Origin of the sequence: uncultured Marinobacter sp., from assembly GCF_913055835.1 — a bacterium.
Classification (GTDB): domain Bacteria; phylum Pseudomonadota; class Gammaproteobacteria; order Pseudomonadales; family Oleiphilaceae; genus Marinobacter.
In genome coordinates, this window is record NZ_CAJXKQ010000024.1 from 1 (window position 1) to 57495 (window position 57495).

The following is a 57495-nucleotide window of genomic DNA, read 5'->3' on the forward strand; positions in this document are numbered from 1 at the left end:
GATGGCAGCAACCTGTTCGAGACCCTGGAAGCGATGGTTCGGCTGCTGGAAAGCCACGATGATCACAGCCTGGCAGACCAGTTGTTCCGTTCCTCCATCAGCCTGAACGCCCTGTACAAACCCATCCAGGCGGTGGCCCAGGAGGTGGAGCACTTTCTGCGCAAGACCCGCCAGGGCATGGTCCAGTACAACGCCATGGAGCATTTCTACGGCAAGCTGCAGGAGCTCAAGGGCGAAACCGAGACCCTGAGCCTGAAGCGAAAATGGCTGGAGGGCGGGGAGTTTGCCCGTAGCACCGGCTTCCTGGTGGGCTTGCGGGCCCAGCAGCGCCCCAAACACTACGCCTTCGGTGAATCGTCCAGCTACTACCAGCTGTTGTTCAGCGAACTGGAGTTGCGCCTGAACGACCTTCGCCGCAAGGCCGAGGTGCCGGTTCTGCAGGAAGTGGACGGCAGCGGCCGGCACACCCGTATCGACGTCCAGCGTATCAACCAGCTCTATCAATGGCTGGAAACCCTGGAGCTGCGGCCAACAACTGATCTGGTACGTGAACTTCACGGGCGCCTGGACGGATTTATACCTGGCTATCGCTTTCCGGATCTTCTGGCGGCGTTGAACCGGTTGGTCAACTCACCGCCGGAGGGTTTGCAGGTGGTTACCACCAACCGGTTCCGAATCCTCGATCAGTCATCAGACAACGAGCAGTTTGTCTACCGCAAGCGCCGTCTGGAAACGACTGAAAGCAACGCCGCGGTCAACCAAGAAGAGCAACAGCATGCCTGACTTATCAGACGCGATGGATACCAACGACTCTGCCGATCAATCTCAAACGTCGAGCAGCTTCGAGCAGATTCTGCCGGCCCACAGTGCCGCGATTTACCGGGAATTCCAGGCCGGCCGTGTGATTGTGCGTGATGTCTGGGACAGCAACCGGTCCGAGCTGCGTGCCAATCCGCTCTACAACCTGTTGTACAACCACCTGTCCCACTTCCGGACGTTCTACGAGCACCTGGGCAGCGAGCTGGTGTTCAACGAAACCGGCGCGTTTTTCTTTCTCAAGGAAAGCAGTGACGACGAGAACGAGGAACACGACGAGAACGCCTTCCGGGTGCAGGTGATCCTGCTGCTGATCGGTCGCTATTTCGCACGCAGCGGGCGAGACCTGGAATATCTCGGCCGGCCCGATGCCGGACTTAATGAACAGGACCTTTCGGCGTTGGCGAGCGATGAGGAGTATCAGGAGATCCTGAGAGCAGCGCGTTTTGAGAAAGGCGTACCGGAAGCCCTGGACTACCTCGATAAACGCCACCTGCTGTTTCGCGCCGGTGTAGGGCGCTGCTTCCTGAGCTCCGCCGGGCTGTATTTCCTGCAGGAGCTGGTTCGGGAATACGAGCAGGGCTAAGAGTCTCTGCTCAGAAGCTTGCCAGGAATTCTTCCATCTTTTGGGCCGGCATCGGCTTGGCATACAGAAAACCCTGGGCGAGGTCACAGCCCAGGTCTGTCACCAGCTGGGCCTGTTCATCCGTTTCAACGCCCTCCACAAGCACGCTCAACCCTAGACTGTGGCCGACCGTGATCATGGCCTCCATGATGGCCATATCGGCGTTATTCTGCATCGCATGTTGGAGAAAGCTTCGATCGATTTTTATGCCACAGACCGGGAGTTTTCTGAGGTAGACAAGCGATGAGTATCCGGTGCCGAAGTCATCGATTGAGATATGTATGCCAGCCTCTTTCAGTTTTTCCAGCTGTCTGGTCTGGTTCTCATCCGTGCCAAATACCTCATTCTCGGTTAGCTCAACCCCTAACTGGTGCGGTTCAAGTTCGTAGCGTTTCAGGGTCTCGAGAATGTGGTTGGCAAGATGCGGGTTCGTGAGCTGACGTCCCGACAGGTTGATATCAACCCGCAGATTGTTCAGAGGCGTTTTTTTCCAGGCGTCGAGTTGTTTGCAGGCCGCTTCGATCACCCAGTCGCCAATCCGGTTAATTAGGCCAGACTTCTCTGCCACCGGAATGAAAATGGCAGGCGAAACGGCTCGTGATTGGCCGTTGAAACAGCGAAGAAGCGCCTCGCAGGAGCTGCTTTTTCGTTCGTTCAGGCTGATCTGGGGCTGAAACACCAATTCCAGCCCATCGTTATTCAGGGCGTGCCTCAGCAGGTTGGTGATTTCCTGATAATGCACCAGTCGATCATTGATATCAGGGGTATAGAAACAGACACCGTTCTTGCCGGTTTCCTTGGCCTGGTACATGGCCGCGTCGGCATTGCCCATGAGCTCAGCCACGGTGGTGCCATTGTGCGGAAACAGACTGACACCGAAACTGGCGGTAACCTGGTAGCAGTCTCCTTCCAGCTGGACTCTGTGTTCCAGGGCATTGATTAATCGACAGATAAGTTCGTGTATGCCTTCAGGGCCATCATAGTCAAAGATCAGCAGGACAAATTCGTCCCCACCGAAACGACTCAGCAAGTCTCCGCCCCGAAGTTCCGCTCTCAAGGTTTCGGCCACCGCTTTCAGGAGGCTGTCCCCGTGATGATGGCCCAGCGTATCGTTGATGATCTTGAAATTGTCCAGATCGATGAAAACGACGGCGACTTCCTGCTGCAGGCGATCGGCTTCATCCAGTCGGTTCGACAATTCCGCTTCCATGAAATGCCGGTTGGGTAGCCCTGTCAGGTCGTCGAAACTTGCCCGTCGATAGAGTTCATCTCGGGCACGTTTCTGCTCTTCGAGACTGATGTCGATACAGAACATCTCACAGTCGCCGCTTTCCTGCTTGATCATTACGTGGCTTGAGTAAACCGGAACCAGATGGCCCTCTTTATGCTCAAGTTCGAGTTCGTCGGAGGGGATGCTGATGTTGTTCTCAAGCCAATCACGGTGGGCTTTAACCACACCGTCACGCATGTGATCAGGAATGATCAGGTCTTCCAGTAATTGTCCGAGTGCTTCCTCGCGGGAGTAGCCGTAAAGGCGGGCGCTGGCATCATTCCAGTAAATGACCCGGCGGTGTCTGTCGTAACCCTGGACAGCCACCATTGGCAGACTCTCAATCAGCTCGTAGAACCTGTTCTCACCGTCTTCTGTCGCTGATCGGAATCCTTTTCCTTGCTCCATTGCGAGTCTGCATCCTTTTGGTTGGCGATTAGCGCACCGCAAAGCGATGAGGCGATAGCTCTGAGCATAGTTCGGGTGGCCTGCGTTATCTAGTTGATCTGCTGACTGGGCAGGGCAATGCTTTTGAAGGGTCGTCAGGAATTTTGTTGTGCAGTTTCTGCGTCCAGCTCTTTTTCAAGGGCGGTAATACAGCGATCAAACGCCCGGCTGATCCGGGTCTGATCCTTGATCATCGCCAGCCGTGGCCAGGTGGCCTGTTCCCCGAGATTGATAAACATCTCCAGGTCTTCCGGGCTGGGGTTAGCCAGCACCTTCCGGTAAAGGGAGACTCTGGGCGGGAAGTGGATGTTGATGTCCCCAAGGTACTGCTGGCTGGTCATGGCGTGGGCCTGCTCGATCAGCGGCCGGATAAGGCCGGGATGAGGGCTCTGTTTGGTCAGTTTCAGTGCGGTGGCGATCTGGCCGTGGGCCAGGGAAACCGCCGCCCGCTTGGCCCAGGCGGTGACGCCGTTCTGGTCGTGATGGCTGATAAACGGCACCACATGGGGGTTGGCCTGGCTCACGATGGTTTTGTTTACGTTGTGCAGGCGGGCCATTCGCATCAAAGGCAGGTCGCCGTGTACGCTGCCATCAATCCAGCTTTCGGTTGGCATGTAGGGCACGCTGCGGTCGGCACTGCCGTTTGATTCCCGCGCCTGAAGGGTCACGGGCGGGAATATACCCGGCACGGCACAGGAGGCCATCACCGCCGAATCCACCAACACAGCCGGTGAGGACAACCAGTTCAGCAGCCTGGGTTTTTGTTGGGTGCGGGTAGGGGAAACGGAGATGTTCAGGGTCCGGCCGCTGTGTTCGTAGGCCTCCTTGAAGCTGACGCTGCCGAGGTTATAACGTAGATGTTCCTGCAGTTGGCGCGGATCCATCGCATGGCCGGCCTTCAGGCCCTCCCGGACGCCCAGCCAGCGGAAAGCATTGAGGTGGATGCGCTCGGGGTGGTTGAAGAAGTCTGCCAGTTCTTTCTCGTCCCGGGTACAAATGGCGCCCGCCACGATGGCACCCATGCTGGAGCCGGCCATGACATCCGGCAGCAGGTCCTGGCGCCAGAGTGCCCGGGTAACACCGATGTGGTAAATGCCGAAGGCCGCGCCGCCGCTGAGCATCAGCGCCGGCCGGCCATAGACCCGCTCGGCGTCCCGGAACATTTTCAGTTTCCGGGCGGTTGTCACTTCCGGAATCGGATGCTCGCAAATGAATTCCATGGACGTCTCGACGGCGTCCAGGAATTCACCCACTAACCGGTTGGTACCGCTGCGGGCCACGGTGTACAGATCCGGGTTGGAGAGTTCGCCCAGGTGTCGGTACAGGCTTTCCTGAAGAATGCGGATCAATCGCCTTGTGTCGCCATTCTGCCGGCAATGGTCCATAAGGCCCATGTGCTTGCGCATCAGGCTTTCATGCAGCATCCCGGTTTCTTCCTGCTCGCGCCAGGCCAGCAGGCCGTCCATGTCGTCTAGCGCGGTGGCGGCCTCGCACCATTGCTCGTAGTCGCGGGCCTGTTCCAGTTGCTGCTGAAGTTGTCTGCGGGTCTTCGAGGCGTGTTTCATGCTCTCTAGCTTAACTGATTCTGGCGGGCCAAAAGAAACCCCCGCCGAAGCGGGGGTGGGTTTATGAACCAGTTAAACGCCCGATGGGTTCTCAGGTCGCCACAGGGTCCTGAATAACCGTATGGATAAACTGGATCACGTTACGAGTATCTTCCGCCTGTTTGACGAAGGCCTCGATATTGTTGCCGGTGTAGCCATCGCTGCCAAGCACACGAACCCAGAGGTCGTCTGTTTTGTCAGTGTAGGCGCAGCTCAGGTTGTCTGGTTGGCGCTCCACGTAGCTTACATTGACTCCGGAGTAGATTGACTCGGTTGAGTGGGTGAAGCTGCTGTAATCAACGTAGCCATTGCCAAGACGCTTGGCACCGCAGTCTGCAGCATTGCCCTGGCAGGCTGCGGTGCCATGCTTGAGAAACAGCAGGCCTTCGTCAGCCAGTACCTGATCCGGCAGCTCAATGGCGATGTGTTTTTCGACCCAGGCACCCTCGTCCATTACTTCGATGGTACCCTCCAGCTTGCCCCAGCGCATCAGCGCCCAGTACATAGCCAGGCCGGCCAGGGGGGAGTCGACGGTCTGATAGTGGCTGAGATTACCCGTACCATCGTCGACGCCGTAGGCTAGCCGACCAGACAGGTCCAGCTTGAGACCCACGGAGGCGTTGATGGAGTTCATAACGTCGTTCAGGGTCCGATCCAGTACGCGGGGATTGCTGAGGGCAACCCGCGCCACGTTAAGACGACCCAGTTCGAGTTCAATCACATCATCTTCGAAGCCGGCCACGATGATGCATTCACCGGTTTCGTCCCGTTCCATGGGAACGAATCCGCCGTTCTCCGAGATCGGCTGAGGACAGCCAGTTTCTTCATCGAGGACGGGTACGCCATTTTCATCCCGCTCCAGCTGCCACAGATCGCCGAACACTTCGCCTTTGTAGGTGAACTCAACGCCTTCGTTCAGCCCAAGTACCGTGTTCAGGAAGACCAGTCCATCGATGGTCAGTGGCACGCTCTTGTTGGAAGCGCCACCGATGAATGCTGCGGCAGCATGCATCAGGTCAAAGCTGTTGGGTGGGAGGGTTTCCAGCGGGGTTTCCGGCATGTCCTGGATGACGTCATGGGTAAACACGATGGTCCGTCTGGCATCATCGGCATGCGTTGTGAAGCCGGCAATGTTCTCGCCGTAATAGTCTTCCATGTTGAAGATGCGGCTCCAGGCATTGGCAACCTGATCTTGGTAATGGCAGGTTGAACCTGAGTCGACGTACTGAACATAGGAAACAAACTGGGTGACGTAATCGGTCATCCGGTTGTGGGTCATGTTCGAAACATCGACATACCCTTCGTGCAGGCTCACACCGCCAGTACGCCCGGGGGTTCCGTCGCGCAGATAGGAAAGGTCACCGAGCTCCAGGTCATCCCGGATTTCCTTCCATTCAGCTGGAACCACCTGCCCACCCTCGTGGCTCTCCGGACCATAGCCTGCGATGCGTCCCTCTTTGAGCAGGGCAGCGTACAGCGCAAGATTTTCCCGCGGGGCGTCGATGGTTTTCTCGACCAGCTCACCATCAACTTCCGTAATCAGTACCAGTCTGCCCGCGGGGTCGGTTTTGATTGCCGTTGATGCGTTGATGTTGTCGATTGCTTCGCCCAGTGCCCGGGCAAAGACGGCTGGGTTCTGGGTGACGGTCCTGACCATGTTCATGCGCCCGATTTCCAGCTCGACGGTGTAGGTCTCGTAGCCCTCCACCACGGTACAGGCGAAGTCCAGCTCGGAATCGTCGAATTCTTCAAGAACCATGGGCACAGTGTCGTGTTCAGTGCCATCCGGCCAGGTTATGGTTTCCGAGGCAATCGGCTGGATGCAGCCATTTCCGTCCAGTACCGGAACCCCGTACTCATCACGCACCAGCATCCAGAGGTCGCCGTACAGGTTTTTCGGATCGGTAGGAACGTCGTTGAGCCCCAGCGCGGAGTTCACAAAGACGACGGAATCAATCGTTAAAGGTACTTCTTTACCAGTCGCCGCTCCCAGGAAGGAGGCGGCACTGTCGAGGACCTTTTCTGATATTTCAGGTTGCTCCGTTGAAGGGGTTGTACCTGGGTTAGTGCTTGAGCTAGAGCTGGATCCATCCAGATCGCACCCGCCAATGACGGCCAATGAGGCCATTAATGCGGGTGTAACCAGACACTTAAGTTGTTTTGAGCGAAACATAAACAGCCTCCTGAGAGAATGCGCCGGGACCGCAATAGGAAAATCCGGACAGAATGTCATCGTCGGATAACAACCTGGTGGAGCGTCCATGTCGCTTCGCCTACCTCAGACGATCTGGTTCTGTACTTATAAGCGTAGTATATGTTCGATGATGGATTGTCTGACATCGATCAAATTTTCGGCGCATTTTCATTACAGACGCACCAGTTTCATACCCTCTGGTTATTTGCTATGTTTGCTTATGTTGATTGGCTTTTATTACCGATCAGACATGTCTGCGGGAGAGACTGAATCCCTTGCGATCAGCGCCGAAGGAGCAACTGCCCCGGAAACTCTCAGGCAAAAGGACCGCTGACATGAATACTTTCCGAAGAGCTGTCGACAATCGCGTCAGTCGACACACCGAAGGAGCAAGCGGCTGGTTTTGTTGAACAGCCCGTGAATCTCTCAGGTCCCGTGACGGAAGGGGTGCTTTCTGCCATTTCGAGCAGAGAGGAAACCCTGGGCGCTCACGGAGATTGGAATGAAGCGAATCGCAGTCATTGGCGGTGGTATTACCGGTATTACCACGGCCTACACCCTTGCCAAGCGCGGGCTTGACGTTACGGTTTACGAGAAACACCGCTATGCGGCGATGGAAACCTCCTTCGCTAACGGTGGGCAGCTCTCGGCCTCTAACGCCGAGGTCTGGAACAACTGGCAAACGGTGATGAAGGGCATCAAGTGGATGTCTCGCCGGGACGCCCCTTTGCTGGTCAATCCCAAGCCTTCCTGGCACAAGCTGAGCTGGTTCGCCGAGTTCATCGCTGCTATTCCCCAGTACGAGAAAAACACCACGGAAACCGCCCGTCTGGCCATCGCTGCCCGTGATCACCTGTTTGCCTGGGCCCAGGAAGAGGGCATTGATTTCGATCTCAAGAAACAGGGCATTCTGCACATTTATCGCGACAAGGCCGGGTTTGATCACGCGGCCAAAGTGTCACGGCTCCTCTCCGCGGGCGGCCTGGAGCGCCGTTCGGTTACCCCGGAGGAGATGAAGTCTATCGAGCCGACTCTGGCCGGCACTTATTACGGTGGCTTTTTCACCGAGAGTGACTCCACCGGTGATATCCACAAGTTCACAAATGGGCTGGCGGATGCCACCCAACGGCTCGGGGTGAAAACCTGCTATGGCCACACGGTGACCGAGCTGAGCGCCGACGACCGTAATGCCTGGGTAACCGCCCATGATGGTACCGAGCAAACCCGGGATACCTTCGACGGCGTGGTGATCTGTGCCGGTGTCGGAAGTCGCGGGCTCGCTAAAAAGCTGGGCGACCGGGTGAATATATACCCGGTGAAGGGCTACTCCATTACCGTAGAACTGGAAGACGAAGCCTCGCAGAAGGCGGCACCCACAGTCAGCCTGCTGGACGATGCCACCAAGATCGTCACCAGCCGCCTGGGCGATGGCCGTTTCCGGGTTGCCGGTACCGCCGAGTTCAGCGGCTACAACCGCGACATCAAGGACGACCGCATCCGCCCGCTTACTCGCTGGGTAGAGCAGTGCTTCCCGGGTGTCTGCACCCGCAAAGTCGTTCCCTGGGCCGGGCTGCGACCCATGCTGCCGAACATGATGCCAAGGGTTGGTCCGGGGCGCCTGCCGACAGTGTTCTACAACACCGGTCATGGGCACCTTGGCTGGACGCTGTCGGCGATTACTGCCGAAATGGTTGCGGAGAGCGTTACCGGGGATAGCCGGTAATCTCACGTATTTTCCGGTAGAGGGGCTGGAGCTGGGGGTACATCTTCAGGTAAACCTCGGCGTAAAGCCGTTGGTAAAGGGCCCGGGTTTCTTCGTTGGGGTGGAATACATCGCCAACCCGGGTCATGTTTGCCACGGCCGTGTCGAAATCCGGATGAAGGCCCAGGCCCACCGCCGCATCGATGGCGGCGCCGAGCCCGGAGGTCTCATAGGTATGAGGCCTCTCTGCTGGCAACCCGAACACATCGGCAGTGAGCTGCATGGCTGCATCGCTCTGGGAACCACCGCCGGCCACTCGCAGCTTCCGGATCTTCACGCCACTCCGCTTTTCGATTTTTTCTTTTCCCTCCCGCAGGGCGTAGGCAAGGCCTTCCAGAATCGCCCGGTAAATGTGGGAACGGGTATGAACATCGCCAAAACCGATGATCGAGCCTTTCGCTTCTGGCCCCGGCTGGCGCACGCCAGGTGACCAGTAGGGCTGTAGCATCAGGCCCATGGACCCTGGTGGCACCGCCCGAACCAGTTCATCGAACAGCGCTTCCGGCTCGATACCCCGTTCCTCGGCCAGTTTCTGTTCCCGCAGGCCGAATTCGCGCTTGAACCAGCTCACCATCCAGAAGCCCCGATAGATCATAACTTCCGTGGAATAATGACCGGGCAGGGCGGAGGGATAGGGCGGCATTAGCCGGATCGGCTCCACATACCGCTGGCTGGTGGTGTTGATGGTGGCGGTGGTGCCGTAGCTCATGCAGCCGATGTCGGGCGTCAGCCCGCCGGAGCCAAGAATCTCGCAGGCCTTGTCGGAGGCAGCGGCGATTACGGGCAGGCTTTTCGACAGGCCCAGGTGCACGCGTGCTTCGTCAGTCAGATGGCCCAGAGTTTCGCCGGGTGCCACGAGCTCAGGCAGCATGGATGGCTCAATCGGCATGGTCTGCCATTTAAAATCCCGCTGGCCGGCCCAGCGGTGCTTTTTGTAGTCAAAGGGCAGGTAACCAACCTGGCTTCCGGTTGAGTCCCTGAACTCCCCAGTCAGTCGGTAGTTAAGATAGCCGGAAAGCAAGAGAAAGTGCCGGGTTTGGGCCCAGATCTCGGGTTCGTTCTGGGCAATCCAGTTAGCCTGGGTCTTTTCCCGAAACCGGTTGATGGTGTCTTCCAGCCGTGCCAGTTTGAACAGCCATCCCCAGAGCCCTTTGACCGGGCCTTCCACATTTGCGTGGCGCTGGTCTAGCCAGATGATCGCGGGGCGCAGCGGCTGGCCGTTTTCATCAAGATTGATAACGGTGCCCCGTTGGGTCGTTACCGTGACGCCGGCAACCTGATCTGGTGTTGCCTCTGTGTTGTTCCAGAGCAACTTACAGGCTTCCCCGAGCTGTTCCCAGAAATACTCGGGGTGCTGCTCGGCCCAGCCGGGTTCTCTCGAGAAATAGGGCTCGATTTCCTGCTTGCCTTTGCCCACCAGGTTGCCCCGGGTATCAAACAGCAGTGCGCGAACGCTCTGGGTGCCATTGTCGATGGCCAGAATCAGCGGCTCAGCCGGCATCGGAGGCCTCCCGGGGTGGCAGCGAATAGGCATTGTGATAGATCGCCAGGTACCGGGCCTGTTCGTCTTCCCAGCGCTTGTCGTCCCAGCCAAGCAGAGGCTGGCAGTGGCTGCGGATATCCGGCAGAAGCTGCTGGCCAGCATTCGGTAGCACCAGTCCCAATCGGGTTCGGCGCAAAAGCAGATCGTCCAGATGCTGAACGTCTTCTTTCTGGCAGGCCCAGCAGAGCTCTGCCCAGAGCAGATCGGAGGCCTGGTTCGGCGTGACAGGCTCCAGTGGGCCCGAAGCAAGAAGCTCCTCAAGCTCGGGGCCATAGAAGCCCTGCAGTCGCTGCCAGCACTGGTGGCCAATGGCCGCTGGCCTTGCTGAATCTTTTGTTGGCTGGAATACCGGTTCGGAGGCCGGCCGCAGAGCCTGCCCGACGTTACCGCCAAGTCCCCGGCTGAGCGCTTCCCGGGCGATAACCCGGAAGGTCGTGAGCTTGCCACCGGCGATGCTGACCAGCCCGCGGTCGCGCCGGAGTTCGTGTTCCCGGTTTTCCTTGGAAGGCGCCTTGCCCTTGCCATCAGTGACCACCGGCCGCACGCCGGCCCAGGTGGAGAGTATGTCGTCCCGGGTAATGGGGCTGCCCGGAAACAATCGTGAGGCGATTTTCAGCAGATAGGCGGTTTCCGCCTCGGAAATCACCGGCTCCTGATCCAGATTGCCGTCATGGTCCAGATCGGTGGTGCCGAGTACGGTCGTGCCCAGCCATGGGAAGGCAAACACCGGGCGGCCATCTTCCGGATGAAACAGGGAAACGGAGCAGGACACCGGCAGGCAGGACCAGGGGAGAACCAGATGGCTGCCGCGCAGGGGACGGATATGCATGGTGTTATCGGGAGTGTCGCCCGATTGCAGTCGATCGGCCCAGGCGCCGGTGGCGTTGATCACCAGGGGCGTGGAAATCTCGATGGGGGTACCGTTTTCCTCCGGCTGAATCAGCAAGCCCGATACTTGCCCATCATCACTGCGCCTCACTTTGAGCGCGCGGGTGTAATTCAGGCAGATTGCTCCATCCCGGCGCGCCTCAGCTATCAACCGCAGCACCAGTCTGGAGTCATCGGTAACCGCATCGGTAAAGCCGCTTGCGCCGGCCAGGTTTTCCCCGGTCAGGCCCGGCACCCAGAGCATGGATTCGGCCGGGGTCAGAAAGTGCCGGCTGCGGTTGCGGGCAATGAAATCGTAAACCCGCAGCAGGGTCTGGAAGAGTCTGGGCCCGGGGAACTGGCCTTTGAAATGGGGCATGATAAACCGCAGGGGATCGATTAGCCCCGGTGCCTCCCCCATCAAACGTTCCCGCTCGCGTACCGCGTCCCGGGTAAGACCGTAATGCCCGCTGCCCAGGTACCGGAGGCCGCCGTGCACCATCTTCGAGGACCGGCTGGAGGTGCCCCAGGAAAAATCCTTCTGTTCCACCAGCAGGGTGCGCAGGCCGCTGCCTGCCGCTTCCCGGGCAACGCCGGCACCGGTGATGCCGCCGCCGACCACCACCACATCAAAGTCGTTGGTCCCTGAACGCAGCGCATCGAGGGTTTCGGTCCGGGTCATCGCGGGTCTCCCATTTGGCGGTACGCTCATTTGAGCAGGGTTTCCGGGTTCAGGATGGCGTTCGGGTCGAAGGTGTTGCACAGGGAGCGGATGGCGTGCATTCCCAGTTCACCTTTCTCTACCGGCAGGTAAGGGGCGTGATCTTTGCCAACACCATGCTGATGGCTGATGGTGCCGCGATTGTTCACGATCAGTTCGGATGTGCTGGTCTTGAGCTTTTGCCAGCGCGCGAGGGTTTCTTCGTAGCTGTCGCCCACCCGGAACACATAGGTGGTGTAGATGCTGCAGCCCTGGCTGTAGAAGTGGGACAGGTGGGTGAACACGTGGGTGTTCTCCTGCTGATCCGTCAGGCCCTCCCGAAGATTGGTCTCGATCAGCGCCAGCAGATTGTCGACGTTGTCCCAGTCTGTGGCGGTCTCCAGGGTGTCCACCGCGTAGCCCATCTGCCAGAGAGCCTCCCGCAGGTAGGGCATGGTGAAGCGCTTGGCCGCCCACTTGTCGCCAAGCCGGGTGCCGGTGTAGACACCGTTCCGGGCCTTGCAGATACGGCGGGCCTCTTTCAGCGCATTGCGGGTCTGGTGCCGGCTGCCGGTGACGCCGAAGGTCATCATGCACTTACCGGTACCGGCACCCCGCAGCGAAAGGAAGCGCTCTAGCATGCCGATCAGTCTGGGGTGGCCGGCCAAGGCAAGCTGGGTTTCGGTCTCTACCGAGTTGCTGAGCCGGAGCATGGACAGCTGTGTGCGGTTCTGGACCAACTGGCGGCTGGCAGTGCGCGCGCTTTCCCAATCCGGGAAGAAAACCACATGGAAACTCTCGTGTTCTGGCAGGGGGGTTACCCGAACTTTCACCTCCGTGATCAGCCCCATACGGCCCTCCGAGCCAAGGATCATTTCCCGGATATCGGGGCCGGCACTGGAAGCAGGAATGGTGGGCAGGTTAAGGGTGCCTTGCAGGGTTTCGACGCGGCCACCGGCGAACAGTTGTTCAATGCGGCCATAGCGCAGGGACTGCTGGCCACTGGAGCGGGAGGCCACCCAGCCGCCCACGGTGGACAGCTCGAAAGACTGCGGAAAATGCCCCAGCGTATAGCCGTGAGCCCGGAGCTGGGACTCCACCAGAGGACCGGGCGTACCTGCGCCGAACGTTGCGATCTGGCTTTCCGGGTCCAGATCCAGCAGCCGGTTCATCTTGCCCATATCCACGGTCAGCACCGGCTTGCCCTTGTCCATGGGGTTTATATGCCCGGCTACGCTGGTGCCACCGCCGTAGGGGATCAGGTGAATACTCTGCTCGGCGGCCCAGGCAAGCAGGGCTTGAACGTCGTCGCTGGTGGTAGGGAAGGCAACGCCATCGGGAAAAGCACCAAACTCGCCGCTGCGCATGGCCAGCCAGTCAGCAAGGCTCTGGCCGCGGGCATGCCGTACCCGGGCTTCCGGGGTGGTGTCGATCAGTGCTTTCAGTGCCGCCGGCGGGTTCAGGCGGGTGGCCGGCACTTTGGCGCAGACTGATTCCAGGGTGGCGTCCCTAAGCGGGCGGCCGTTACCGATACGGGCGGCCAGAAAGTCCTGGCCCTGTTCCGGCATCGCCAGATTGAATCCTTCATCACCCCAGCCGTTCCAGCGTCGCATGTGTTTCAGTCTCCAGATTAAAAACGAGTGTGGCGAATTCTAGCGGGTCTGTGCCGTGTGCTGATGTCGCTTGGCGTCAGTCGCGTTGTCATTTGCCGCCAGGCAGTACTGGATATCAAGCTCAGGGACGGAGTGACTCCGTCAGACGGCTGTTCAGGTCCTGCCACCGGGAAAGTCGCCCCGCGTCGCCGATTCGGGTACGCGCTCCGCTGGACTGATTGAGCCAGAGGCCCTCGCCGTTGAAGCTGTAAACCGGTTCAAGATCAGTGCGTTGGGATGCAGGCTTGATGTCGTTTATAAGGTTGTCCAGGATAAGGGGATCGGCGTCCGGCTCCGGGTACCATGCCAGAACCATGTGAGCCTGGTTCAGCTCAAGCGCTTTGACATACACAATACGCAATTGGTCATCGGGCACGCCCATGGACTTGAGGGTCAGGTATTTGGCGATGGAAAAATCCTCGCAATCGCCGCCGTTGGTGGTGAGCAATTCCACCGGGGTTGCCCAGTAGTCCTCCTCGCCCCAGTGGCGGATATCGCTGACAAACGTCACCCGGTTGAAGAAGGAGTTGACCAAGCGGAGCTGCCGGTCGATGGGGGCGTTGGCAGCCAGCGCGTGGAGGCGTTGCCAGTTTTCCAGCCGTTGGTGGGCTTCGGTGCCGAATTCTTCCTGGACATAGTTCATCAGGCGAGAGCCAAGTTCAAAGGCTCCCACTACGGAGACCACAAGCAATAACGCAGGCAGCAGACTGGAACGGCGGCGAATCTGGATAGCGGCCGTTTCCATGGGGCGCCTCAGTTATTGTTCCGTAGACGTTCCCTGAGCTGCTCAAGGCGCCGGCGGATTTCCTCCCGGCGCTGCTCACCGCTGGTCGCGGAGGTGGGCGCTCTCGAGGGCGAGGGAGATGCAGCCTGCCGGGCCTCAGCGGCGGGCTCGTCCTGCTGGTCGGCAGTGAAGGACATGCCGCTGCGGTCTTCGGATTCCGGGAAATACAGGTTTTCGAGTTTGCCGGAGCGTTCGATGATTACCCGATTCGGGTGTACCGAGCGCAGCTTGGCGTTGCCGGGCAATTCATCACCCACCAGGTAGGCTTCGGTTTTGCTCTTGTCATCTTCGATCAGCGCGCTGCCAGGGAACTCGCCATCGGCCGCCAAAACGCCGCGAAGGAACAATCGAAGGTTGGTTTCGGGCAGGTTTTCGGTATCGATTTCCGCGGGCGCGCTGGTGCCCGAAGCGGCCCCGAACAGGTCCAGGGACGACAGGTTTACACTGGGTGGCTCGCGCCCGGCAGCCGGATCGGAGACCAATGGCTGCACAGAGTCGAAAGTTCCTTGTTGGCTTTCCATTTGCCAGAAACGGTAACCCTGCCAGGCTGTCAGGGCGACCATGGCAGCCCCTGCCACAAGCGCAAGAATCAGGGGAAGCCGTTCATTGTTTAGGAGCATTGATCATCCTGAATGCAAGTTTGTGGGCCGGGAAAAAGCTCACAGGTTATCAGACTGCAACGTTTTATTGGCAGTATAGTGTATAGAGTTATTCAGCGGGTCCATATCCTGTGGTAGCCTTTCTGAATTAGTTGAATCGAAAAGGGTTTCACGAACGAGGACGACCTTGAACACAGACACTGAACTTCAGCCGCAGGATGCTCCGCTGGGCCGTCTTCCGTTTACTTTTGCCAAGCGCAACGGAGTGATCCTGACCCGTTCGGATGCCGGCGAGCCGGTTATTCTGGTTCGCCCTGGCGCATCCCATTCGGCGCTGGCGGAGGCGAACCGTATCAGTGGCGGTCGGGCCCGTTTTGCCACCATTGATCCCGATCGGTTCGATCAGGCCCTGAATTCCGCCTACCAGAATGATTCCGCCGAAGCCATGCAGATGGTGGAAGGCATCGGCGACGATATGGATCTTGCCTCACTGGCGGATTCGGTGCCGGAAACCGAGGATTTGCTGGAGCAGGAAGACGATGCGCCGATTATCCGACTCATAAACGCCATCCTGACCGAGGCAGTGAAAACCAGCGCCTCGGACGTTCACATCGAAACCTATGAAAAGCGGCTGGTGGTTCGTTTCAGGGTGGATGGCGTGTTGCGGGAAGTGGTGGAGCCCAAGCGGGCCCTGGCGCCGTTGCTGGTGTCCCGGATCAAGGTTATGGCGAAGCTGGATATTGCCGAGAAGCGCGTGCCCCAGGACGGCCGTATCGCGCTCCGGGTGGCCGGGCGTGAAGTGGATATCCGGGTGTCTACCATGCCGTCTTCCAGTGGTGAGCGGGTGGTTCTGCGTTTGCTGGACAAGCAGGCCGGAGCCATACGGCTGGAGTCTCTCGGCATGGCAGGGCCGGACCTGAAGGTTCTGCGCAAACTGATCTACCGCCCTTATGGAATCCTGCTGGTGACCGGCCCGACCGGTTCCGGTAAATCCACCACACTTTATGCCTCGCTGCAGGAAATCAACGATCGCAGCCGCAACATCCTGACCGTTGAAGACCCCATCGAGTACAACCTGCCGGGGATTGGCCAGACCCAGGTCAACACCAAAGTGGACATGACCTTTGCCCGGGGCCTTCGTGCCATTCTGCGCCAGGACCCCGATGTGGTGATGATCGGTGAGATCCGGGATCTGGAGACAGCAGAAATTGCCGTACAGGCGAGTCTGACGGGCCACCTGGTTCTCTCCACACTGCACACCAACACCGCCGTTGGCGCCATTACCCGGCTTATGGACATGGGCATCGAGCCCTTCCTGATTTCATCAAGCCTGGTGGGCATTGTTGCCCAGCGGCTGGTGCGGGTCCTGTGCAAGGAATGCCGGGAACCCTACACACCAACCGAAGAGCACTGCGAGTTCCTGCAGCAGGATCCCGCCTATCCGCCCACGATTTACCGGGCAACCGGTTGCAGCCATTGCAACCAGCTGGGTTACCGCGGCCGTATTGGTATCTACGAAGTGGTGGAGATATCCGAGGAAATCAGCTCGCTCATCCACAAACGTGCCGGCGAGCTGGATCTGGAAAAGGTTGCCCGCCAGCATGGCCCGAGCATTCACGCAGACGGTGTGCAAAAAATCCTCGATGGTGTGACCACGGTGGAAGAAGTGCTCCGCGTTACGCACCGGGGTCAGTAAATCATGCCGGCTTATGAATACAAGGCGCTCGATTCCCGGGGCAAGCAGAAACATGGCGTGGTTGAGGCGGATGCTCCGAGAGCGGTCCGCCAGCAACTCCGGGAGCGTGGCCTGACGCCACTGGCCGTTGAGCCGGCAGCGGAAAAGCAGGCACGAAGCAACCCGTTGAGCAGCCGGGGTTCTCTGGCCGCTGCCGATCTGGCTCTGGTTACCCGCCAGCTGGCAACGCTGATTCAATCAGGTATTCCCATTGAGCAGGCGCTCTCGGCGGCGGCCCAGCAGTCTCCGAAACCCAGGATACGCAGCATGCTGATCGCTATCCGGGCCAAGGTCATGGAAGGCTACACTCTGGCAGACAGCCTGGGTGAGTTTCCGAGAGCGTTCCCGAGACTGTATCGCTCTACCATTGCCGCAGGGGAGCACGCCGGCCATCTGGACCTGGTACTCAACCGGCTGGCGGATTACACCGAAAGCCGTCAGGAGGCGCGCCAGAAGATTCAGCTGGCGGCGATTTATCCCATCATTCTGAGTATTGTTGCCATTGCCATCGTGGTGTTCCTGCTGACCTATGTGGTTCCGGACATCATTGATGTGTTTTTGAAGCAGGGGCAAGAGTTGCCAACGCTGACCATGGCGATGCTTGCCGTGTCGGAATTTCTGGCCGATTACGGTGTCTACCTGTTTATATTGCTGGTCGGTGCACTGATGGTGTTCCGGTTCTTCCTGACCAAGCCTGGTTTCCGGCTCCGGTTTCACAAGCGTTTGCTACATTTGCCACTGTTCGCCGGGATGGTTCGCGGGGTGAATACCGCCCGGTATGCCAGTACCCTGAGTATTCTGACCACCAGTGGTGTACCGCTGGTAGAGGCGATGCGCATTGCCGGTGAGGTGCTTTCCAACGACTTTCTGAGACAGGAATTGAGAGATGCGGCCAGAAAGGTAAGCGAAGGCGGCTCGCTTCACCGTTCCCTCGACCAGACCGGTTATTTCCCGCCGATGATGCTACACATGATCGCCAGCGGGGAGGCCAGCGGTGAACTGGACAGCATGCTGGAGCGGACCGCCCGCATGCAGGAAAACACCCTGCAGTCGAAAATCGCCGCGATTGTGGGGCTGTTTGAGCCCATGATGCTGCTGGTGATGGGCGTGGTGGTGCTGATCATTGTGTTGGCGATCATGCTACCGATATTGAATATGAGTAATCTCGTGGGATAGAAACCCGCGCCGGATTGTCAGGAGACACATCCGAACCGAAAGCAATCCTTGCCAATGACGAGTGAGACAATGACGATCAAGAACCTGAATATGCACAACCGCAGCCGTGGCTTCACACTGATTGAAATCATGGTGGTTATGGTGATCCTTGGCCTGCTGGTGGCCATCGTGGCACCGAACATCATGGGCCGGAGTGATCAGGCAAAGGTCACCGTGGCGGAAACCCAGTTGAGCAACATTGCCAATGCGCTGGACCTCTATCGCCTGGATAACAGCCATTACCCGTCTACCCAGCAGGGCCTTGAAGCACTGGTCTCGAAGCCCAGTGGCAGCCCCGAACCCAAGAACTGGAACCCGGACGGTTACCTGAAGAGTGTTCCGGAGGATCCCTGGGGCTCTGAATACCAGTACGTGAGTCCGGGCACCGAGGGCCCTTATGATCTGTATTCCTACGGCTCGGATGGCCAGGAAGGCGGCGACGGCGACGCGGCTGATATCAGCGTCTGGAATACCGAGGGCTAAAGTACTGTGCAGGTCAGCTCGCGACAGGCCGGTTTCACCCTGATTGAGATACTGGTGGTCCTGGTGGTTGTGGGTCTGCTGGCATCCCTTGCGGTGTTCACCATGGGGGGAAGCTCCCAGCAGCGGGCGCTGGAGAGCGAAGTCCGGGAGCTGTATCTGCTCATGCAAACCGCGTCCGAACAGGCGGTGCTTAATAACCTGGAGCTGGGCTTGCGGCTGGAGGAAGACGGCTATCAGTTCGTGGCCTTTCAGGATCAGACCGGGGACTGGAAAGCCTCTGGCGAGCGCATGTTCCGGGCCCGGAGTCTTCCCGAATGGCTGACCGTTACCGAGTTTATCGAGAGTGACGCACCGAGGTTGGCAACATCCGAGGACACCTTGCTGCCGGACGTGGTGTTCTTCTCCAGTGGCGAGACCACACCGTTCGAGCTTGAATTCACCATCGGCAACGGCTCAGACACCATGCATGTGCTGGCCTCGGATGGTGTATCGCCCATGGAGTGGCGCAAGCCGGGCGATGAAGGGAGCAGCGGGTGAGAACGCAGCGAGGGTTTACCCTGATCGAAGTGCTCATTGCCCTGCTGGTGTTCGGCCTGATTGCGACCGCCGCAGCGGAAGTCGGCAGCCAGTACATTTCCAGTTATGAACGGGTGCGTGACAAAACCCTGGCAAGCTGGCTGGCAGATAACCGGATCAACGAAATCCGCCTCCAGGAAAACATTCCGGGTATTTCCGAGAACTCCAAAGACACTGATTTCGGGCCTTATCGCTGGCGGGTGACGACAGCAATACTGGCCACCGCCGAAGCGAAGATGCGCCGGGTAGAGGTCACGGTTGCCCGTTACCGGGAGGAAGGCGCGGCGCCGGTGCCCATTCATACCCTGTCTGCTTTCGTGGGGGCACAATGATGTCCGTGCCGCGCCAGCGCTCCCATCCTCAGCAAAATGGGTTCACCCTGCTGGAGGTGTTGATCGCGGTTACCATAACCGCGGTTATCGGGCTTGGTGTGTGGCAGGTGATCAATGGGGTAGTGAATTCCCGCGATCGGGTGAATGAGCTGGCTGAACAGTTTGACGGGCTGCAGCGGGCCATGCTCCTGCTGGAGCGGGATATCATGCAGGTGGTCAACCGGCCGGCCAGGGATATTTACGGCGATTTCCAGCCGGCACTGTCCAGTCGGGAGGATGATTTTTCGCTGTTGCTCACTCGGCAGGGCTGGCGCAACCCCCTGGGCATCCGTCGTAGTGGCCTGCAGCGCGTTGGCTGGGAATACACCGGCAGCGAATTGCGGCGCCGGTACTGGCCCATGGTGGACCAGGGTCAGGAAGATGACAGCCGCGACGTGTTGCTTCTGGAAGGTGTAAAACGCCTGGAAGTGCGATTTCTGGATGGCAACCGGAGCTGGCAGCCCCAATGGCCAACCGATGAGGTAATGGCCGGACTGACTCCGGGCAATCGCCCGGATGTTCCATTACCGCTGGGACTGGAAGTGACCCTGGAGCACGAGCGTTTCGGAACGCTGGTCCGGACCTTTGCCCTGCCGGACTTTGATCCGGCGGTTGCCCAGGGGGCCCTGAATCAGGCCAACCAGGCTGCCAGTGAAGCGGAAGAGGAAAATACCGAAGAAGAGGCTGCCGGAGAACAGCCCGGTGAAGCGACCGGCGCAACCGGGCAGGGAGGTTAGGCGGTGATGGCCCAGATCCCCGGGTTACCGAACCGACAGCGCGGCGTCGCTTTGATCATGGTGCTGCTGGCCATGGCCCTGGTCGTCATGCTTGCTTCAGGGATGACCCAGCAGCAGAGCTTGCGGGTGTTCAAGGCAGGGCACTACCTGGCCCAGCAACAGGGCCAGAGCATTGCGATTGGCGCGGAAGCCTTTGCCCGCCTGATCCTGCGCAGGGATTACGACGAGGACAAGGAAGAAAACCTGATGGTCGATAGCCTTGACGAGTTCTGGGCCGCCAATGCCGCCGTGCTGCCGCTGGATGACAATGGCGTGGCTGAGGTGCAGATCGACGATCTGGGTGGACGGCTGAATCTTAATGACCTTGTTGGCGCCAATGGCCAGGTGGATCCGATAGTCCGGAATCGTTTCGTTCAGCTATTTGCTGCTCTGGGGATTACCGCCGTTTCCGTGGATTCACTGGTGGACTGGATTGACCCCAATGACCAGACGGTGACCGCTTATGGCGCAGAGGATGGCCAGTACCTGATGGCAGACCAGCCATACCGGGCCGCCAACCAGCCATTTACAACGGTGACCGAGTTGCGCCTGATCGAGGGCATGACCGAAGAAATTTATCGGGCCCTTCGGCCCCACGTGGCGGCGCTGCCGGTTAATGGCGCCGGAATCAATGTGAACACCGCTACGGCGATGGTGATTCGCTCGCTGCATGAAGAGCTGACGGACGCCCAGGCTGCGTCTATTCTTGAGAAGCGGGAAGAGGAACGATTCGAGAACCTTCAGGACTTTCTGGCATTGCCGGAGTTCGCCGGTCTCGGGCTCAAATCGGTTGGCCTGGGGTTGCAGACACGGTTTTTTGAAGTTGCCTCGCGGATTACCTACGATAACCGTGTCGTGAATATGGTCAGTACCGTGTTCCGGACTCCGGAAGGCGAAGTCCAGACGGTTAGCAGGGATACCGGGCAGAAAAACCGAATTACCAAAGAGCCTTTTACCATTTCAGAAGGATAATCATGTCTTATCGCCTTTACGTCCGCCCGATACCGCCGTTCGCGGACGCTGACCAGGATCCCGATGCCCAGATGTTCAACTGGGTCCTGCACGACGCCAGTGGCGATGCCCAGGCCCGGGGTACCGGCGACAGTCGCGATACCATCGAACAGACTCTGGGGCAGAATGCCCTGGATAATGTCCTGCTGATTGGTCTTATCCCCGGTGAGGAAGCAATCTACTGTCTGGCCGACATTCCGGCAAAGCAGAGTCGGTTTATCAATCAGGCCTTGCCTTATGCGGTTGAGGAGCAGATCGCCCAGGATATCGATTCTGTGCATCTGGCCCTGGGGGCGCACACCGACCATGGTTACCGGGTGGCCGCCATAGACCGTGAGCGCATGGCGCAATGGGTACAGTTGTTCAGCGGTTGGGAGCGTGTTCGCCTCGACGCCATCTTTCCGGATGCCTCGTTGTTGCCACGCACGGAGGGTGGCTGGTCCGTCTGCCTGGATGGTGAAACGGCCATGATGGTGAGCGAAAGAGGTGAGTGGTTGAGCATGCAGTCTGCAAACCTTGGCATGTTCGCCCACACCCTGGCGGCACCCTCCGCCGAAGAAGTTGTGGCGGAGATCCCGGTAACCGTTTACGGCACCGCCGATGAGTTTGAAGTTCAGCAAACTGCCCTCACCGAATTGAGCGGCTCGGGCCGACTCTCCGTGCGCCGGGAAACCCTGGAGCTCATGCCGCTGGAACTGCTCGCCTACGCCCATCACCACCATCTTTGTGAGCCGGTTAACCTTTGCCAGGGCATGTTCTCCTCGAAATCCGGCAAGGCCAGTCCATTGAAACCCTGGAAGCCGTTGATTGCGGTGGCGGCAGTCTGGTTCGGTGTTCAGGTGGCGTTATATGCCGGGATGGGGTTTTATTACCAGGATCAGGCGGAGGAATTACAAAGCGAGGCCATGGCAATTTATCGAGACGCTTTCCCGGATGACCGGCGCACCCACGCAGGCAATGTCCGGCGTGTTATCGAAGGGCAGTTGCGGGTTGCCGGTTCCAGCGGGCCGGAAGTGGACTTCATCACCCTGATGAAATACACCGGCCAGCAATATGCCCGTCTGCCGGGTAGCCAGGGCGTTAACTTCAACTCGGTGAACTACAGCCGCTCCCGAGGTGAACTGATCGTGGATGTGAGGGCGGACAGTTACGATCGCCTCAGCGCCTTGCGAAACGGCCTTGCGAACCAGGGGCTGGAAGCGCAGATTGGTTCGGTTGTTAACGAAGCCAGCGGTGCACGTGGCCGCCTGACGGTTTCCGGAGGTTAAGGGTATGCTTTCCCAAATCAAGGATCAGCCGGCTGTCGGCAAAGTGATCGCCCAATACGACCAGTTGCCGCGGCGCGACCAGCAGGCGCTGGTGGTATTGGCCATCGCAGTGTTTCTGGGTATTTTGTATTTTGCCGTATGGCGTCCGGCGGCGGGCTTTTATGAGCAATCTGTTGCTGCGCGAGACAACGCCGGTGAATTGCTGGCCTGGATGCAGGCCAACGAACAGACAATTCAACGCCTGGGGAACGTCGGCGGCGACAGTGCCACGGCTACGGCAGATAAGCCTGCGGATGGCCGTGCCCTGATGGCCCTGGTGACCCGTTCTGCCGGTGAGGCGGGGTTGTCGCTGCAGCGGTTTGAACCCAGCGGAGAGGATGCCATCCGCGTCTGGCTTGAGAACGCGCCCTTTGCAGAGGTGGCTGGGTGGCTGGAACGATTGAACAGTAGCCATGGTGTCGTCATTGACCAGGCCGCCATGGACAGGGCAAGTGAACCGGGGCGGGTATCCGTTCGTTTAACACTGGCCATCTGATTGTGAAAACCAGATTCCGGGCCTTTTGTCCGGAACTGACGCAGGAGAGGGAAGCGATGAGTAGCGGCACCGACAACAAGAACAAATCCGAGCCAGCCATTGTTCGTCTCGACGAAACGGCGCGCAATGAAGCCAGATCCATTCTGTTTCACGCCTACCGGAACGAACCAACGTTCCAGTATCTGTTCGATCACCGACGCCCCGGCTATGATCAGCGTGTGAGAGCCACCATCAGGGAGCTGATAGACCTGTATTTTGAGCTTGATCAGGAAGCGATCGGTGTGATGGTTGACGATACGCTGGTAGCGGTGGCGTTCATCGGGGACCCGGAACTACGGATGAACCTGGCTGACCAGATAAGCTGGCGGATTCGTATGGTGTTGACCACCGGCTTTGCCTCCACACGCCGGTATCTGGACTACCACGAGAAAATTCGTGACATGCTGCCGCAACCGCTGGCGCACCAGTTGCCAATGATGGGGGTTAACCCCAAGTACCAGAATCGCGGCTATGGCCGGTTGTTGCTGAAAACCGTTGAAAAGCTCTGTGCCGAGAATCCCCGTGGCAGTGGCCTGGTGCTCGATACCGGCAACAATCGCTATCTGCCTTTTTACGAGTCCGAGGGTTTCCGGAGTCTTGGCAAGATAAAGCTCGGTGATTTCGAGGATCATGTGCTGTTCCGGGAAGTGCACCCGGAAAGCAAAACGGCCGCGCCTGGCCAAACCTGATCTAATTAACGTCTAACGGGAGAAGCTGTGTCTGACCAGCAGGATTTTGATCTGATTGTTATCGGGGCCGGCTCCGGCGGTGTTCGTCTCGCCCGTATGTCCGCCCAGAGGGGCGCAAGGGTCGCCGTGGTTGAATCCCGGTACCTTGGCGGAACCTGCGTGAACGTGGGCTGTGTGCCAAAGAAGCTGTTTGTGTACGGGGCCCATGTTCACGATGAGCTGGAAGACGCCGCCGGTTATGGCTGGCAGGTGCCTCTCGATGATGTCAGTTTCGACTGGCCGAAACTGGTGGCCAACAAGAATGCCGAGATTGAACGCCTGAACGGTATCTATGGCCGGTTGCTGGAAAACGCCGGTGTGACCATCATCGAAGGGACGGCCTCACTGTCAGACGCCAACACGGTGGTAGTTGGCGACACCTCCTACCGCGCCAGGCACATTACCATTGCCACCGGTAGCTGGCCGGTTATTCCAGACGTACCTGGCAAGGAATGCATTCTCACATCCAATGAGATGTTCTACCTGCCGCAACTGCCCAAGCAGGCTGTGGTGTGGGGCGGTGGCTACATCGCTGTGGAGTTTGCCGGCATCCTGGCCGGACTGGGCGTTGATACCACGTTGCTCTATCGTGGAGATCTGTTCCTGCGTGGGTTTGATGGTGACATCCGCCGGTTCACTGAACAGGAAATGCGCAAGAAGGGCGTGAACCTGCGGTTTGGTGTAACCATCGAATCCGTTGAGGCCGACAATGCCCATTACCGGGTGCAACTGAACAATGGTGAAACCCTGGAGACCGGGCTGGTGATGGCGGCGACCGGGCGCCGGGCGCTTGTGGACGGGCTGGGCCTGACGGATCTTGGCGTTCAGCTCAGCGCTTCAGGCCATGTTGTGGTGGATGACCACTTCCAGACCGCTGTTCCTTCAATTACCGCGTTGGGTGATGTGATCGGGACGCCGCAGCTTACGCCAGTCGCCCTGGCACAGGGCATGGTGCTCTCCAGGCGGCTGTTTGGCGACGGCAAAGGCGAGATGGACTATTCCGCGATTCCCACCGCCGTGTTCTGCCAGCCCAACATCGGTACGGTTGGGCTGACCGAGGAAGAGGCCCGTGACGCGGGGCATCGGCTGCGGATTTACCGTTCCGAGTTCCGCCCGATGAAATATACCCTCAGTGGTCGCGATGAGCGTAGCCTGATGAAGCTGGTCGTAGACGACGAGACTGACAAAGTGTTGGGTGCCCATATGGTGGGCCCGGATGCGGGTGAGATCACCCAGGGACTGGCCGTTGCGATCAAGGCTGGTGCCACCAAGGCCCAGTTTGATTCCACCCTGGGCATTCATCCGACGTCTGCGGAAGAGTTTGTCACCATGAGGGAACCAGTAGCCTGAACCAGGGGCTGGCGCCCGGGTGAGGGCGCTGGCGCTTTCCTATAGCTGAATCCAGCGGCTGAGCACCTCGCGCAGCATTTCCTTCCGAACAGGCTTGGCAAGATAATCGTTCATGCCGCAGTCCAGGCAGCTCTTCTCGGTTCCGGGCAGTACATCGGCTGTTAATGCAATAATCGGGGTGCCGCTCTGCCCGTTGCTTTGTTCCCATTCCCGGATATAACGGGTGGCTTCGTATCCATCCATCACCGGCATCTGGCAATCCATCAGAATAATGTCGTAGCCGGTGTGATTGGTCGTCACCTTCTCAAGTGCTTCCTTGCCGTTGTTGGCAGAATCCGTCTGAAATCCCAGTCGTTTGAGCATAGCGGTGGCTACACGCTGGTTCACAGGGTTGTCTTCCACCACCAGGGCATGACTAGTGCCACTGATGGTTTCCCTGGGAGGCGGTCCGGCAGGCTCTGGCTGACTGGTCGGGCTGGCCAGCTCAAAGGGGAGCTCAAAGCGGAACGAGGAGCCTTTCCCCAGATCGGTTTCCACCTGGATATGGCCGCCCATGAGTTCCACCAGGCGTTGTACCAGGGACAGTCCCAGGCCCGTGCCGCCGTAGCGTCTGCTATTACTGCCATCCAACTGCTCAAAGGAATTAAAAATATCCCGCAGGCGATCAACCGGGATCCCGGAACCGGAATCACTTACCGAGCAATTCAGAATAATGCAGTTGTCTTCCAGGGCGAAACATCCGGCCTGGATGTTGATGAAACCATCACCGGTAAACTTGATGGCGTTATCGGCAAGCCCCGCAAGGATTTGACGAAGACGTGCCGGGTCGCCTATGACCACCGGGTTCTCAGGCCAATCGCCAAAGAATTTGAGGTTGAGAGCGAGGCCTTGCTGTTCAGCCAGGTGCCGGTAGGTGGCGGTACAGTTGGAAATCAGCTCGCGAAGGTCAAACTCCTGGTTTTCAAGCTTCAGGGTGCCACTGTCTATTTTTGAGTAATCCAGGATGTCCCCGATGACGGTGAGCAGATCCTCGGTGGATTGGCGTGCGGTAGTGAGGTATTCCCGTTGGCGATGGGTTAACGGCTCTTCCTGAATCAGATCCACCATCCCGAGAACCCCGTTCAAGGGTGTACGCAGCTCGTGGCTCATGGTGGCCAGGAACTCGGATTTGGCCTGGTTCGCCATTTCAGCCTTTTCCCGTGCCCCTTCCGAAGCGGCCAGTGTCTGGTCCCGCGCTGTCTTCAGGCTCGCCAGATGGCGGGCAAGTTCGTTCAGCTGATCTTCAATGGCGACAATCTCCCGGGAACTCTGGTGGGTATTCAGAGGGCGTTCCTGATAGTCACCGGCCGTCAGTTTTCCGATTCGTCCGGCAAGATCCCGGATGGGTGCAAGAATAGTTCCGAGGAAATGGTTGATGATCAGTATGGTAAAGAGCAGCAGTGCCACGCCGACGGCAATGGACGTCCAGAGGATATCCTGTCGTCTGTTGGCAAGAACATCGTGACCCACGCCGACCTGAACAGTACCAACGCGAAGAGAGCCCGAGCCAAAGCCATAGTCCGGTTCAAACCATTCCGCAGTACGCTCAGAGCCAAACTCCAGGGGTTGCTGGAGAATGTCGGCCTCGAAAATCTGGTAGCGCTGGGGCATATCAGCAGGATCGACCGATTGGTGGGAAACAAAGCCGATCTGGTCTCCCATAACATCCGAAACCCGGATCCAGTCTGCTTTGCTGCGGCGCAGTGACTGGGAGAGTATCTGATCCAGAGCCTGGGTGTTCCCGGAAACCACCGCGTACTCCAGCGCGGGTGCCAGGCTGTCGGCAAGCATCTGGCTGCTGTCTGATACATCCCGACGGGCATCTTCCAGCCGCACGGACGTGAAGAACACCATGAGCACGATGAACATGACAACGGCCGGTAACGCGCCCAGGAGCAGGAGTTTGCGGGACAGGGGGCGTTGTTGCCGGTGGCTGTTACTCATCAGACGCCTCCCCATTGACGGTCAGTTGTCGATCCACCCGTGTGGCAATATCCTCACGGCTGGGTAAGGGGATGTTCAGGGAGCGTGCGACCTGAGTGTTCACCTCGACCCGGAACTCTTCCGGATAGGCGGGAGCCGGAAATTTTCCGGATTCGTAAAACGTTTCCAGAAACTCATTGGCCAGCTCGACCATTTCAGGGAACGGCGCGTAACTGGATGCCAGGGATCCCGCTTTCACATAAGCCTGAGTCGGTCCGATGACAATCTGATTACGGCGATAGGCGGTTAACAGAATATGTTTGATGGTTCTGGGGTTGTAGATGGCACTGTCCGGGGCGGCTAGCAGAAAATCACCGTAACCCAGCGCCCGGACGAGGGTGGGAATCAGCTTGTCGTTACTGTCGACAAGAAATATCCGTGCCGACATGCCATAGCTTGGCAGCTCATCAATCAGAGGTTCGTAAAGTTCAACCGAGTCTGCGGTCGCCAGCAGGGCTACCTTGGTGGCCTGTGGCAGGATCGCCTTTCCCGTAAGCGCCTGGCGAATGAGGGGGACGTCGTACAGAACGCCCGTAATCTGGCCGGGGTTGCGTTCCGCGAACCCTGAAATAAAGGATTTCTCGACCAGCATTGCCAGAATGTGGGCGGAACGGTTTGCCTGGCGGGCGCGGGAAAAAGCAGCGGGCCCGACGGTGATTATCGGGCCGTCGCCAAGCGTGGCAAGTTGGTCCTCGGCAACCTCGGTCAGGGAGAGTGCCGGCTCCAGCTTGTCCCTCAGGAGTTGCACCAGGTGTTGATCAAGCGGGGCGTTTCCGGAGCCGGCAAAGTAGACCGTGCGGGCCGGTGATTCCTGGGCGTGGGTGAACATCGAAAATACGGCCAGAAGCAGAGCAGCAAGGGCCCTGGGAAAAAGACCCGTCGTTCTGCATCCCGACTGCTCTCGATGTATCGTGTCTGTACTCCGCTCCATACCGTCCAGGGCTCGCGCTGTCCTTGTTAGCTTCAGAAACGAATACCAGCCTCAACAAAAAACTGGTTGTGATCCTCAATCCGGTTGTCCGGGCTGATCCATGGCTTGGGGTTCAGGTAATGCTGGATCGTCAGTGCCAGCATATAACTGTAATCGGTTTTGTCTACCCGGCGGGCCAAACGAAAATCCGCCCGCTCAAATCGAGTATCCCGTACTTCATTGGTCCAGTACATCGCCGCCGAAGTCATGAAGCCCATCGGCAGATCCTGTATCCACGCGAAGCTGCCCGAATCCCGGGCCGAGAGACGGGCCAGTAGATCGACAGCGCGTTCCTGCTTGTCCACCGGCAGCGCAGCCGGGTCGCCGGTGTACTGGCCTTCCTGTTCAAGATAGGCGTAGGTGGCACGAAGCTTGGTACCGGAGAATTCCAGTGACGTTTCCAGCTCAACGCCTTCCTGCTCCAGATCGACGTTGTTGGCGATATACCACTCTTCTTCGTTAATGACACCGCTGATCATGTCCCGGAAATCGTCATTGAAGTAGCGCACCTCCACTGAGAAAAGGGCCTTCTCGAGATGGAACTGGCCAAAGTAGCTGATCTCCCGGGAGGTGATCCACTCCTCTTCCAGTTCCTGGCCGTACGTCGATGTGCTCGGGTCCAGGAGGCTTTCGACTTCGATTCTCTGGCCGTCCAATGCTTCAAACGGGGGCTGCACGTTGGTCGGTGTATAGCCCCAGTCCGGGTTCTGCTCGAAGGCGTCCGGTGTGCGGACCGCCTTGGAAAACACGAACCGAAGGGCGTGGTTGTTGTTCAGAATGAAGTTCGCTGCGGCTCGGGGCGAGAAATAGTCTTCATCGGTGGTCGTGGTCTGTTCCCAGTTGCCGCCTGCGTTGAAGGTCAGCCACCGGAAGGGTGAGTACTCGGCGTTGGCGAATACGCGTGATTGGTAGTTGTTCCCTTTGCCGTTGAAGTAGGTTTCAGAATTGAACGAGTCCTTGCGGTAGCCCAACCCGGAGACCAGCTTGAACTGGTTGCTGAAAATGAGTGTGTCCTGGAATTCGATTTCCTGCCGGGTTTCTTCGAGGTCTTCGTTCAGGTCAGCGATAAAGGGGCCCTGGTCTTCGGGAAATGGCGGAAACCCGGTTGGCAGAAGGGCGTTGATGTCTGCCGCAGGCGCTGACACCGACCACCGCTGCCGTTGCCTCTGGTTCTGGTAGCTTGCCTGAATATGGTAAAAATGGTCGGGCGAAGTCGCTCCGTCGAACCGGACATGCAGGTAGTAGTCGTCCATGATGATGTCCGGATTGGTGGTGGCTCCCAGTTTGCCGGACTTCTCGAGATCCTCTTCATTCACGCCGTCGAGAACGCCTGCCCGGACATCAATCGAGTGTTGCCGGTCAATCCGGAACACGCTGTCGAAATTGAAGTTGTTGATGTCATGGCCGTCGTGGAAAGGGATTTCCTGGCCGCCATCAATCTGATTGTCAAAGCCGTTGGATTTGCGCTTTTCGTACGACAGCCGCCAACTTTTGTCGGCATCGGTATCGCCCACGGAGGTAAACGTACGAAGGTGCCCGCGAGACCCAACCGAGGTGTAGGCTTCCACGCCGGCCGTATCCTGAGGTGAACGGGTAATGATATTGATGCTGCCAAGAAACGCATTGATGCCATAGGCGGCAGAATTCGGCCCCCGGCTTACTTCAATGCGCTCGATATTTTCCAGTGCCACCGGCATTCCGAGCCAGTCTACGTCGGCCAGGCTGATCCGGTAAGCGGTTCGCCCGTCAATCTGAACCTGCAGTCGGCGCTGCTCGTATTGGGAGGTGCCGTGGTAGGTTGCCACCGGATTCGTGCTGCCCCAGTGACCCACCACCATACCCGGAACGAGCCGGAATGCCTCTACCAGGTTCATGATGCCGAGATCACGAATCATATCGCCTGTGATGATTGTGGTGGTCCCTGGTACCCGGAGTTTAGACTGGCGCAGTCGTGTCGTGGTCAGCACTTCAGGGATGTCGCTTTGCTCGCCTTCCAGGGCAAGTAATCCGGGTATGAACTCGGGGGTTTCAGTCTGAGCGAGGGCTGTGGCTGGTAGCAGGGCGGAAAGGGCGAGACTGATGCCGACGCAGGTTGAAAAAGCGCGGCGGTTCACCATCTCTGCCATTTTGGTCGATTGATGCATGGTTGACGTTCTATAATCTGCCGAGAAAAAAGAGAAAGCGGTTTTTGTTGTTGGGTCCTATCGTAAGGGACTACAGGCGTTTTGTCTCTCTGAAATGTAATGAATCTCGGCCCGGGAGTTGCAGCTGTATGAATTGTTGGGAGATCCTTGGAATTGAGCCAACCGGCGACCGCCGGAAAATCCAGGATGCGTATGAGCAACAGCTCAAATTTGCCTCTGAAGACGAGGCGAAAAGCTTGGAACAGGCCTTCCGGGAAGCGGTGGGTGATGCTCCGGCGCCGGTGACGCGGGCCGCCGACCCGGTTCCGCCCGCGCAGTCCACCGAGGTGCCGGACGAGGCGACCGAACGCCCCCTGGATGCCAACGACGGGCAGGTGGTTCGTGAGGTGGTTATACAGATCAAGGCGCTGCTCAATGACTCTTCCAGAAGCAGAGATGCGGGCATCTGGAAAGCCATTCTCTGTGAGCCGCCTGCCGATCAGCCGCCATTGCGACGTGAAATTGGCCGGCAGCTGGAACCCCAGGTGCGGCCGATGGCTGAAAACGGGTCTTTCCCGGCACCGGTTGCCCAGTTCCTTGGAGAGTGGTTTGGCTGGTTCAGCGTTGAAGAGGCACCGGAGTTAGCGGACGAGCGCAACTACCCGGAACCGGGGATGGCGGAAGATCAGGGTGAGCAGCCGCCCCAGATGGTGAATTTCTGGCCGGCAGTGATTGGCTGGATTGTCGGCCTGGTGATTCTCGCTACTCTGTTTGGCGGCATGGGAGGGGGCGGTTAACTCCGCCGCCCCGATCAGCCAGCCGTATCTGCGTTCGCCCTCTCGATCTTCTCACGGTACTTCTGGGCCAGGATGGCGCCGACAATCACCTGTATCTGGTTGTAGCACATGATCGGTAACACGATCATGCCGAAGCCAGGGTGGCCGGAGAACAGAACCTTGGCCATGGGCAGGCCGGACGCCAGGCTCTTTTTCGAGCCGCAGAACACCACTGCCGCCTCATCTTCCAGGCTAAAACCGAATCGCCGCACCAGAAACTTCGCAAACACCATAAACAGAAGCAGTAATCCCAGGCACAGCCCTATAGCGAACAGAATGGCCTGCAGCGGCAGGTTCTCCCACAACCCGCTTTCTACCGAGTGTGAGAAGGCGGAGTAAACGATCAGCCAGATCACGCACTGGTCGTAACGGGACATGAGGGTTTCATTTCTGCCAAGGAATCCGCCGAGCCACGGCCTGAGTGCGTGACCAACTGCAAAGGGCAGCAGCAGTTGCAGGATAATGTCTTTCAGGGCCTCCGCTATGGAGAAGTCCCCACCGCCGGATGTGCTCACCAGCAGCAACAGCAGGAACGGTGTCAGCATCATGCCAAAGACATTGGAAGCGGCTGCGCTGCAGATGGCCGCTGGAACGTTGCCTCGAGCCATTGCGGTATAGGCGATGGATGATGAAACGGCAGAAGGCAGAACCCCCAGGTAGAGGAAGCCGAGGCCAAGATCTTTCGGCATCCAGGAGGGCACTATGTTGCTGAGCCCGTTGATCGGCAGCACCGCCAGCGGAAAGAAGATGAAAGTAAGGGACGTGATCAGTATGTGCAGTCGCCAGTGGGTGGCACCGGCGATGATCTGCTCCCGGGACAGTGCCGCACCATGAAAGAAGAAGAGCAGGGCAACAGCGACCGTTCCGGCAGTTGCCAATGCATCCCCGGCCTGGCCGGTAGCGGGCAGGAACGTGGCCAGTACGATGGCGCCGAGCAGTAAAAGGGTAAAAGTGTCGATCCGGAACTTCATGAATCAGGACTCCTGACGTTTGAGTGCCTGAAGGCTGGGTTTTAAGAGCTCCCTGGCCAGGGCCTCGGCTTGGCTCTCATCCTGTCGTCTGACGGCGGCGAGCAGCAGTTCGTGGTCTTCTTGCGAGGGCTCCGGTAAGTTGGTGTCGGTTTCGGTTTGCTCGATGGTCTGGCTGACGGCGTGGGAGAAATAATCATACAGCTCCACCAGGGCCGAGTTGTGGGACGCGGCTACCAGGGCATGGTGGAAGGCTTCATCGTGCCGGATACGGGCCTGCAGGTTTTGCCCGGCTTTCGCACGTGCATCCAGCGCGGAGGTCATCTGGCGCAGATCCTGGTCTGTTCGCCGGGTTGCGGCCAGTTTGGCGGCCTCTGTTTCCAGCATGATCCTTACTTCCAGCTGATCCGCCAGCTGGGTGCGGGCAATCCTCCGTAGAGTTTCCCCGGCATCACGGGTGGCGCGCACGTAGGTGCCATCGCCCTGGCGGGTTTCCAGCATCCCCACGTGAACCAGAACCCGAACCGCTTCGCGAACGGTATTGCGGCTGACTCCAAGGGAGTCGGACAGCTCCGATTCCACGGGCAGGCGATCTCCCACGGCCCAGTCGCCCTTCTCAATAGCGTTTCTGAGGCTCTCGATGGCGGTTTCTACCAGAGAGCCTTTGCGGATACGTTCCAACATGGTGTCTATCATCCTTCAAACCGATAACCCAATCATCCTATGAATTAGGTAAAGCTTCAAGCGCAAGTTCAAACCGGGAATTTAATCCGTGGTTTGCGCGGGGTACAGAAACTGGTAATCGGCGGTGTCCACGTGGCGGGTAGCAAACCGGTAGGTGAAGGTGAACCCTGGCCAGTTGACGGTGTTACGGCCATTGGCATCCAGGTACCACGATGTACAGCCAGAACTCCAGACCGTATCTTCCAGGCCCTGTTGCACCACATGGGTGAAGCGGTCCTGGCGATCCTGGCGTACGTCCATGGCGGAATGCGGGTATTTTTCCAGCGCTTCGAGGCAGTCCAGAACGTATCGAAACTGGGATTCCAGCATGTACAGGATCGAGTTGTGGGCCAGGTTGGTGTTCGGCCCATACAGCATGAACATGTTCGGGAAGCCGCTGACGGTGATGCCTTTGAAGGCGGCGGCGCCGTTCTGCCAAGCCGCGTTCAGGGTCTTGCCGCCCCGGCCGCTTATCCGGATAGGCGAGAGAAACTCTGAGGCCCGAAACCCGGTGCCGCAGATAATGGCATCGGCAGGGTGGTGGTGGCCGTCCGCGGTGAGTACGCCAGTCTCGTCAATGCGCTCGATCGGGTCGGTAATCAGGTGCACGTTGGGCCGGTTGCTGGCCGGGTACCAGTCATTGGAAATGAGAATTCGTTTACATCCGATCTTGTAGTCCGGAATGATTTTTTTCAGTTTGGCGGGATCTGTCACCCGCTTTCTGGCCTCTCGTTTTGCCTGATTTGCGTAATACTCCAGCAGGCCACTGAATCTGGTGAATGCCAGAGCGCGGCTCTCGTTTTTCCAGTAGATCAGGTAACGATAGAAACGATCCCACAGCGGCAGCTTCTGGAACAGAGTCTGCTCCCAGCGCCTGAAGGGGCGATCCGGCTTTGGGAGTACCCAGGCTGCGGAGCGCTGGAACAGGTCCAGCTGTTTGACCTTCGGCGCAATCTCCGGAACAAACTGGATAGCGCTGGCACCGGTGCCAATCACGGCCACCCGTTTACCGGTCAGGTCATAGTCGTGATCCCAGCGGGCCGAGTGGAACATCTTGCCCTGGAATCGATCCAGGCCGGCGAGCTTTGGCCAGGCAGGCTGATTCAGTTGCCCGGTAGCGGTGATCAGCACATCGGCAGTAAGCTGCTCGCCGTTTGCCAGGGTGGCAGTCCACTGGTTCGAGTGTTCGTCAAAGCTGGCCTCTTGCACTTCCGCCTGGAACCGGATGTGATCGCCGAGCCGGTATTTCTCGACGCAGTGCTCCATGTAGCCGAGTATTTCCCGCTGCAACCCGAACTTTCTGGACCAGTCGTGCTTGGGTTCAAACGAATAGGAATAAAAGTGTGACTGCACATCGCAGGCGGCACCGGGGTAAGTGTTGTCGCGCCAGGTGCCACCAACCCGGTCGGCCTTCTCAAGCAGGGTGAGGTTCCGGAAGCCTGCCAGCTTCAGTTTTATGGCCATGCCCAGGCCACCGAACCCGGTACCTATGATCAGAATGGACGGGCGCTTCTGGCGGCTGGATTGGGTCATGGTCTGGTGTCCGGCGTTATTATTGTGGTGTTTCGGCTTCAGTATACGGATGTAAGCAGCCCGGATGGATGACATTTTTCGCCACACGGACTAGTCAGAAAAACCAATCGGCGTCCGGGTCAGGAAATTGTCCCTGGTTTGGGTCAGCAACTCCCGAAGCGCCGGCGTCTCGAACTGGCGTCGGATGCTGATGGCATAGAATTCCTCGAAAACGCCGGGGAGGGCGCCATAGTCCGCCAAGGCTCCGCTTTTCATTTCATCCCGTACTACGACCGGTGGCATGATCGCAAAGTGGCCGGTATCTCGGGTCAGGAGTCGCATCATGGCCATGTCGTCTACTTCGGCGGCGATGTTCGGGCGCAGCCTGTGGTACTCGCACAACTGGTCGAAGGCATGGCGTATGTTGTTGTCCGGCCCCGGAACGATCAGGGTTCGTCCGCGCAGTACGTCCGTGAAATCGCCCTGAACCTCCGCTCCCCGGGGCCCGATAATGCTCACGGGTTGTTTGGCAATCAGCCGGCAGCGCCAGGGATTCTGTTCGTCGCCCTGTACCGCCTGGTTGGCAAGGATCAGGTCCAGCCTGTGCGCCGAGAGCCTTCTCAGTAACTCATCCATGTGACTGCTTTGCAGACTCAGTTCCAGATCTTCCCGATTCAAAAGCGGCTGCAGGAATCCCTCCTGGAAGTTTCGGGAGAGGGTAGCAACGGCTCCGATGCGGAGTATCTCGCGGTTCGGCTGAGCGCCGGAGGCAAACAATGCCGTTAGCTCCTCTCCCTGGCGGAAGATCTCCTCGGCATAGGAAAACGCCATTCGCCCGGCTTCAGACAGCTTCAGACGTCGTCCTTCCCGGATGAAAAGGTCGTGCCCCAGGCTTTCTTCCAGTTTACGGATCTGACCAGACAGCGCGGATTGGGAAATATGCAGCGACTCGGCGGCGCGGGTCAGGTGGCCGGTGCGGGCAACCTTCCAGAAATAGTAGAGATGATGGTAATTCAGTTTCATGGATGTTCGTTCTCTAAAAACGAATGATCTGATAAGTATAAACCATTTTTTATATGTGACGAATGGCGGCAAAGTACAGGCAATCAGGAGGTTTGCAAGTATGAATCCAGTTGCCGAATTTTCATTGCTATCGATCCTCGCGATATGGCTGCTCCTGCCAGTGGGCCTTTTCCTGTTGGCCGGGTTGAGTGGTTGGCTGAAAAATCCACTGAAGGTTAACCACTGTTGGCGGATGGCCAGATGGTTGCTGCTAGCCTCCATGGCTTCGTCAATTCTGGTGGGGATGCTACTCCTGATTCAGTCGCGCATTGGCGGTGACAGCAACACCCTGGTGACCCTCGGCGGGCAATTCGGTCTGTATCCGGACGGAATAGCTGTCTGGATGTCTACCATGGTGGCCTTTATCGGGTGGGTTATCCTGCGATTTGCGGACAATTACCTCAGCCAGGATCCGGGGCGGGACCGGTTTCTGCCCTGGTTTCTGGTGACCGTCGCCTCTGTTCTGGTGCTGGTGTTTACCAACCACCTTCTGATCCTTGCGGGCGCCTGGATTGGCGTGAGTCTGGCCCTGCATCATTTGCTGACTCTCTATCCGGACCGTCCCCAGGCCCGCATGGCGGCCGTTCAGAAGTTCATTGTCAGCCGGGTGGCGGATGCGCTGGTGGTCTCCGGCGTGGTGGCTCTCTATTTTCAGTACGGCACCTTCTATCTCCCGGAAATGGTACAGAGCGAAGCCGCCCGAAGTGGCGGATCAACCGCGCTAACGGTTGCTTCGGTGGCTCTGGCTTTGGCGGCCGTTCTCAAGTGCGCCCAGATTCCCTTCCATGGCTGGCTTATCCGCGTGATGGAAGCTCCGACACCCGTCTCAGCACTTCTCCACGCCGGCGTGATCAATCTGGGCGGTTTCCTCTGGCTGCGGCTGTTCCCGGTATTCGACGGCTTTACGGCCGGGCACATGATCCTGCTCGTGATCGGCGGGCTGACTGCCGTTGTCGCGGTACTGACCATGATGACCCAGTACTCGGTGAAGCATTCCCTGGCGTGGTCTACCTGCGCGCAGATGGGCTTCATGCTGTTTGAAATTGGCATGGGGGCCTATACCCTGGCGCTGCTGCATCTGCTCGCCCATTCGCTGTACAAGGCGCATTCTTTCCTGGCTTCCGGTCGCACCGTGGCCGTATCGGCGGCAACGCGGTTTCCGGAATCGCCGTCGGCCAGCCGGCTCCTCTGGGCCGGGTCTACTGGCTTGCTGGCAGCGGCCATCCTTGTTCAGTTTCCCGGGATTGTGGAAAACAATGCGGTCTTTGGTGCCTTGTTGGTGCTGGCGGTGGCTGCGGCGGCCATGGGCATTCCAGCGGGTGCGACAGCCAGGGTGAAGCTCAGACTTGCAGCCCTGGCAGTACTTCTGGTTCCGTTGTACGCGCTGTTGCATCTTCTCATTGGCCCGGCCGTTCCGGTGCAGGAAGGATTTGCCGCCCCCGGGGTTGCAGTGTTTACCGGGGCCGTACTGGTTTCTCTGCTGGCTGTATGCTCCTTCCTGATCGTTTTCGGCGCCCATTTTCGGGCGACAAGGGCCCTCAGTGCGCATTTCCGGCAAGGCCTCTATCTGGAGCTGCCTTTCGATCGCCTGACACGCTCCCTCGCGGCGGAAGCGTTGAAGGTGCCTGCCATGTTCCGCCGGGTTCCCCACCATCCGTTCAGACTTGAGGAGAGATCATGAGCGACATGAACCTGCCTGAAGCCGAACTGCAGGCGTTGAGCGGCGACTGGCGTAAACCGTTCCGGCAGGCCTGCGAGATGGTCGCTCCGGTCTGGCCGCTGGACCAGTGGATTGCGGTCAATCCGTTTTGGGGACTGCGGCACCTTCCCACTCCGCGAGTGGATCAGATACTCAGCGAGCGTGGAGGCTTCAGTATTCTGATGCCGAAAGACTACTACCGGGAAGCCTGGCAGGGTGGTCGAATCCATGAGGAAGACCTGCGGGCGAGCATTGCGGAACGTGGCGACCACCGAGGCGCCGACTGGTACCTGGATTGGCTGGGACGTCAAGGTTCGAGGTCGGCACCCCTGAGCAGTTCCATTCTCGATATCCACAAGAGGACAAACGGCGACGACGAAAGTGGTTTGGTTGAAGCAGCGTGTGATCAGGTGTCTCGGGTTTGTGGCGCCTTCTTCGATCACCGACAGGGCCGCTGGTCAGCCATGGCCGATTACGAGGAAGCGGGCCTGTTTCGGTTCTGGCTGGAGTCGGTCCGAATGGATCTTTCCCTGGATTTCACTACTGGTCTGAAAGGCGCCAGGGCCTTCTTCAAAGCTGTGCCTGACAACATGGACGAGGCCATTCTGGACGCCGTGACGCGGATTCGCGTTTTCGGGGAAGAGCTGGAGGCGCTGTGCCACAGCCTGTTGCTGAAAGTGAACGGCTGGGCGTCCTGGTGCCGGGGTGAGGACTGGCGTGCCGACCTGGAGGGGCGCTCATCGGATCGTTGCGCAGAAATTCTGGCTATTATGCTGGTTTGGGAATCCGCCGGGGTTGCCTTTGCAACGACCGGCCAAAAAGCCGAGTGGCAGAGGCAGCGGGCGCGGGCGCGTCGCAACGGTGATCACGATAATCGCACCAGGCTCTGGGTCTGGCAGCGTGCCTTGGAAATTGGCTATCAGCGCTCTCTGTGGAGCACGCTCGCCGCCGCTGCTGAACGGCAGCCAGTGTCCGGTGAGGAACGGGAAATTCCGGATGCCCAGGCCGTGTTCTGTATTGATGTCCGGTCTGAAGTGATGCGCCGTCACCTTGAGGACGTCTATCCAGCGGTTCAGACGCTCGGCTTTGCCGGGTTCTTCGGGATGCCAATAGACCACCAGCCGCACGGACCATTCGCTCCGGCCCGGCGTTTGCCGGGGCTTTTGACCGCTTCCTACCGGTTGATCGATACTAGGGGCAGCCTGCGCGAGGACCTTGCAGAGAATCGATCCCTGGATCAGAGAGAGATCGCCCGGGAATCGGTAAGGAAAGCAAAATACACCAGCCTCTCGACCTTCACGCTGGTTGAAACGACCGGCCTGGCGTGGGCCTGGAAGCTGGTTAAAGATTCGTTGAAAAAAGGCCACAAAGCGAAAGCAGAAAAGGCCGTTGACGGCCGGTTGGTGCACAACCTTGGCGGGGATCCTCTGTCGGATGTGCAGAAGGTCGCGCTGGTGGCCAACATGCTCCGTGGCATGTCTCTGACCAAGGGCTTTGCGCCCTTGCTGGTGCTGGTTGGCCACGGAAGCCATACCGACAACAACCCGAATCAGGCCGGTCTCGACTGTGGCGCCTGCGGTGGTCAGAGCGGTGGCGTGAATGCGCGGCTTGCGGCGCGCCTGGTGAACGACCCCCAGATTCGGGCAGGGCTGGCAGGCGAGGGTATCAGGATCCCCGACTTCACCTGGGCGGTGGCTGCCGAACATTGCACAACAACGGATAAGGTGACGATCGCCGATCGTCATCTGGTGCCGGAGTCCCATCTGCAGAGGCTGGCGGAGCTTGAGGCCCGGTTTGAAGAAGCCGGCGTTCGCGTGCGCAAGGAGCGGGCTACACCGTTGAAACTGAACGGACTGGACGATGGTAACCTTGAGCAGGCCATGGAAACCCGCACCCGGGACTGGTCTGAGGTGCGCCCGGAATGGGGGTTGGCCAACAACGCGGCAATCATTTTTGCCAAACGGAGCAAGACCCGGGGATGCGATCTGTCAGGCCGGGTTTTCCTGCATGACTACGACCCGGCCCTGGACGCCGATGGCGGTCTTCTCGAGTCTCTTCTGGCGGCACCCATGGTGGTCGCTAACTGGATCAACCTCCAGTACTTCGCGTCGGTCACCGTTCCGGACGTGTACGGTTCCGGCAACAAACTGCTGCATTCAGTGGTCGGGGGCAATGTTGGTGTGGTTGAAGGCAATGGAACGCATTTGAGAATCGGGTTGCCGTTGCAGTCCGTGCACGACGGCACCCATTGGCGTCATGAACCGGTTCGTCTTACGGTCCTGATTGATGCACCGGCAGATCGAATCGAATCGGTTTTGCATCGCCAGCGGGATGTGGCGGCTCTGGTGGATAACCAGTGGGTCAGTCTGCACCGAATGACTGATCAGGGTATCGAGCGCTACGATAATGGCAGCTGGATAACCGTTCGCTGAGAGCAGGGCGGCCGTCATTGGCCGCCTTTGCATTGCTTGGCCTGGTTACTGACTCTATTCCTGTTCTTCGTTCAGCAGTTCAGGTTTCTTGAGGGCTTTCTGGAACAGGTCCTTCTCTTCTGCGATGGCCATGGCGCAGCGCTCCGCCAGATCGTCACCCAGACCTTCAACTTTGCGGACGAGGAATACCTGGATTTCCTCGGCCAGCTCGAGCACCTTGTCCCGGGCGTCGGCTTCGGCTTTTGAAGTGAACAGCATCGTCTCAGGATTTTTCAGTGCCATATCCAGGCCGTCCCTATCAGAAAAGTAGACTGCTTGTACTGCCATGGTTATTCCTCGCAGTGAGCGTTGGTTGTACTGTATAAAAATACAGTTTATCTGACAGGGTACGGCAAACACAACGAAAAACGGGCTTCAACCTGTGTTGAAGCCCGTCTCTGAGCTGAGCCTTCTGGAAGCTGAAATGTTAGCGATCAGTACCTAAGCAACGCCGATCCCCAGGTGAAGCCACCGCCAAAGGCCTCAAGAAGAAGCACTTCATTGCGCTTGATTCGGCCGTCTCTCACCGCGACATCAAGGGCCAGGGGAATGGATGCGGCGGAAGTGTTGCCGTGTTCATTCACCGTAACGACCACCTGGTCCATGGACATGTTCAGTTTCCTGGCCGTAGCCGAGATGATGCGCAGATTGGCCTGGTGCGGGACCAGCCAGTCGATTTCCGATTTCTGCATCTGATTGGCAGCCAGGGTCTCGTCCACGATCTTGCCGAGGGTGTTAACTGCCACTTTGAACACTTCGTTGCCTTTCATCTCAACGAACGCGCGTCCGGCTTTTACCTGATCGTAGTTGTCCGAGATACCACAGGGTACGTGCAGCAGATCTTCATACTGACCATCGGCATGGATGTGGGTAGAGAGAATGCCGGTCTCCTCATCGGCCTCCAATATGACTGCACCGGCGCCATCGCCAAACAAGACGCAGGTGCCGCGGTCGTCCCAGTCAATGATTCGGGAAAACACCTCAGCACCGATAACCAGGGCTTTCTTGCTGCTTCCGGTCTTGATGAACTTGTCGGCAGTTGCCAGGGCATACACAAACCCGCTACATACGGCCTGTATATCGAAGGCCGGGCAACCATGGATGCCGAGGCGCGCTTGCAGGATGCATGCGGAGCTCGGGAAAATCTTGTCTGGGGTGGATGTGGCAAACACGATCAGATCGATGTCCTCGGCCTTGATCCCGGCCGCATCGATGGCGTTTTTCGCGGCCTGCTCGGCAAGATCCACCGTCGTCTGGCCTTCAATGGCTATGTGGCGTCTTTCGATTCCCGTCCGCTCGCGAATCCACTGGTCGGTGGTGTCGACCATTTTCTCAAGGTCTTTATTGGTAACAATATTGTCCGGCAGGTAAGAACCGGTGCCGGTAATTCGTGCAAAGGTCATTCGCAAGTGTCCCGAGGCGTAACTGGATAACGTATTACCATGCTATACCCATGCAACGTCGTGCGTAATTAGCGATTTGTCAAAGACGCCCAGAAACTGGCACGCTCGTCTATGCTGAAGGTGATCAGCCTTGATCAACACTCTGCAAAGAAAAGGAGAGTAGAACGATGGGCATTTCCAGCCACGAGCTTCACCTAGAATTCCCCCAGTACAAAGACCTTATTCAGGAACTCAAGAGCAATGATTTGAAGTTCAATGAAAAGCTACAGGAGTACACGGAGCTTGATCACGAAATTGAAGGGCTGGAAAAGAGGGACTCTCCCATAGGTGACGACAAATTGCACCGCATGAAGCAGAAGCGGGCACAGCTCAAGGACGATCTTTACCAGGTACTGATTTCAAACGGCAAAGCGTCATGAAGTCGCAATGAAAGCGAAACGATAATGCAGCCTGAATGCGCTCGGAGCCCCTGTTTATAGGGGTTTCCAAGTATTCAGATTACTCCTTGGCAAGCCTAGAATAGGATCCTAATTAAACAAGATCCCGGTTTTGAACAGGCCGATATTCTGGGTTGACCAAGGAGTAATGAAATGAAAAGAGCTGCTTCTCTTTACAAAGGCTGGCGGATGAAGCGCAACTTCATCCACCTGGTAATGACAATGGATCGCCGGTTGTTGAACGACGTCGGGTTTTCCCCGGAGCTGGTTGAACAGAAACTGAGCACTCCGTTCTGGAAATTCTGATCAATACAAGCGATTGGCAGTGGCTACGGTAACCTTCTGAACTGGTTGAAAAATAATCAGTTCGGGAGGTTACGCATTGTCACAATAATGAAATATGCCATTGTTCCCAAAGCCTTTTTATCTCGAAAAAATCTAAGATAATTGATCTGAACCAGTATTCTCTATTACCGGATCGGCCTATAGTTACGCTACCTCCAGAACCAGAATGGTTCACCCTGAAAGGAGAGCTTGACGATGATCCAGGAATTCCTTCGAAGCACCTTGCCTTTAGACTCCTCCGTTACCCTCAAGCGTTCAGACACTGAACCGGACACTGAAATTGCCCATGCCCGGAGTGAAGCCTTTGAGATAGTCTCAGATGCCGGTGAAACCGTCGGCTTTGTGAGAGCATGGGAAGACGACCCCAGCTTTCGTGGCTACGTTCACTTTGATTCCGACGGCAACGTGATTGACTGGAAGGTGTTCAAGGACCGGTTGCAGAGCTGACGGTCACACCAGCCAACCAAAGAAGAAATCGAACAAGACACTGAAAAATCCGCCGCCGGTGCTCTGAGGATTATCGGCAGCTGCTGTATTTGTTGGTGCAGTGGTGTCGCCCTCAATTGGCTGGCCCGTCTTCGTATCCGTTGCTTCCGGCTCCGCTGGGCCTGCACTGGTGGGCTCTGTAGGGAGCTGGGCCAGCACCGGGTCTGGTTCTTTGGTGGCTTCCGGCATTGTTTCCTCGGCGACCGCAGGTTCCGGCAGGGGCGCTGGATCCGGAGCTGGAGCTGGGGCAGGGGGCTCTGAAGCCACCGGTTCGGGTGTTGTCGGGGCCGCTTTCGCCACCGGTTTTTCTGTCTTAACTTCAGGTTTGTTGGAAGTATCTCTAGTAACTATTTGTTTATTATCTAGTTCAGCGCCGGAAGAAGGTGTTGGCTCGCTCTGTTCTGAAGATTCTTGAATGGGGGCCGGGGTAGGTTCTGATACAGGTACAAGCTTTGGCTCAGCCCGGGCAACGGCTGGCGAACTGGGCGCCGGCTCGGGCAGGGACAAACCAAGTTGTGCTGCTGCCGCCTTTCTACTGCCGACCGAATTTGCAGTGATGGTTGCGCTCGATATTCCGGTCACGCCGAGCGCTTGCAGTGTTGCCGCATCCAGGTTGCCGTTGGTTTGCAGCCCATTTTGAGCTTGATAGGCGCGTATGGCAGTTCGGAGTTGCTCATCCATCCAGCCATCCGCCCGACCGATATCATGTCCGGCACCATAAAGCGCATTTTCGGCGGCAAAAATGACTTTCTCGGTCTCTGCGGCGTGAGCAGTGCCCAGGCACGTAGCCGCTGTCAGCATGGCGATGACAGAGCCGCGAATGCCTGCCTTCCCTGATGAATGAAAGCGCGTCATGGCGAGATACCTCCGGGCAGTCCGTTTCCGGTTACATTGTGTAACTTGAAACCCCAAGGTATCAGGTAATCACTTACGCTCTCGTGAAGTGGTTAACATCTGCAACCATTCTGTTCAGTTCTCATTGGTGCGGAAGCGTCTTACAAGGGTGTTCAGCTCATCGGCCATGGCAGCCAAAGACTGGCCCGACTGGTTTACCTGGGAAATATCGCCTGCCAGTTCTTCGATGGCGCCACTGCTGATTTCGACATTCTGGGTCATCTCCGCAGCCGTTGCCCTTTGTTGTTCGGTAGCGCTGGCTATTTGCGTCGTCATTTCGACGATGCTATTAACCGCAGCGAGAATGTCTGTTAAAGCCTCCCCCGATTTGCTGGCTTCTTCGCTGGCCTCTTCGGCCATCTGCTTGGCCTTGCTCATGTCTACGACGGCGCCGGCTGCGCCGCTTTGAAGCTGGGAGACAATGCGCTCGATGTCCACGGTGGATTCCTGCACCCGTTTGGCCAGACCGCGAACCTCGTCGGCAACCACGGCAAACCCTCGTCCGGCCTCGCCCGCGCGGGCCGCCTCGATAGCAGCGTTCAAAGCCAGGAGGTTGGTCTGTTCCGCAATGCTCTGAATTACCGCCAGAACATTGCCAATTTCTGCTGACTCGTTTTCCAGCTGTTGGATGCGCGTCGAGCCTTTCTCAACCTGGTTGGCAAGGTTGGTGACCGCGCGAATAGCCGATCCAACCGTTTCCTGGCCGGAATCGGCCAATGAGGCAGCCCTGCGGGCGGATTCGTCAGTCTCGCTGGTATTCGAGGCGATTTCTTCAGAGGTCGAGACCATTTCCTGCATGGCGGCAGAGACCTGGGTGATCTGATCCCGCTGTTGTTCCGAGTTGGCGGTGGTCCGATCCGTGATGCCGGAAAGCGATTCGGACTCATCAGTAAGCTGGCGGGACGCCCTCACAATCTGGGAGATCGTTTTTTCGAGGGTTTCCAGGAATGTGTTGACGGCGCCGATAAAATCACCGATCTCGTCCGGGCGACCGGGGGTGAGCCTGGTGGACAGATCACCGTTGTTGTTGGCGATGTCGTCGAGGTAGCCGAGGATTTCCGTTTTCGCCCGTTTGACGCCAGAGCCCATCATCCGGCTCATGAGCACAGCGACGATCAGGCCCAGAACCAGTGAGACAAAGAAGGCAATCAGGGTGAAGCGCAGGGCCAGGTCGGTTTCCGCCCCGGCGGCGTCGGCTTCGACTTCCAGAGAGGCGAAAATGCTGGATTCCAGCTCACGGGCCATGCGCGCAATTTCTGGCCCGAGAACATCCAGTTGGTCTGCCTTCACGCTCACGACAATACTCTGCTGCTCCAACATCTTCTGAACTGCAGCCTGATAATTCGCCAGCTCTTCTACAACGGTCTCCATATACACCTGAACAAAGTCCGGGCCATTCTCAGGTTGCAGCAGCTCCAGTGCATCGGTCAGGTCTTCGATGGCCCAACCGAGCGCCTTGCGGGAATCCTCATCACCGTTGGTCAGGTAGCGTTGGGCGGTCAGTTGCATGACCATGGCATCGTTCAGCAGCTGTTCGAGGCCGGCCCGCAAATCGCTTTCAGGTTCCCGGTTGGCAACGCCGTTAAGGGCCATCCGCAACGCCTGGGTCGCATTTGGTCCGTGTACGTCGAGCTCTTCCTCGATGATTGTCAGGACCTGGCGTTTGGCAGGAACCAGCTCGCTCTGGAATGCCTTGATGTATTGATCGGTGGTTGTCCTGATGCGATCCACCAGTTTGGCCGATTCCGGATCCTGGATATTCTCCTGGGCCCGGGCCATTACTTCATTGAACTCGGCTTCAAGCTCGCCAAAGTGGGCGAGGGTTTCTTCGTCGCCGGTGGAGAAATAGTCAAAAACACGCAGGCGCATTCGGTAAACGCTGATGACCGATTCGGTACCAATGGCGGTATCCGGTGCCAGGTCCCTGGCGACGGTGTTCATCCGCCGATCAAGCTCCTGGAATTCATAGGCACTGAAAAAAGTTACCGAAGCAAACAGCAACAGAATGAACACCGGGGCAATCAGCAGTTTCCCGGGGACACCCAGTTTACGCTCGACAGATGAGAGGAAAGAGGAGGCCAAAGCGTCATCCTTTAATGATTTGTTTTAGTGATTATCGGCAGCGCCGGTGAAACCTGAAGTATCACCTTCGGAGTTTCACCCGGGCGCAGCCGTCTCTGGTTCAGCAGCCCGCTTATTTGACGAAGTTGGCCTGGCTGGCAATCATCGGGGAGAGATCAAGATTCCAGTGTTCAAGGCCGCTTGTACTGTAAACGTAGTGCCCACTGAGGGATCTCAGCTGTGGTATCTGGTCTGGCCGCATGCCATTGAGGATCAGTGATGCCAGCCTTGCGGCGGTCAGTCCCTCCTGGTGGGCAGAGATGGTTAAGCCTCCAATACTCTGTTCCTCGCCAACGAAGATGTCCCAGAATGAGAACAGCGGAAGCTGCGCCTTGTAGAATGCCTCTTTGAGAAGCTCGTGGGGAATGACGTAGTTGCCGTCTTTATCCCGGATGGTGTGGTGGGTTCCAAGAACCACCGCATCGTAGCGCTCGTGCGCATCAACAACAGTTTGCAGCCATGTGTCACGGTCGTTAGTGAGGACAATATCCAGTTCTGAACCGTACAGGGTTGCGTGCCGTTTTTCGCCAAAATATTCATTCACCGCGTTGTTCATGGTGGGTGAATCATCCATCAGCACCAGGAACCGGTCTTTCTGTCGCAGGATTTTCCTGAGGTGCCGAATGCTGTCAGCGAAAAATGGCCTCTCGAGTATCCCGGTAACCAGTGGGTGATCAAGTGCCGGGTGCTGGGCGATGCCGCCGTTGACTCCGAGGAAAACCACCGGAATCTCGCGCTGAACCAGAGGTTCAGCCATTAATGTGAAGGCATTGTCGTCACCCAGGATGGCGACATCTGGGTCGAGTTCCGAAATCTTTTCCTGGATTTCGGCCACCTTGTTGGGCCATTCAGGTTTCGGCAGGCGCTTGGTATCCAGTTCGAAAACCCGGATCTCGTGATCCTCACCGAGGACGGAGCGGACCGCTTCGATGTAATCTGAATCCCATTTGTATTCGATATGGTAGCTTTGAACGATAACCACGGTTTTGGCAAAGCACAGAGGGCTGACCAGCACTAGCGCCAGGAGGAGAAATCGCATAGTTGTTCCTTATTATTGTCCGAGCCAATGTGAAAAACAGAATGTTTAACGATTTGTTCTTCAGGCAGTTTTTATAGTTATGACCACCCTCACTACAGGAACCGTGCCAGTTTCCCAAGTCACTGTTTTAAAGCGTTTTTGGTAGATTCAGGCAGCCTCGCTCCGCGATTTTCAGCGGTACTGTCTGGTAATCGGGACAATTTGTAACGTGGGCGCCTGGTTTTGTTGGCTTTACCGGACAATAGCGTCCGAAATTGCGGACACAGAAAGATTGATTCGGGTCGGTGGCTAAACCTGCTCAGTCCTTGGATTACGCGGGTAATAGCGCTCCGGCAGGCGCTCGATGTGAGGGAAGAAGCGGGTGTCCTTGTAGGGCATTTTCATGAAGCCGGAAACACCCAGGCCTGTAATCTGCTCCACCGCTGACAGGATTACATCCAGCAGCCGGCGGAACTCCGGCTCTCGTTCCGGATCCAGCAGCCGGTAGTGGCTGTGGATTTTGAGATGGCGGGGCAGGGCTTCGAAGATAATCATGCCGGTATGATGGATAGCGTTGAGCTCTTCCAGGGCGTGGATGATGGTGTCGGGCAGCACCAGGAATTCCTCCGGATCCGGGCCATCTTCGAAATAGGAGTGGACCCGGCTTTCATCCTCTACCTCCGGCGCTGCGCTTACCTCGTAATGCAGCTTCATTTCAGGGGATATCACGAAGGGCTGAGTCGGTTCATCGCGGTCGACGTGAAGGGTGTTTCGGGCGTTGAACAGACAGCTTTTGAAAATGCCCTTCCGGTAAATTGCCTGGGCCAGGTAAACCATATTGTTAACCGCCTGCACGAACGCCGATTTCAACGCGGGATCGTGCAGGTTCAGGGACGTGTCGATATAGATGCCATCGGTTTCCCAGCGCACGGCCAGCCCGCCTTCCACCGGGTAGCGTCCGAGCCGGCTGACGGCGGCCAGGAAGGCTTTCTCGGTTTCGCCCATGCCCTGCATGAAGTTCTTGTAGTAGCGGTCCAGTTGCACGTCGTTCACATCGTTCAGGGTTTCCGCTGCGCCTTCCTCCCTGAGGAACGATTTGCGCGAGCTGTAAACCACGGTGTCGATTTCCTGATCTGATGTGCGCACCCACACGGGTACCTGGGCCGTGACCGGCTTCTCGGGCAGATCGATCATCACCGTGCGGGCCATGCGTGGCATCTCGCTGAGGTAGTAATCACCGGCCTTGCGACGAGTGTCCGGGTCCGGTGACAGCATGCCGTCCAGCATACGGGCGAATTCCATGGGCAGGCCCAGTGAGGTGGCCGGGATGGCCCGATGGCCAAAGCGGCAGGATTGCGCAGACGCCAGCGCATAGAGTGTGCCGGCCGCTCCCTGTTCGTCGAACCTCGGAGACGACAGGCCGCCGTTGAGCTGTTCGTCGCCGATGAAATACACATCCCCGAGTCGGGCATTGGTCTGCTGCAGGTTATCGGACATCAGCTCCATCACGTTGGCAGTGATGAACTGCTGGTTGGCGTCCAGCTGTGCGAACACGGATGAACCCCAGTCAATCAGGGCGATGTTCTCGGTGCTGGCGTCGAAAACCAGGTTCGAGGGCTTGATGTCGCCATGCACAATCGGCCTGCCCGCCGGACCGTTTTCGCGCCGCAGATTACGCAGGATGTCGGCCAGCTGGTCCGCGATGCGCATGATGAGCCGTGGTTTCAGACGGCCGTCGCGCAGGGAAACCTCTTCCAGGTTCAGGCCGGCAGCACGCTCCATTACGAGGATCGGCTGGTTATTGGCCCGCTGGTAGGAAATCAGCCGGGGCACCCGGGGGTGGCGGACCTGCTCCAGAATGTAGGCTTCATCTTCAAGCCGGTCCTGAAGATGCCTAGGCAGATTGATGCGGGTGAATTTGAAAACGTGCTCCGGGCCACCGATTGCGGTGCCTGGCAGGCGACCGGAGAACACAAAGCCGTAGGCGCCCTTGCCAATCAGCTCGATGTCCTGGTAACCGAGTTGGCGGAGCTGGGCAGCGCAAAGCGCCACCCAGTCCTTGAGCTTCTTGGCATCATCATGGCTGAGCAGATAGATCGACTGCTCTTCGGGAATATAGAACTGCTGCAGTTGCGTCTTCTGCGCCATGATGAACCGTCAGCCCATATGCAGGAGCATGGTTTGGGGCGATTCCAGGAAACCTTTCCAACGGTTGCAGAACCGGGCAATGGTGCCGCCGTCGATAATGCGATGATCGCCGGCCCAGCTTACGGTCATGATGGCGCGTTCCACCACCTGGCCGTTGGCGTCAAACCGGGGCAGTTTCTGGGTGCGTCCCAGGGCAACGATGGCCACCTCCGGCGCATTGATAATCGGCGCTGCGTAGGTGCCACCCAGCGCACCAATGTTGGAAATGGTAATGGTGCCACCCTTGAGGTCTTCCTGGCTGACGCGGCCGGATCGGGCCGCTTCGGTCAGGCGCGCTACCTCGTCGGCTATGCCGAGCAAGGACAGGCTTTCGACGCCTTTGATGTTTGGCACCATCAGGCCAGCCTTGCCATCCACTGCCATACCGATATTGCACTGGGGCAGGTAGTGAATCTCCGTGACATCATCGTTCAGCTGGCTGTTGAGTACCGGGAACTCCTGTACCGCCAGGGCCATGGCCTTCATGAAGAAGGGCATAAGGGTGAGTCGCGAGCCCCTTGCTTCTGCCTCCGGCTTCAGTTGTTCCCGCAGCTTGAGCAGATCGGTGACATCAATATCCTCGCTGTAGATAAAATGAGGAATGGTGGTGGCCGATTTGACCATGCTTTTCGCCATGGCGGCTTTCATGCCACGAATAGGCTCGACCCGAATTTCCTGTTCAGGCGCGGGCTGCCTGCGGGCACCGCCGGTGGTGGCTGTTTGCGTATCGCCGGAGGGTGCCTGCGTCTGAGCCTGTTTTGGCCCCTCTTCAAGATGAGCAAGTACATCGGCTTTCAGCACCCGGCCATCCTTGCCGGAACCGGCGATGTCTCCGAGATTGAGCTCGTGCTCGCGAACCAGGCGGCGAACGGCGGGGCTGGCCGGAATACGCTGTCGGCTGGCCGTGGCCACCGGCGAGGCCGTCGCCGTTGAAAGTTGGGCTGCGGGCTCCGGTTTGGCTTTGGGCTCGTCCGGCTCTTCCCGATCCCGGGGAATGAAAGCAAAGAGCGGGGCATGCACCTTGGCCATGGCTTGCTGCTGGTGGTACAACTTGGTCACCCGGCCGGCTTTGGGGGCCGTAATCTCGACCATGGCCTTGTCTGTCATAACGTCCACGACAGGCTGGTCTTCTTCGATCTCATCACCCTCGGCCACACGCCATTCCACCACCTCGCACTCTACAATCCCTTCGCCGATATCCGGCAGGATGAAGTCCTCTGTGGCCTCATCGTCAGATGCCGGGCGCGTCGTGGGTTCGATGTTGGTCTCATTGGCCGGCTCTGGTTTGGCGGGTTCTGGCGAACTGGCAGCCGTCGCCTGGCCACCGCTTTCGCTCTCATCCACCAGCTCAAACAGCGGGGCATGGACTTTGGCGATGTCGCCTTCCTGGTAATAGAGGCGGGTTACCCGCCCCTTGTAGGGCGCCGGAATCTCAACCAGGGCCTTGTCGGTCATTACCTCGGCCACAGGCTGATCTTCCTCGATGATATCGCCTTCGCTGACCAGCCATTTGACCAGTTCACATTCCACGATACCTTCGCCGATATCGGGCAGTATAAAATCACTCATAGTCGCTCTCCTGTCCTGATATCAGCCTAGAATTCAACGCTCGCCCTGATGGCATCGTAGACCTTCAGGTGATTGGGCAGGTGCTCTTTTTCCAGCACCAGCGGGAAGGGCGTGTCCATCCCGGTTACCCGAGCGATTGGAGACTCCAGATACAGGAAACAGCGCTCCTGGATCGTGGCGGCGATTTCACCGGCGAATCCGCCGGTCAGGGGAGCTTCGTGGGTGACCACCAGCCGTCCGGTCTTGAAAACGGAGTTGGCGACGGTTTCCACATCCCAGGGCAGAATGGTTCTCAGGTCGATGACCTCACAAGAAATGCCATCTTTCTCGGCCCGTTCCACGGCCTGATCAATCACTTCCATCTGGGCGCCCCAGCCCAGAATCGTCACGTCGGTGCCTTCCTTGGTGACTTCGGCTTCGCCCAGCGGCAGTCGATAGTCCTCATCCGGCACTTCACCCACCGAGGCCCGGTAAAGCCGCTTGGGCTCGAAAAACAGGGTCGGATTCGGGTCGTGGATAGCGGCCAGCAACAGCCCTTTGGCCTGATGCGGGTTGCGAGGCACCACAATCTTTAACCCCGGAGTGTGGGCAAAGTAGGCTTCCGGTGACTGGGAGTGATACAAGCCGCCGGCGATGCCGCCGCCGTAGGGCGCGCGAATTGTCAGCCCGCCCACGTTGAACAGGTTGCCCGAACGGTAGCGGAACTTGGCGGATTCGTTCACGATCTGATCGAACGCCGGGAAGATGTAGTCCGCAAACTGGATCTCGGCTACCGGTACTGAACCCTGGGCCGCGAGGCCGTTGGCAAATCCGATGATGCCTTGCTCTACCAGGGGCGTGTTAAAGCAGCGGGCCTTGCCGTACTTCTGTTGCAGGTTGCTGGTGGCACGGAAAACGCCGCCAAAGACACCAACGTCCTCACCAAAACACAGCACCCGCTCGTCTTCCGCCATGGCGGTGTCGAGGGCATTGTTAATCGCCTGGAGCATATTCATCTTCGACATCTCAGGCTCCTCCCTTGGCGTGTTCGGCGCTCTTCGGGTACTCGTCCGGGTACCGGCGGATATGCGCCTTCAATCTGTCGAACTGCTCAGCCAACGCGGGCGGGACCTCGTCGTAGACGTCGCTTACCAGGGATTCGAGCGGTGGTGGTGGCCGTTTCTGGGCCCGTTTCATGGTTTCCAGCACTTCCCGGCGCATGTTTTCCTGCAGTTGCTTTTCGTCGTCCTCACTCCACCATTTCTTGCTCTCAAGCCAGAGGCGCATTCGGAGGATCGGATCTTTCTCGCGCCAGACGGCTTCTTCATCCTTGCTGCGGTAGCCGGACGGGTCATCAGAGGAGGAGTGGGCCGCCAGGCGATAGCTCATGGCCTCGATCAATACCGGACGGTTGTGTTCCACGGCCAGCTTTCGCGCTTCCTGAGTGGCCTGGTACATGGCGAGAATGTCGTTACCATCCACGCGGATCACATCCATTTTGTAACCATAGGCCCGCGGTGCAACGCCATCGGCAGCAAACTGTTCCGCAGCCGGGGTGGAAATGGCATAACCGTTGTTGCGGCAAAGGAAAATCACCGGTACACGATGAACCGCAGCCATATTCAGGGCAGCATGGAAATCGCCCTCGGATGCCGCGCCCTCACCGAAGTAGGTGATCGTGCAGTGACCCTCCCCCCGGAGCTTCTGGCCATAGGCATAGCCGGTGGCCTGGGGTATCTGGGTGGCCAGAGGCGAGGAGATGGTCATGTAGTTCAGCTTCTTCGAGCCATAATGCACCGGCATCTGGCGGCCCTTGCCGTAGTCCATCTCGTTGCCGAACAACTGGTTCATGAACTCGTCGATGGTGAATCCGCGATAGGTGAGGGCGCCCTGTTCGCGATACTGCGCCATGATCATGTCGCCATCATCCAGTGCCGCTGCACTGCCGATAACGGCAGCCTCTTCGCCGGTGCACTGCATGTAGAAGCTCAAGCGGCCCTGCCTTTGGGCGGCAAGCATGCGCTCGTCGAGTATTCGGGTGGTAACCATGGCCCGGTAGATACGAAGGGCCTTGTCTTTGTCGAGATCAGGAGCCTTGGCGCTCTTGTAGAGCTTGCCGTCCTGTTTGAGAAGCTTGAACGTGGGAATCCGGAATTCCGCACCGTCGGTAAACACTGGGGAATACGCAACTTTGGACTTTGTTGTTGTCATAATCCTCTTCCTGGGGTAGTGGCCTGAGGAACAAACACTCCTTGTGGGAGTGTAGTTAATGTCATTGTAGACAGCCTGGCAGAATCTGGTGTGATTCGTACCAGGTCGCGTTTACCTTAACGTAAACTGCGGAACAGGGGTAGACCCTGTTATCGAGATTTTCCGGTTAGCGGGAGCAGTCGCCAGGCGTTTTCCGTGTCTGGCGAAGCGTGCTACCGTCAATGCATACACTTTTTTGATCAGGTTCAGACATTTGACGCACGCGGGCAGGTTTTAATGAATGTAATCATCATTGGTGCAGGAATCATGGGCACGACTTTCGCTACCCTGGCGAAAGAGTTTGCGCCGGAACTGGATATCACCATTCTCGAAAGGCTGGACGGCCCCGGGGCAGGAAATTCCTGGGTTTTCAACAACGCAGGAACAGGTCATGAAGCAAATTGTGAACTGAATTACACGCCAGTGGACGAAGAGGTGATCTCCGTCGAAAAGGCGGTGAAGATTCACGCCCAGTTCAATGTGGCCAAGCAGTTCTGGGCCTATCTCGTTCAGAAAGGGGCCATCAAAGACCCCAAATCCTTCATTAACCAGACCAAGCACTGCACCATCGTCTCCGAGCCGTCGATTCAGGAACTGAAACTACGCTTCAAGGAGATGTCCGGTCATCATTTCTTCGAGCAGATGCGCTACTCCGAGGACTTCGACGAGATCAAGAGCTGGATCCCGTTCACCATGGAGGAGCGTCCCCGGCATGAGAAGATGGCGGCGACGGTTATTGAAACGGGCACCGACGTCAATTTTGGAGCGCTTACAGACCAAATGGCCAGGCATGCGGTTGATGATCTCGGCGTGAAGATTGAGTACGGTACTCACGTCAAGCGTGTACATCGCAGCCCTGCCGGCAGCTGGCTTGTGGAAACCCAGAGCAGGGGAGTTGACCGGCAGTACAAAGCCGACGTTCTGTTTGTCGGCGCCGGCGGTGGTGCCTTCCCGATACTGAAAAAGAGCCATCTGCCTTTCGCGCGCCGTTTCACCGGTTTTCCCGTTGGCGGGCGTTTTCTGCAAGCCGAAATTACTCCAGAGCAGGCCGAGCAATATCGCGCCAAGACCTACGGCAAGGCGAAGGTGGGCGCGCCTCCGATGTCTGTCCCGCACCTGGATCTTCGGGTTGCGAATGGCCGTTATTATTTGCTGTTCGGGCCCTTCGCTTCGTTCAAACCGGTGCTTGAGAGAGGCCGCGGCTTCCTGGATTACCTCCGCTCTATGCGTCTGCATGATATCCCGGGCCTGCTGAACGTGGCGCTTGAGCACTTCCCCCTGGTCAAGTATCTGGTTTCGGAGACCTTCAAGGGCGAGAAGAGTATGTTCGAGGAGCTGGACAGCTTCGCCCCGGGCATGAGTAAAAAGTTCAACTGGAAAGCCGTCGAGGCAGGCCAGCGTGTGCAGATCATCCGGGATGGCGATCTGCAGATGGGCACCGAGATCCTGGTATCCAGTGACAAAACCTACGGCACGTTGCTGGGCGCATCTCCGGGGGCTTCTGTATCTCCGGAAGTCATGTTGCGTTGCCTGGAACAGCTTCTGCCGTCTATTTTTACCACTGAGGAAGCGGGTAAAAAGAGGAAGGAAATATTCCCCGAGGACAATCTGGATGCCCTGGCCAGGAACCCGGACCGCTACCGGGAGATCCGTGACGCGGTCAACGAGCGGTTAGGCATAAAAAAATCGATACCACAGAAGGACTGATCGGGCCAAACAATAGCAGGGAGATTTTCATGGACAGCAGAATCAGTGTGACGTCGCCTCTTGTGATCCTTCATGGCGATGAAATGGCTCAGGTGGCGTTCGAGCATATTCTCAAAAAGTTTGTGAGCTCACGGCTTGATATTCAACTCGAGGAAATCGATCTGTCCGCGGAGAACCGCCTGCTGACGAACGGCCAGGTGGTTATCGATGCGATCGATGCGCTCCAACGCCACGGTGTGGGCGTAAAGAACGCGGGTATGACGGTCAACCGGCAGCAACTGGAAGACTTGCTTCGAAAGCACCCGGACGTAGACGGCAATAATCTGCATCCGTTGGCGACCAAGTCACCCAACGGCGCGATCCGGAAGGGCATCAGCGGCAATATTACCCGGGAAGACATCAAATTCCGGAACCTCAACATCCGCCGCCCTGAGTGGGTTGGGCGCGATATTGAGGTGGATACCATGGAGTTCGGCGGTATCAAGGACAGCTTCAATCAGCTGTCCCTGGCAACCGGTGTGGTCAAACTGATGTTCGTAGGCAGCAGTGGCGACCCGGTGGAGCTTCATCGCCGTGAAATCCGCAAGGGCGATCCCTGGCTGCTAGCGACCAACGACATCGAAGACGTCAAAGCCTGGGCCCACCGTTTCTTCCAGCGCGCCATCGCAGAGAAACGGGACGTGTACCTGGGCCTGAAAGATACCGTGATCCCGGGATACGACGGCGCCATGCGATCGGTGATCGAGGACATCTATCACAGCGACTACAAACAGCAGATCGAAGAACTGGGGCTGAATTACTACTACGAACTGATCGATGCCCAGGCGGCTCGGATTGTCTCCAACCCGCCTGATCGAGCCCTCTGGGGAGTGCCGGATAACACCACCGGCCGCAAGCTGCTCAAGCTGGTGAATCAGCTCAAGGAATTTGGCATTCCGGGCCGGGGTGCCCATGTGTCCATCTCAAGGATGAGCGCCGGCGGTGGCGACCAGTATGGCAGCTTCAACATGGCGGCCAAGGAAGACGGCATTCTCAAGGTGATCGTCGACGGCGACGAGAAGCATGCCCGCCGGGTCCGGAAAGGCGATCCAATGCTGCTCATGTCCAATGATCGCGAAGCCATCAAGGACTGGGTTCTGCAAGTATTCCGGGATGCCTCACGCAAAGACAAAGAGGTCTATTTTGGCCTCAAGCGTGAATACATGGAGTACGATGAAGTCTACAGCGACGTGATTACCGAAGTGCGGCGGGAGCTGGCCAGCGAGCATACGCCGCCGCCATCGTTCATGATCATGCGGCCTTCGAGTCAGCTCAAGAAGATGATCACGGACCCGCCCAGAAACGCACTGTATCCCTCCCAGAACCTGGATGGGGATATCTTTTCAGATATCTCGGCTGCGCTCGGTGGCAGCCTGGCAACGGCAAGCTCGATCATCGAGAGCAAGGACGGCACCATGCTGTTCGAAGCACCCCATGGCACGGCCCATGATCTGTACCTGAAGTACCTGGAGAGCGACGGCAAAGTCGCCCACTTCAATCCGTCTGCGTTGATCTTCGCCCTGGCCAACGCCCTGGAAACCCTCGGTGAGCGCGAAGGTAACGAACCTCTGAGCCAGTACGCCATTCAATTGAAGGCGGCATTAACCGATACGGTGGATAGCGGCATCGTTACCGCCGATCTGAAGGGTAAGACCGTTGATCCGGAGTCCGAACAGGTGGTGGATATGATTGGTTTTCTGGAGGCCGTGGAAAAGGCGCTCCAGTAGGCATTCGGCAAGCCTCACGCTGCAGAAAGTGCTAACTTTAATCATGCCCATGACCTTTCGATAAAGGATAGTAGAGATGATGCGAAGCGAATTTCTCCAGGAATTGATCAAGCAGCTTTCGCCGAAACTGGACTCGACAACCTACGTCTACTGCACGGTGCCCAAAGCCAAGTATGGTGAACTGGAACATCTCAAGCCTATCGTCAGCATTGCTGAGCTGGAGGGCCTGACACTGGTTATTCCTCTTGAGCAGGCCCAAGCAGAGGGCCTGGACTATTACAGAGTGTTTCGCCGAATCACTCTTGAAGGGCATTCAAGTCTCGAAGCCCTGGGGCTTACATCGGTGGTAACCAGCTTGCTGGCGGAACGGGGTATTACCACTAATGTAATCGCCGGTTTTTACCACGATCATATGTTCGTGCCCAGCGACCGGACCGAGGAGGCTATGAAAGCTCTGAAGGAACTGGCAAGCAATCCTGATAAATAGCAGCGGTCAGCCAACAGTACGTCGGTTTAAGTTTCAACGAAGCCAATATCTTAGACACGCGAAGGGCTGCCCCTGGCAGCCCCCAAAGATGCATCAGATGCGTCCCCTGCCGCTATCGACAGTCAGGCGGCGTGCTTCTTATCAAACCAGTCCTTGGTGCCGCCCTCATAGTCGTAGATTTTGTTGAAGCCGGCATCTTCCAGCTTCTTGGCAGCCTTCGGAGACGCATCACACTCGAAATTAGCGCAGTAGACTACGATTTTTCGGTCTTTGCTCCCTGCGACAGATTCGACCTGTTCCAGAAAAGAAGGCTCTTCCACCGGAATATTGATGGATGTCCGGATATGTTCGCGGTTAAACGCGTCCCTAGGCAGGACGTTGATGAGCACAAAGTCTTCGTGCTCAGTCTCATTCATCTGTTTGAGGTCGTCACGGCTGATGGTTTTCATAGCGTTTCTCCTTATTTAAGGAAATGGCTACCTCACTAGCTGACCATGATGCCGTGAGACTGGATTTCAAGGCATTCGGGCTCCTCCATTATTCATCGGAGCAAGCTGCCTTGAAGGTCATTAAGAGCCGATCAGTTGATTTTCGCTTTGCTTCTCAATTGCCTGGGTCTTGCCGGCGGCGTATCTGAGGGTAATGGCCAAAGTAAAAAATGCCGCCAGGCCGCCAAACAGTGTAATCACAGGGATAATGTTCATCAGTTTCAAACCTCCAGTGGTTGAAATCGGATCGATGCATCACATTCAAGCTTATAGTTAGTATACGAAGAAGAGTCCCTTCCTGGCGTATGCAGAAACCATTACTACCCATATGCACATACCCTTAGACGACCAAGAAAATGTCGTCTCAGGCTTGATTCTTCTGGGGCCAACACACGACTCAGAGGCTGCTAAACTCATTTGAACCCATTATTGAATTTCCTGGGGGCGTCGTGGCCAATGCACCTGGCGCAGCTAAGTTAATCAAGGCGCCTTTCCATGGCTCAAATAACGTCACTGTATGTCTATAAGGTCGTCAGTCAGGCAAGCCCAGGCGTCGAAACGCGGGACTTGATGGGCAAACTTGGCCTTTCCGTGGACGGCCCCATCGATCCAACTCAGATGGTGTCTTCATCCGAGTATTATGATTTCTTTGCTGCTTTGGTCGATCGAGATCCTAACGGCCTCTTATTACCGCTGAAAATCGGTGCTGCCATGCGAAGCGACGAGTACGGCGCTTTCGGTCTGGCCTGGAAATCCGCGCCGAACTTGCGAGGCTCATTCACAAGGGCAGAACGGTACGGTCATGTTCTGGGCAGTGCAGAAACCTATTCGCTTGAGGAAACGGCGCAGGGGACACTTTTCAACCTTGAAAAAGCCGGGGATGGTTCCTGGGGAATGCTGCTCTCCAATGAGGCCAGCATGTCGGCGGTGTATACCATCAGCAAAGAAGTCAGCTCCTCAAACTTCATACCAACCGGCATTTATTTCAAGCATGCACCAAGAGGCGATATCGGAGTGTACGA

General features: G+C 57.7%; 49 protein-coding genes, 1 pseudogene and 1 riboswitch (1 of these 51 only partly in view). Of the genes and pseudogenes, 24 read left to right on the forward strand and 26 right to left on the reverse strand.

The annotated features are described in order from the left end of the window. Positions 1-783: pseudogene (locus QZ534_RS13080) on the forward strand (hypothetical protein); the annotation flags it as partial. After that, positions 776-1402 carry a hypothetical protein gene (locus QZ534_RS13085; protein ID WP_296934963.1) on the forward strand — a complete coding sequence of 209 codons (627 nt, stop codon included), beginning with the start codon at positions 776-778 and terminating at the stop codon, positions 1400-1402. The pseudogene QZ534_RS13080 and the gene QZ534_RS13085, both read left to right, overlap by 8 nt. 10 nt (positions 1403-1412) lie before the next feature. Here QZ534_RS13085 and QZ534_RS13090 read toward each other — a convergent pair whose 3' ends face one another. The 3 genes from QZ534_RS13090 to QZ534_RS13100 all read right to left on the reverse strand — a co-directional run bounded on the left by QZ534_RS13090 (position 1413) and on the right by QZ534_RS13100 (position 6701). After that, a complete protein-coding gene (locus tag QZ534_RS13090; RefSeq protein WP_296934964.1) occupies positions 1413-3119 on the reverse strand; it encodes an EAL domain-containing protein in 1707 nt (568 codons plus the stop codon). Positions 3120-3253: 134 nt separating this feature from the next. After that, positions 3254-4723, reverse strand: a complete 1470-nt coding sequence (locus QZ534_RS13095) for a DUF3336 domain-containing protein (protein WP_296934965.1) — start codon at positions 4721-4723, stop codon at positions 3254-3256. Between the two features lie 91 nt (positions 4724-4814). Next, complete coding sequence (locus QZ534_RS13100) at positions 4815-6701, reverse strand: hypothetical protein (RefSeq protein ID WP_296934966.1); 1887 nt, start codon at positions 6699-6701, stop codon at positions 4815-4817. A 502-nt stretch (positions 6702-7203) separates the two neighbouring features. Next, a riboswitch (glycine riboswitch) is annotated at positions 7204-7296 on the forward strand. Between the two features lie 162 nt (positions 7297-7458). Between QZ534_RS13100 and QZ534_RS13105 the strand changes: the two genes are divergently transcribed. Further along, a complete protein-coding gene (locus QZ534_RS13105; protein WP_296934967.1) occupies positions 7459-8679 on the forward strand; it encodes a D-amino acid dehydrogenase in 1221 nt (406 codons plus the stop codon). On the opposite strand, the gene QZ534_RS13110 is transcribed toward QZ534_RS13105, so the two are convergent. The 5 genes from QZ534_RS13110 to QZ534_RS13130 all read right to left on the reverse strand — a co-directional run bounded on the left by QZ534_RS13110 (position 8660) and on the right by QZ534_RS13130 (position 14884). Further along, positions 8660-10219, reverse strand: coding sequence for an FGGY-family carbohydrate kinase (locus QZ534_RS13110; RefSeq protein ID WP_296934968.1), 1560 nt, complete (start codon positions 10217-10219; stop codon positions 8660-8662). The two genes, QZ534_RS13105 and QZ534_RS13110, sit on opposite strands and share 20 nt — an antisense overlap. Then, positions 10209-11810 (reverse strand): glycerol-3-phosphate dehydrogenase/oxidase, encoded by a 1602-nt coding sequence (locus tag QZ534_RS13115; RefSeq protein WP_296934969.1) that lies wholly within the window; start codon positions 11808-11810, stop codon positions 10209-10211. The genes QZ534_RS13110 and QZ534_RS13115 overlap by 11 nt, the downstream gene beginning before the upstream one ends. A 26-nt stretch (positions 11811-11836) precedes the next feature. Then, positions 11837-13441: an FAD-binding oxidoreductase gene (locus QZ534_RS13120; protein WP_296934970.1), complete on the reverse strand. Its 1605-nt coding sequence runs from the start codon at positions 13439-13441 to the stop codon at positions 11837-11839. A 121-nt stretch (positions 13442-13562) separates the two neighbouring features. After that, the gene (locus tag QZ534_RS13125) at positions 13563-14225 is read right to left on the reverse strand and encodes a transglutaminase-like cysteine peptidase (RefSeq protein WP_296934971.1); all 663 of its coding nucleotides are present in this window, start codon (positions 14223-14225) and stop codon (positions 13563-13565) included. Positions 14226-14233: 8 nt separating this feature from the next. Beyond that, a complete protein-coding gene (locus QZ534_RS13130) occupies positions 14234-14884 on the reverse strand; it encodes a type II secretion system protein N (protein ID WP_296934972.1) in 651 nt (216 codons plus the stop codon). Between the two features lie 166 nt (positions 14885-15050). On the opposite strand from QZ534_RS13130, the gene gspE reads away from it, so the two are divergent. The 11 genes from gspE (at position 15051) to gorA (ending at position 24950) form a co-directional block, all read left to right on the forward strand. Next, positions 15051-16559 (forward strand): type II secretion system ATPase GspE, encoded by a 1509-nt coding sequence (gene gspE, locus QZ534_RS13135; protein WP_296934973.1) that lies wholly within the window; start codon positions 15051-15053, stop codon positions 16557-16559. A 3-nt stretch (positions 16560-16562) separates the two neighbouring features. Continuing rightward, on the forward strand, positions 16563-17774 hold the full coding sequence (gspF, locus tag QZ534_RS13140) for a type II secretion system inner membrane protein GspF (RefSeq protein WP_296934974.1): 1212 nt from the start codon (positions 16563-16565) through the stop codon (positions 17772-17774). A 69-nt stretch (positions 17775-17843) separates the two neighbouring features. Next, positions 17844-18296, forward strand: coding sequence for a type II secretion system major pseudopilin GspG (gene gspG / locus QZ534_RS13145; protein ID WP_296934975.1), 453 nt, complete (start codon positions 17844-17846; stop codon positions 18294-18296). A gap of 6 nt (positions 18297-18302) precedes the next feature. Continuing rightward, a complete protein-coding gene (gene gspH, locus QZ534_RS13150; RefSeq protein WP_296934976.1) occupies positions 18303-18833 on the forward strand; it encodes a type II secretion system minor pseudopilin GspH in 531 nt (176 codons plus the stop codon). Next, on the forward strand, positions 18830-19204 hold the full coding sequence (gene gspI, locus QZ534_RS13155; RefSeq protein WP_296934977.1) for a type II secretion system minor pseudopilin GspI: 375 nt from the start codon (positions 18830-18832) through the stop codon (positions 19202-19204). The genes gspH and gspI overlap by 4 nt, the downstream gene beginning before the upstream one ends. Beyond that, positions 19204-19980 carry a type II secretion system minor pseudopilin GspJ gene (gene gspJ / locus QZ534_RS13160; protein WP_296935015.1) on the forward strand — a complete coding sequence of 259 codons (777 nt, stop codon included), beginning with the start codon at positions 19204-19206 and terminating at the stop codon, positions 19978-19980. The genes gspI and gspJ overlap by 1 nt, the downstream gene beginning before the upstream one ends. 6 nt (positions 19981-19986) lie before the next feature. Continuing rightward, positions 19987-20991: a type II secretion system minor pseudopilin GspK gene (gene gspK, locus QZ534_RS13165; protein ID WP_296934978.1), complete on the forward strand. Its 1005-nt coding sequence runs from the start codon at positions 19987-19989 to the stop codon at positions 20989-20991. A 2-nt stretch (positions 20992-20993) separates the two neighbouring features. Next, positions 20994-22298, forward strand: a complete 1305-nt coding sequence (gene gspL, locus QZ534_RS13170) for a type II secretion system protein GspL (RefSeq protein WP_296934979.1) — start codon at positions 20994-20996, stop codon at positions 22296-22298. A gap of 4 nt (positions 22299-22302) precedes the next feature. Beyond that, complete coding sequence (locus QZ534_RS13175) at positions 22303-22833, forward strand: type II secretion system protein M (RefSeq protein ID WP_296934980.1); 531 nt, start codon at positions 22303-22305, stop codon at positions 22831-22833. Between the two features lie 56 nt (positions 22834-22889). Continuing rightward, complete coding sequence (locus QZ534_RS13180; protein ID WP_296934981.1) at positions 22890-23561, forward strand: GNAT family N-acetyltransferase; 672 nt, start codon at positions 22890-22892, stop codon at positions 23559-23561. A gap of 27 nt (positions 23562-23588) precedes the next feature. Continuing rightward, on the forward strand, positions 23589-24950 hold the full coding sequence (gene gorA, locus QZ534_RS13185; RefSeq protein WP_296934982.1) for a glutathione-disulfide reductase: 1362 nt from the start codon (positions 23589-23591) through the stop codon (positions 24948-24950). Between the two features lie 39 nt (positions 24951-24989). Here the strand turns inward: gorA and QZ534_RS13190 are convergent, their stop codons facing one another. The 3 genes from QZ534_RS13190 to QZ534_RS13200 all read right to left on the reverse strand — a co-directional run bounded on the left by QZ534_RS13190 (position 24990) and on the right by QZ534_RS13200 (position 30086). Next, on the reverse strand, positions 24990-26933 hold the full coding sequence (locus QZ534_RS13190) for an ATP-binding protein (RefSeq protein ID WP_296934983.1): 1944 nt from the start codon (positions 26931-26933) through the stop codon (positions 24990-24992). Further along, the gene (locus tag QZ534_RS13195; RefSeq protein ID WP_296934984.1) at positions 26926-27801 is read right to left on the reverse strand and encodes an ABC transporter substrate-binding protein; all 876 of its coding nucleotides are present in this window, start codon (positions 27799-27801) and stop codon (positions 26926-26928) included. Before QZ534_RS13195 ends, QZ534_RS13190 begins: the two co-directional genes overlap by 8 nt. 134 nt (positions 27802-27935) lie before the next feature. Then, entirely contained in the window at positions 27936-30086 is a 2151-nt protein-coding gene (locus QZ534_RS13200; protein ID WP_296934985.1) for a TonB-dependent siderophore receptor, read from the reverse strand. 128 nt (positions 30087-30214) lie between these two features. Here QZ534_RS13200 and QZ534_RS13205 point away from each other — a divergent pair, with 128 nt between their 5' ends. After that, positions 30215-30862 (forward strand): J domain-containing protein, encoded by a 648-nt coding sequence (locus tag QZ534_RS13205; protein ID WP_296934986.1) that lies wholly within the window; start codon positions 30215-30217, stop codon positions 30860-30862. Positions 30863-30876: 14 nt separating this feature from the next. Here the strand turns inward: QZ534_RS13205 and QZ534_RS13210 are convergent, their stop codons facing one another. From QZ534_RS13210 to QZ534_RS13225, 4 genes are all read right to left on the reverse strand, one after another. Beyond that, positions 30877-31872, reverse strand: a complete 996-nt coding sequence (locus QZ534_RS13210; RefSeq protein WP_296934987.1) for a bile acid:sodium symporter family protein — start codon at positions 31870-31872, stop codon at positions 30877-30879. Between the two features lie 3 nt (positions 31873-31875). Then, positions 31876-32553, reverse strand: a complete 678-nt coding sequence (locus QZ534_RS13215) for a FadR/GntR family transcriptional regulator (protein WP_296934988.1) — start codon at positions 32551-32553, stop codon at positions 31876-31878. Between the two features lie 81 nt (positions 32554-32634). Next, positions 32635-34125, reverse strand: coding sequence for an NAD(P)/FAD-dependent oxidoreductase (locus QZ534_RS13220; protein WP_296934989.1), 1491 nt, complete (start codon positions 34123-34125; stop codon positions 32635-32637). A gap of 90 nt (positions 34126-34215) precedes the next feature. Next, complete coding sequence (locus QZ534_RS13225) at positions 34216-35127, reverse strand: LysR family transcriptional regulator (RefSeq protein ID WP_296934990.1); 912 nt, start codon at positions 35125-35127, stop codon at positions 34216-34218. Positions 35128-35227: 100 nt separating this feature from the next. Between QZ534_RS13225 and QZ534_RS13230 the strand changes: the two genes are divergently transcribed. Together QZ534_RS13230 and QZ534_RS13235 are read left to right on the forward strand one after the other, a co-directional pair. Continuing rightward, on the forward strand, positions 35228-36847 hold the full coding sequence (locus QZ534_RS13230) for an NADH-quinone oxidoreductase subunit L (protein ID WP_296934991.1): 1620 nt from the start codon (positions 35228-35230) through the stop codon (positions 36845-36847). Continuing rightward, a complete protein-coding gene (locus QZ534_RS13235) occupies positions 36844-39297 on the forward strand; it encodes a YbcC family protein (RefSeq protein ID WP_296934992.1) in 2454 nt (817 codons plus the stop codon). The genes QZ534_RS13230 and QZ534_RS13235 overlap by 4 nt, the downstream gene beginning before the upstream one ends. 54 nt (positions 39298-39351) lie before the next feature. Here the strand turns inward: QZ534_RS13235 and QZ534_RS13240 are convergent, their stop codons facing one another. Next, positions 39352-39624, reverse strand: a complete 273-nt coding sequence (locus QZ534_RS13240) for a YebG family protein (protein WP_296934993.1) — start codon at positions 39622-39624, stop codon at positions 39352-39354. Positions 39625-39770: 146 nt separating this feature from the next. Continuing rightward, positions 39771-40739, reverse strand: coding sequence for a beta-ketoacyl-ACP synthase III (locus QZ534_RS13245; RefSeq protein WP_069185264.1), 969 nt, complete (start codon positions 40737-40739; stop codon positions 39771-39773). Between the two features lie 167 nt (positions 40740-40906). On the opposite strand from QZ534_RS13245, the gene QZ534_RS13250 reads away from it, so the two are divergent. The 3 genes from QZ534_RS13250 (at position 40907) to QZ534_RS13260 (ending at position 41968) form a co-directional block, all read left to right on the forward strand. Then, a complete protein-coding gene (locus QZ534_RS13250) occupies positions 40907-41158 on the forward strand; it encodes a DUF465 domain-containing protein (protein ID WP_296934995.1) in 252 nt (83 codons plus the stop codon). A 171-nt stretch (positions 41159-41329) separates the two neighbouring features. Next, positions 41330-41482 (forward strand): hypothetical protein, encoded by a 153-nt coding sequence (locus tag QZ534_RS13255; RefSeq protein ID WP_008171150.1) that lies wholly within the window; start codon positions 41330-41332, stop codon positions 41480-41482. 234 nt (positions 41483-41716) lie between these two features. Beyond that, on the forward strand, positions 41717-41968 hold the full coding sequence (locus QZ534_RS13260; protein ID WP_296934996.1) for a hypothetical protein: 252 nt from the start codon (positions 41717-41719) through the stop codon (positions 41966-41968). A gap of 3 nt (positions 41969-41971) precedes the next feature. Here the strand turns inward: QZ534_RS13260 and QZ534_RS13265 are convergent, their stop codons facing one another. From QZ534_RS13265 to QZ534_RS13295, 7 genes are all read right to left on the reverse strand, one after another. Next, the gene (locus QZ534_RS13265) at positions 41972-42862 is read right to left on the reverse strand and encodes a peptidoglycan-binding protein (protein ID WP_296934997.1); all 891 of its coding nucleotides are present in this window, start codon (positions 42860-42862) and stop codon (positions 41972-41974) included. 114 nt (positions 42863-42976) lie between these two features. Then, positions 42977-44983, reverse strand: coding sequence for a methyl-accepting chemotaxis protein (locus QZ534_RS13270; protein ID WP_296934998.1), 2007 nt, complete (start codon positions 44981-44983; stop codon positions 42977-42979). A 112-nt stretch (positions 44984-45095) separates the two neighbouring features. Further along, positions 45096-46061, reverse strand: coding sequence for an ABC transporter substrate binding protein (locus QZ534_RS13275; protein ID WP_296934999.1), 966 nt, complete (start codon positions 46059-46061; stop codon positions 45096-45098). Positions 46062-46349: 288 nt separating this feature from the next. Next, positions 46350-48188 (reverse strand): protein kinase, encoded by a 1839-nt coding sequence (locus QZ534_RS13280; protein WP_296935000.1) that lies wholly within the window; start codon positions 48186-48188, stop codon positions 46350-46352. Positions 48189-48197: 9 nt separating this feature from the next. Beyond that, the gene (locus QZ534_RS13285) at positions 48198-49796 is read right to left on the reverse strand and encodes a dihydrolipoyllysine-residue acetyltransferase (protein ID WP_296935001.1); all 1599 of its coding nucleotides are present in this window, start codon (positions 49794-49796) and stop codon (positions 48198-48200) included. A 26-nt stretch (positions 49797-49822) separates the two neighbouring features. Beyond that, positions 49823-50800: a transketolase C-terminal domain-containing protein gene (locus QZ534_RS13290; RefSeq protein ID WP_296935002.1), complete on the reverse strand. Its 978-nt coding sequence runs from the start codon at positions 50798-50800 to the stop codon at positions 49823-49825. Position 50801: 1 nt separating this feature from the next. Beyond that, positions 50802-51986 (reverse strand): thiamine pyrophosphate-dependent dehydrogenase E1 component subunit alpha, encoded by a 1185-nt coding sequence (locus tag QZ534_RS13295; protein ID WP_296935003.1) that lies wholly within the window; start codon positions 51984-51986, stop codon positions 50802-50804. Between the two features lie 276 nt (positions 51987-52262). Here QZ534_RS13295 and QZ534_RS13300 point away from each other — a divergent pair, with 276 nt between their 5' ends. The 3 genes from QZ534_RS13300 to QZ534_RS13310 all read left to right on the forward strand — a co-directional run bounded on the left by QZ534_RS13300 (position 52263) and on the right by QZ534_RS13310 (position 55985). Further along, entirely contained in the window at positions 52263-53732 is a 1470-nt protein-coding gene (locus tag QZ534_RS13300; RefSeq protein WP_296935004.1) for a malate:quinone oxidoreductase, read from the forward strand. A 29-nt stretch (positions 53733-53761) separates the two neighbouring features. Continuing rightward, positions 53762-55498 carry an isocitrate/isopropylmalate family dehydrogenase gene (locus tag QZ534_RS13305; protein ID WP_296935005.1) on the forward strand — a complete coding sequence of 579 codons (1737 nt, stop codon included), beginning with the start codon at positions 53762-53764 and terminating at the stop codon, positions 55496-55498. Between the two features lie 76 nt (positions 55499-55574). Continuing rightward, positions 55575-55985: an ACT domain-containing protein gene (locus QZ534_RS13310; RefSeq protein ID WP_296935006.1), complete on the forward strand. Its 411-nt coding sequence runs from the start codon at positions 55575-55577 to the stop codon at positions 55983-55985. 122 nt (positions 55986-56107) lie between these two features. Here the strand turns inward: QZ534_RS13310 and QZ534_RS13315 are convergent, their stop codons facing one another. Continuing rightward, on the reverse strand, positions 56108-56434 hold the full coding sequence (locus tag QZ534_RS13315; RefSeq protein WP_296935007.1) for a rhodanese-like domain-containing protein: 327 nt from the start codon (positions 56432-56434) through the stop codon (positions 56108-56110). A 120-nt stretch (positions 56435-56554) separates the two neighbouring features. After that, entirely contained in the window at positions 56555-56689 is a 135-nt protein-coding gene (locus tag QZ534_RS13320; RefSeq protein ID WP_296935008.1) for a hypothetical protein, read from the reverse strand. A 279-nt stretch (positions 56690-56968) separates the two neighbouring features. On the opposite strand from QZ534_RS13320, the gene QZ534_RS13325 reads away from it, so the two are divergent. Next, a protein-coding gene (locus tag QZ534_RS13325) for an AraC family transcriptional regulator (protein WP_296935009.1) crosses the window boundary here: on the forward strand, positions 56969-57495 show its 5' portion. The gene runs 475 nt beyond the window's last position; 527 of the gene's 1002 nt are visible here — the first part of the coding sequence; the start codon lies at positions 56969-56971; the stop codon falls past the right edge of the window.

Coding starts and splice junctions, on each gene's coding strand:
- QZ534_RS13085 (WP_296934963.1), top strand. CDS start 776: ATGCCTGACTTATCAGACGCGATGGATACCAACGACTCTGCCGATCAA.
- QZ534_RS13090 (WP_296934964.1), bottom strand. CDS start 3,119: ATGGAGCAAGGAAAAGGATTCCGATCAGCGACAGAAGACGGTGAGAAC.
- QZ534_RS13095 (WP_296934965.1), bottom strand. CDS start 4,723: ATGAAACACGCCTCGAAGACCCGCAGACAACTTCAGCAGCAACTGGAA.
- QZ534_RS13105 (WP_296934967.1), top strand. CDS start 7,459: ATGAAGCGAATCGCAGTCATTGGCGGTGGTATTACCGGTATTACCACG.
- QZ534_RS13110 (WP_296934968.1), bottom strand. CDS start 10,219: ATGCCGGCTGAGCCGCTGATTCTGGCCATCGACAATGGCACCCAGAGC.
- QZ534_RS13115 (WP_296934969.1), bottom strand. CDS start 11,810: ATGACCCGGACCGAAACCCTCGATGCGCTGCGTTCAGGGACCAACGAC.
- QZ534_RS13120 (WP_296934970.1), bottom strand. CDS start 13,441: ATGCGACGCTGGAACGGCTGGGGTGATGAAGGATTCAATCTGGCGATG.
- QZ534_RS13125 (WP_296934971.1), bottom strand. CDS start 14,225: ATGGAAACGGCCGCTATCCAGATTCGCCGCCGTTCCAGTCTGCTGCCT.
- QZ534_RS13130 (WP_296934972.1), bottom strand. CDS start 14,884: ATGCTCCTAAACAATGAACGGCTTCCCCTGATTCTTGCGCTTGTGGCA.
- gspF (WP_296934974.1), top strand. CDS start 16,563: ATGCCGGCTTATGAATACAAGGCGCTCGATTCCCGGGGCAAGCAGAAA.
- gspG (WP_296934975.1), top strand. CDS start 17,844: ATGACGATCAAGAACCTGAATATGCACAACCGCAGCCGTGGCTTCACA.
- gspJ (WP_296935015.1), top strand. CDS start 19,204: ATGTCCGTGCCGCGCCAGCGCTCCCATCCTCAGCAAAATGGGTTCACC.
- gspK (WP_296934978.1), top strand. CDS start 19,987: ATGGCCCAGATCCCCGGGTTACCGAACCGACAGCGCGGCGTCGCTTTG.
- gspL (WP_296934979.1), top strand. CDS start 20,994: ATGTCTTATCGCCTTTACGTCCGCCCGATACCGCCGTTCGCGGACGCT.
- QZ534_RS13175 (WP_296934980.1), top strand. CDS start 22,303: ATGCTTTCCCAAATCAAGGATCAGCCGGCTGTCGGCAAAGTGATCGCC.
- QZ534_RS13180 (WP_296934981.1), top strand. CDS start 22,890: ATGAGTAGCGGCACCGACAACAAGAACAAATCCGAGCCAGCCATTGTT.
- QZ534_RS13190 (WP_296934983.1), bottom strand. CDS start 26,933: ATGAGTAACAGCCACCGGCAACAACGCCCCCTGTCCCGCAAACTCCTG.
- QZ534_RS13195 (WP_296934984.1), bottom strand. CDS start 27,801: ATGTTCACCCACGCCCAGGAATCACCGGCCCGCACGGTCTACTTTGCC.
- QZ534_RS13200 (WP_296934985.1), bottom strand. CDS start 30,086: ATGCATCAATCGACCAAAATGGCAGAGATGGTGAACCGCCGCGCTTTT.
- QZ534_RS13205 (WP_296934986.1), top strand. CDS start 30,215: ATGAATTGTTGGGAGATCCTTGGAATTGAGCCAACCGGCGACCGCCGG.
- QZ534_RS13210 (WP_296934987.1), bottom strand. CDS start 31,872: ATGAAGTTCCGGATCGACACTTTTACCCTTTTACTGCTCGGCGCCATC.
- QZ534_RS13215 (WP_296934988.1), bottom strand. CDS start 32,553: ATGTTGGAACGTATCCGCAAAGGCTCTCTGGTAGAAACCGCCATCGAG.
- QZ534_RS13220 (WP_296934989.1), bottom strand. CDS start 34,125: ATGACCCAATCCAGCCGCCAGAAGCGCCCGTCCATTCTGATCATAGGT.
- QZ534_RS13225 (WP_296934990.1), bottom strand. CDS start 35,127: ATGAAACTGAATTACCATCATCTCTACTATTTCTGGAAGGTTGCCCGC.
- QZ534_RS13230 (WP_296934991.1), top strand. CDS start 35,228: ATGAATCCAGTTGCCGAATTTTCATTGCTATCGATCCTCGCGATATGG.
- QZ534_RS13235 (WP_296934992.1), top strand. CDS start 36,844: ATGAGCGACATGAACCTGCCTGAAGCCGAACTGCAGGCGTTGAGCGGC.
- QZ534_RS13240 (WP_296934993.1), bottom strand. CDS start 39,624: ATGGCAGTACAAGCAGTCTACTTTTCTGATAGGGACGGCCTGGATATG.
- QZ534_RS13245 (WP_069185264.1), bottom strand. CDS start 40,739: ATGACCTTTGCACGAATTACCGGCACCGGTTCTTACCTGCCGGACAAT.
- QZ534_RS13250 (WP_296934995.1), top strand. CDS start 40,907: ATGGGCATTTCCAGCCACGAGCTTCACCTAGAATTCCCCCAGTACAAA.
- QZ534_RS13255 (WP_008171150.1), top strand. CDS start 41,330: ATGAAAAGAGCTGCTTCTCTTTACAAAGGCTGGCGGATGAAGCGCAAC.
- QZ534_RS13260 (WP_296934996.1), top strand. CDS start 41,717: ATGATCCAGGAATTCCTTCGAAGCACCTTGCCTTTAGACTCCTCCGTT.
- QZ534_RS13265 (WP_296934997.1), bottom strand. CDS start 42,862: ATGACGCGCTTTCATTCATCAGGGAAGGCAGGCATTCGCGGCTCTGTC.
- QZ534_RS13275 (WP_296934999.1), bottom strand. CDS start 46,061: ATGCGATTTCTCCTCCTGGCGCTAGTGCTGGTCAGCCCTCTGTGCTTT.
- QZ534_RS13280 (WP_296935000.1), bottom strand. CDS start 48,188: ATGGCGCAGAAGACGCAACTGCAGCAGTTCTATATTCCCGAAGAGCAG.
- QZ534_RS13285 (WP_296935001.1), bottom strand. CDS start 49,796: ATGAGTGATTTTATACTGCCCGATATCGGCGAAGGTATCGTGGAATGT.
- QZ534_RS13290 (WP_296935002.1), bottom strand. CDS start 50,800: ATGTCGAAGATGAATATGCTCCAGGCGATTAACAATGCCCTCGACACC.
- QZ534_RS13295 (WP_296935003.1), bottom strand. CDS start 51,986: ATGACAACAACAAAGTCCAAAGTTGCGTATTCCCCAGTGTTTACCGAC.
- QZ534_RS13300 (WP_296935004.1), top strand. CDS start 52,263: ATGAATGTAATCATCATTGGTGCAGGAATCATGGGCACGACTTTCGCT.
- QZ534_RS13305 (WP_296935005.1), top strand. CDS start 53,762: ATGGACAGCAGAATCAGTGTGACGTCGCCTCTTGTGATCCTTCATGGC.
- QZ534_RS13310 (WP_296935006.1), top strand. CDS start 55,575: ATGATGCGAAGCGAATTTCTCCAGGAATTGATCAAGCAGCTTTCGCCG.
- QZ534_RS13315 (WP_296935007.1), bottom strand. CDS start 56,434: ATGAAAACCATCAGCCGTGACGACCTCAAACAGATGAATGAGACTGAG.
- QZ534_RS13320 (WP_296935008.1), bottom strand. CDS start 56,689: ATGAACATTATCCCTGTGATTACACTGTTTGGCGGCCTGGCGGCATTT.